The following is a 57,671-nucleotide window of genomic DNA, read 5'->3' as shown; positions in this document are numbered from 1 at the left end:
CGGCAGCGACGCGTCGTTGTCGGAGTCGGCGAACGGGTAGCGACCACCGAAGTTCCGGTTCCAGTCGGCGAGAATCCCGCTGCGCCAAGTGTCGTTCAGGCTCGATGCCGCAGGCTGCAGGACGACCTGCCACGTCTGCTCGAGCGGCTGCTGGAACAGCTCGCCGAAGCCCGCCCACTGCTGCCCGAAGCTTGCGGCCACGCGGCTCGCGTAGTCGCGACTGTCGGCAATGTCCGAAGTCTTGCCTTGCAGCACGGCCTGGGCTGCCGAGCGGGACATCGCGTCCGGATCGGTGCTCATCATGATCTGCTGGAGCTTCAGCCGCATCGCGGTGACGCGTTCCAGGAAGCGCGCCAGACTCAGATCGCCTGCTGCGGCCATCCGCGCGGACGCCTTGCTGCTACCGGCGCCTCCCGCGGCCAGATCGTTGCCTGTCAGCCGCACCAAGGGACCGAATGCGGCCGCCAGCGGGGCAGCGTTTTGCGGCTGGGCAATCTTCGAGGGGTCCTTCTCGTTGGCACCGACCAGTTGCTGCGCCTTGTTGAGCAGCGTGTCCGAAAGCGATTGCGCCGTCGCGCCGGTTTCAGCCTGGTACACGACGACATTCATCAATGCGACGAGCGGCGAGCGTTGCGGATCGCCGAGCAGGGTCAGTTGGTCGACTGTGCCGGAGAGCGTTGCCGTCGGCTGCCAGCGGATGCCGTTCAGAAATGCCTGCCACGCGCGAGCGTAGTCGTCGAAATAGCGTTGCCGTAACTCGGCCTTGAGCGATGCCGTCGGCGCGGCACGGGTCCGGCTGTCGGACAGTACCCAGTCGCCGTCAACGCTGCCCTGTTCGTTTGCGTCATCGATCGCCTTAGAAATCCGTTCATCCCACGCGGCCCGTGTGAAAACCCCTGGCACGGTCGCCGTCGTGCTGAACAGTCCGCGGCTGCTCGTGTCGCCCAGCAGGGTCGACAAGGACACCGGCGGATACTTGGGTTTTGCGTCATCCACGATCTGCTGGTAGACGGTGTCGGTCGAGTTCTGAATGCCTCTCACGCCGATCACCGTCTGGCGTGCCGCACCGACTAGCAATGCGTCGGGAACGATCGCGAGCGACGTGCCGCTGGCCGCCGGGTCTCGTATGAGGTGACTTGCGTAGAAAGTGGCCAGATGCTCACGCAGATCCTGCCATGCACCCTCGCTCAAAGACGAGTTGACGGGACGAGCGGGCGCTCCGGTTGCGAACAATTGCTGCGTGAGGAATTTCGGGTCAGCGCGCTCGGGTTTCGCGAGCATCAGGTACGTCTTCAGTGTGTCGTATGCCGACTTGATCTGTGCGTCCCCGCCGCTTGCAATGTCCGCGTCTGAGAGCGAGGCCAGTTGTTGTAGCCGTTCCTCCAGCCTGACGCGGATAGGCGCGACCACCAGGCGGGCGGCCCCGCCTTCGTAGACGGGCCACAGGGTGGTAAGGAGTGCAGCGTCGCGGTTCAGGCCGAAACGGGTATGCCACGGCGCGCCGTCGTGCTGGCGGATTTCGAGGGTGTCGAGCTGCTTTTGCAGACTGTCGAGGGTCAGGGTGGCTTCCGTGGGGTCTTGAGTGGCCGCGAGCCTTGTCGCCGTGCTGGTCGCCATCTGGATTGCCGACCGGTTCATGAAGCCCGACAGCATGGCGCCCGCGATCCAGAGTCCGATCAGTGTGGTCGCAATCCACGCGGCGGTCGTCGGGAGAGAGAAACCAACGCGGCGGCCGTGGATGCGGCGGCTATGGTCGGCAACGGTCTGCCAGACGAGCTGTTGCCGGATGGGATCGCCTTCAGCATCCTCCGTCGGAACGTCCGACGCTTCACTGACGCGCTCCGTGAAGATCGGCGTGAAAAGCACGCCGTGAATCACGCTGCGCCAGATGCGGAATTGGCCAATCCGCACGACCAAGTCCGATAGAAGATTGCCATAACGGGCAATATGCTGCGACAGCTCGGCTGCATATCGGTCTGAAGGGTGCTTCGCAAGACGCATGACGCCGGCGTTGGCCAACTCGCCGGACAGCTCGCGCAGCGAGGCATCGATTTCTTCCCGACGTACGCTGGCATTCGACCATGTGCAACCGATCGCTTCGTGCGGGCCGGACGTCTCGTCGCCAGCGTCGGTCACATTCAGCAGGTACGCCGGAGCCGCCCAGCGCAGCGCGCGCGCATGGCGGATGAGCCGTTGGGCGGTGCGCTCCGCATCGAACGGCTGGCTGCCGGAGGTATGCGCCCGAAAGACCGCCACAATGGCGTCGACCGGTCGCCTCCGGCGCAAGCGCCGGATCTGATCCAGCCAGGTGGCATCCATCTGCTCACCAGTCTGCCTTGCGTAGAGCAGCAGAGTGTTGCCGGAGATCCTGTAACCGTTCTGCACGAGATCGGGGGCGACGCGCCTGACGATCGGTTCGTCCCCCGCAACCAGTACCCATCGATCTCTATACCGCCAGCGCCATCCATGACGTTCTCGAAGCGCGTCGCACAGTCCAACGAATGACCCCGATCCTCGTGCAGCGGCGGTGGAGGTTTGCCCCGTTCCGCTATGGATGTCCCGGTTCCGATCGTAGCTCGCAAGCCACCTGGCAATTCGCATCGAAGCGATCCAGAGTACGACTGCCTCGAAGTATTTGATGAATAGCAGTGACAGAAGCAACCCGGACAGCAGGCTCAGCTCGATAACGATTGCTGTGTTACGGGACCAGCCATATCGAGGCCCTTCAAACCACACGGCAATGCCCAGCGCAATGAAGACAACGGCGACCGCGATGCCTATGAAGATCGCTGTCGGTTGTGGCTTGGATTCATTCATGTTTGCGTTCTACAGACGAGGGCGATCATGTCGTCACCTTCCTGAGTGAGGACCAGTTGCGCTTCGCCGGTATGCCTCGCGTGCTCCGCAGCGAGCGCGGTGGCTAGCCAGCCCCCCGCGCCTGCACAGTTTCCTACCGTCGCTTCAAGATCGACCCATTGCGTTTGCCCGCCGGATGGGATTGACGATCTGACCGCTCGCGCCAGCTTTTCGGAAAGGCCGCTAGCCCAGACCATCGTCAACCGCTTTGATTCTGCCCACCCCCAACGAGCAGCAAGTCCGAGCGTCTTGTCCACGTCGCCCGCCGGACCGATAGCAGGGCGATGCAGGTGCAGCACGTCTGTCGCTGCGCTGCGGACAACGCCCGGGCGTGCCAGCAGTAGCGCTATGCCTGCCTCGGCCACGCCGTCCTGCAGTCGTTCGCTGACCGCGTTGCGCAAGCCGATCGCGACCAGCATTTGTGCGTCGCGCGGGTCGAGGCGGTCGTGCCAGGCGTCCGTCTCGAACAGCGACAGAGGGTCGTTGCCGGCGTTGACGGTCAGGCGCAACATCGGTGCTTCGGCGCGAAGCAAATCCTGCAAGCGGGTATGAACGTGGGACAGGTCGACCGTTGACTGCAGAGTCAGGTCCACGTGAAGAGCCGTGCGCGCCGGCAGAGCCGCCAGTCCGGCGGACACACAACCGACCAGTCGCTCCGCAAGCCAATCGCATACAGCGAGATGACGCGCGTGTTCGGTCAGTTCATTGCCCGCATGGAACGTCATGCCAGGAATTTCCAGCCAGCGTGCGTTGACATCCAGACCCGGCACCGCCCTGCTCGGACGCGGAAACATCCTGACGCCACCCGTGACCAGGTGCTCGACGCTGTTCTCCTTGTCATACGCTGAATAGCACCAGCCATGACCGAGAATAACGAGAGGTTTGCTGGCAAGTCTGTGACATTTTTCTTCCTCGCATGCGCTCATCACGTTGCGAGCTGTTGCACCGCTGCGCCGGGCATACGAGTAACCAAGATAGGAGCACAGCAAAAAGACCCATACGAGCGCCGGATAGCCGAGGACGCACAACCAGAACCATGCAGTGTCGGCCGGTCGTCCCGCAGGCCACAGGAAAATAGCAAGCGAGCTCCCCAGACACATAACCACGATGAGCAGCATTGCCCAGAGCAGCGTGGACACACGCGGTGGCCCCGGGACCACCACCAGCGGAGGTACCCGCGCAAAATCAATCGGCATCTATCGAACCGTCGCGCCGTCGGATGTCGCAATAAGGAAGCTGCCGCACTGGGTATGATCGCCAGCCCTTGAGAGTGGAATGCCGGCGTCTTTCATGCTGCTGCCTCCTTCCGCTATTTCGTTGTTGCCGTGGATCGGACAGGACACCATGTCGCCGACCCGTGCCGCGCGACGCCCCTTGAGCTTGATACGATCTGAACCGGTGAGAATTTTTCCACCGTGGCTTGTGCTATCGCCTTCGTATGCAAGTTTTTTCGTTTCGATGATTCCTTCATCGTTCATATTTTTTGAAACCCAGTTCTTTTTCTATATATGCGGCATCGTTCCGATCACCTTCCCTGACTAGCTGACGCGCAATCGAAGAGTAAGAAGCCCTGTTGCTCGCGTTCGGCGGCTCGCATTTCATAATGTTTATCAAACCGGCGCTGTCAACGAGATGCTGTCTGATCGACGCTGAGCCATTCAACTTGACGGATTTCTGAAATTGATTCCATAGCTCGTTTGCCCCAGAAAACCCATATTGGATCATCGCCTTGGTGGCATCGTATTCGTATCCGGTCACGATCCACTTGTCGGCCTTCTCGGACCAATTGCCGCCGCAAAGCTCACCGGTTTGCATACTGACTATGCATCCCGACGCGGTATCCAGTACCGGGCAATATTGCCTGCCAGAGTCCTCGGCCGTGCCCGAGGGGCCCGGGTCGACAACCCCGGCTCGGAGAACGTCCAGAACCGCGTACCTGCCGGACGGAGAAACTCGCGGGGAATAGTCGCGGGCGAATATCACACCGCCCATCGACGCGAACGCTTCCATCGGAAAAAGGGGAGTTTCACGTCCAGACGCTTCTTCGAGTACCGCGCGCTTCCATCCGGGTCCGAACGTCTTCGCCTCTCTGCCTTTTAGTGGCAGAGAAAAAATCAAAGACGACCCTCCACGAAAATCTATCTTTTCTCGCTCGGCACTTTTATCCGCGCTTGCTTGCACGGGAGACCCTGATAAAAACACGAGCGCGACAACCCATCCCTTATAGCTGCACTTCAACATACGAGTTCTCATTAGCCCAAGTTGCCAGTTAAATTTCCAAATCGCCGTGGCGCCGAATTCAATCCGTTGCTGTCACGAGACATTTCCCGACTGTTTCCATAGTGGCCAACAACTTCACGCTCGTATTGAGCGCGGTTCAAACCCCACTCATCTGGATTTCTCGAAAGCTCAGGATGGTGCGCAAACAGAGCATCCAGCGCCTTCCCGATGTCCCGGGTCACATATCCGGGTCGATTCACACTCTGGTCCAGGGCTGCGGCTCGCCCCAGGTCAGACTGAAAGTACCGCGCTATCGTGTAGTGGTATCCACGCGGCGTCGCAGGAAGGACCTTGTCCCGGAGACGGGACAGGAAGTCCATAAGTTGCTTTGTCTCGTATGACCTGGAAGTGATTGCGTGCGCGATAACTGCGAGTGGGACGCTTTTCACCTTCTGCCCGAAGTTCGCGGCCGAACAGCCTCGCCTCATCAAATCTTTTAGAGGTGCGCCAGTGATTTTTTGACCTTGCGTCAATTCGGAATGCGAATAAAACATCTGGGCGCCAGGTCCCATCCCTTCTACTGTCCAACCACACTTTTCAAACAATTCGCTGTATTCAGAAGCATTGGATGCTTTGAATTCCGCAACCTGGGTCGGAAATTCCCCCTTGCCCATCGAGTTGATTGTTTTCTGCATCGCCCCCGCTGTCACCGCCTCACTATCGTAAGACTGAACAGCGTCAAGCATTCCCTCGTTTTTCGACATCGCCACAATAATCCGATACTCACTTTCAGAAATCACGCCGCTAACTCGCATTTCGGTCAGCACCTTCGATTTGTCGAGTGCCCTTTCGCCCCAGAACACCGGACCATAGTGCGTGTTCGGAGCGTGTCCATAGCGGGTAACCTTAAACACGTCCTGAAGACAGCATCCGCAGGCGCAGAGAGTTTGTCCAACGAGAAAATTCCCCACCAACGCGATCGGATGGATATGAAAAACGTCCGGCGCGGGCAGATCCGCCAAGCAGGCCTTGACGTCATCCCACCAGACAAGCTTCTCGATGCGTTCCAACTCTGCCTCGTGCTGCGGCTGAGGCCCGGTCTTTTTTTCGATTTCAGCAATGAGCCGTTTCCACTTGTCCGGATTAGCCCATTCGCTCTCATGCCTGATGATCAGTCTCGACATACGCAATGCGACCCACGGATTTTCCGCCGCATCGTGGAGCCTGTCCGCAGCCTGGTTACTGTCTCCCGTCAGCGGCAGCGTGTCGTAGATCTTCTGCATCAACTGACTCAGCTTGTCCCGCGAGCCTGCATCCGCCACGTCTGCGCCGGTCGAATAGTCAACGTATGCCTGAGTCGTCGCAAACATCGTATGCGTTGGGTCGTGTGGATCCTCCAGGGTTTTGAAATCCACCCATTTCTGGGCAAATTCATGCGTCACCCGGCCGCCCGCGAAACTATCTTCGCGCACCCATCCGCTGATGTCGCGACCCAGCGCGTCCGCACTGTCCACGTGCCACCAGTTGAGTTTCCGCCCATCGGTTCCCGCCGTTGCCTCCATAGAAGGGCTGTTCGCCTGGCGGGCTAACCCGGCAAATGAAGCCACCTGGATCACGCCGGTCTGCTTCGCGTGTTGCCCTTGCTGACCTGGCAAGTGGTACAGCGTCGTATTACGGTCAACGCGCAGAATCGTGGGGACCTTGGGCAACCCTAACTGCTGCCAGGCCTGTTCGTGTGCCCCGTTACTTGCGATCCACGCCTGCCCTTGCGTGATGAACGTCTTGACGGTGTCATCGCAGAACACCTCGATGTGGACCATGCGGCTCGAAGTCTGCGGACTCAATGAGTCATAACGCCCGAGATGGCCAATCAGTTCGCCTGCCTTGATCCTGAACGGCTCCGTCAGCACGACCACCCGGTCCAGTGACGACTCGGGCATGACCTCCGTCACAACCGGACCACCGTGCTCCTTACCGAGAAAAATCCACCCGTCGGCCGCGACATCCGGAGAGACAAAATCACCCACAACTTTCGGATACAGGTCGGCTCCGTGAGAGTCGGTTATCTGCCCCCAGCCGTCCGCGCGCGCCCCAATGACCACCCGCGCGCCCTGCGGCAGAATGCCGAGGATCGTGCCCGTTCGTCGGGTTGCGCGGATCCGTAGCCCCCTCTGTTCAGCGGGCGCCGTCTGTCCGTTTGCCCCGGCGTCTGGCCGGTCCTGCGCAAATGCCGTGACCTCGAACTCTTTCGACCAGTACGCAGGCCGGCTCAGCGTCGTATCACGCTCATAGTCCGCCAGATCCTGAAGGTGCATGTACAGGCTGTAGAACGTGAGCGTGGTGCCGCGCGGGAATTCCATCGAATGACGCACCAGTGTGAATCCCGTGCTGTACGGTGCGCTAATCGCGCCTGTGCCGCTCTGTGCGGGAAGCTCGCTGAGCGGGTAGGCGCGGTCCACGCGATAAGCAATCACTTCGCCGTCAGCAAGGCAGCGCACCCCGTATTTCAGATCGAGTGAACGGCCTGCCCCAGCCTCGGTCACGTGAATTCCACCGTGCCACATGCCCTTCGCACTGACCGAATAATTACCCGAAGGCTCGGCCTCGAGGACCTTGTAGAACTCGTGCTCGTCGGTAAAGTCCGCGGACGAAGCCGTTGCGCCTTGCCCTTTCCTGCGGAACGGAAAGGCGAAGCTCAACTGTTTCAATGGAGGACTGACCGGAGGCGGCGTCGTATTTGCCATGACCGCGCCTACTCAGAAAACCCGAAGTTCATCTTTCCCTTCAAATCCTTCAGCGGGACATCAGACCAATTGGGAAACGTGAAATTGCCACTCGCCGGTCCTTCGACATTCAATCCGCCCCTCACCTGCACCTCGTTCGGACTCGCGATCTCAATCTTGCCGTTCGCGATCTTCAGATACGCACCCGCACCATCGCCCAGCGTGATGCCCTTCGAACCGGTAATGATGACTTCGCCGGTCGATGAACTGAGCGCGACGTTGTTCAGCGCCATCAATTCCATCGCATCGCCCTGCGCCTGAATCTGGACCTTGCCCTTCGCGGCGAAAATCCGGATGCCGAGCTTCGCGGCAAAAAGAGAAACCGCTTCGCCCGCAGCGACCGTAATTCGCTTAAGCGCTCCGATATCCAGACCGTTTCCAGCCGTGATGAACATCTGCTTTCGCGCAGCGACCTGCAACTCACGTCCACTGACAACGCCGACACCTTCGGGCCCGCTGGCGACAATCACCGGCCTCTGAAGGCCCGTGAGCTTCTGTTCGATAAGCACGCGCTGCTGATCGATCTCGGCAAGCCAGGCCTTTGCCGCCTTGGCCGAATCGTTCAGCGAGCGCATCATGTCCACCGCCTGGCGAAGCGTGGCGTCGGCGTCCTGCATGTCGAGTTGCGGTCCCGTCGCTTCAGGTTGAGCTTCGGCGGTAATTAGCACGCCCTTGCCGCCCCGCACGGCGACATGTTCGTCAGTGCGCAGTTCCGCGCCTTGCCCACGCTCCTTGCTCTCGCCGTCGACCATGTGCCCAAGATTGAGTTCGCTGGCCCGAAACGGCGTGGTCAGGCGGATGTGTTCCCTGCCTTCCTCGTCCTCCATGCGCATTTCATTCTGCGCGGCGGTACGAATCAGGTTGCGGGTGTGGTTCAGGTTGTTGACGAGGTCTGGATGCAAGCTGTCGTGCATCGCCCCGATAATGACGGGTCGATCCGGATCGCCGTCCGTATGAATGATCGCCACCTCAGCACCATCAATCAGAGGAAAGTGATGACCGTAGTTATCGCCGCTGTACGGCTTCGCAAACCGAACAGGGCGGCTGGTTCCGCCCGGACTCCACGTGTCCAGGTCGAACGGAAGTTGGATCACATACCAGCCTTCCTCCGTCAGATAGGCTCGCTTATAGTGCGCGGGCGACGTGATGCGTGCAGGCAGGATGCCGTTGATCACCGGTCGCGCCGCCAGACTCACCGGTGTGCGCCAGACGCGATCAGACGGGATCGCGGTAAACGTATTCGAGTACGCCTGCCTGCGCCCACCATGGGACGAGACAGAGACAATGAACAAGCCGTGCGGTGCATCAGCGAGTTGCTCGTCGAGGTTCAACACCTCGCCGGATTCCAGCGCGAACGCATTGCCCTCGCCTTTGAAGGTAATCTGCTGCGCCAGATGCGCCTCGTGACGCAGTTGCGCAATGCGCTGCCCCTCTTGCGGCGTTTCGTAACGCTCGCCCCAGCGGTAGTCAACCGCGTTCGTGGTCCTGTCATCGCGCGCCGCGTTCCACTCGACGAGCAGCGATACACCCGCTTGACGGTGGTTGTAGTCGTTCAACTGGATCGCTTCGGGCACGCGCCGCATGCGGCGTTCGATCGACCTGACTGACTCGGCTCCGGCATTGGCCAGTCCTGAGTGGCGCCGCAACGGTACGACGCGCTGACTGCGAGCATACGCATCGAGATCGTCGCCAAAGACGATGACCTCCTGATCCTTCGCCTGTTCGAAGCGAAACCAGATACCCGCATCCGCGGCGATGCGCTGGATGAAAGCGAGGCTAGTCTCGTGGTACTGGGTGACATAGTCGTGCCGCTTGTATTGCGCGCGAAGATTGAACCTGAAGTCGACGCCTTCGCGGTATCCGTAGTGGCGCAACGTGTCGGTGACGATTTCCTGCGCCGACTGCTTCTGGAACAGACGGCTGGTCACCGTGCGGGCCAGATCGGCAACACGTGGTTCGACGAGCAGTCTGTAGCGCGTCTCGTCGGCAGATGTATCGAGCTGATCGAACTGCGTCACGATGCCGTGTATCGTCCGCGCCGGAGGCATCTCGCTGAACTTCGACGCGTTCTCGCCGAACATCTTTCGCAGATAGCCGGCGTTTGGATCGATAGGGTCGATCACGAACTTCGCGGGCCGCCCCAGCACCTGATCCATTGGGATATCGGCGACAGGGCTCGTGAACTCGATGTCGTAGCGGTACAGACGGCTGACACCTTCGTCGCCTTCGAACTTCAGCACCGAGAACGGCGCCGGATGCGGCGCGAGTTTCAGCTCGTAAGCCTGCGACGGCAGAACCATGGACCCCATCAACGACTCCCTCGAACACGTGCGACGTCAAAGACGACAAGGTTGGGACGCGGGCATTCGCATCCTGACGAAATACGTCGGCTGCCTACATTGACTACGGCGAATCAGCTTTTCGCCCTCGGCATCTGCGACACCAGCGACAGACCGATGTCCATCCCCTCCACCTGGAAGTGCGGGATAACGAACAACTTGATACGAAAGAATCCAGGGTTGTCCTCGATGTCTTCGACCGTCACCTTCGCCTCACGCAACGGATGCGACGCCTGCAGCTCGTCACCCGGATCTTTCATCTCGGTCACGAGACCCTTGATCCAGCCGTTCAACTCAAGTTCGAGCAGACGCCGGTCTTTGGTCGTGCCAATGTTTTCGCGCTGAATCAGCTTCAGGTAATGCGCGATACGCGACAGCAGAAAGATGTACGGTAGACGCGCATTGATGCGGCTGTTCGCGGTCGCTTCTTTAGTCTCGTAGAGTGCAGGCTTCTGCGCCGAGCTGGCCGAGAAGAAGCACGCAAAGTCGTGATTCTTGTAAAACGACAGCGGCATGAAGCCGAGGTTGGCGAACTCGAACTCCCGCGTCTCCGGGATCAATAATTCGGTCGGGATCTTGGGCTGATAACCGGTGCCCAGGTCATACAGGTGAACCGGCAGATCCTCGACCTTGCCGCCGGCCTGCGGACCGCGAATCTGTACGCACCAGCCGTTGCTGGTGAAGCTGCGCACCATATTCGCAGCGAACGCAAACGACGCGCTAATCCACAGATAGCGATCGTGGTCCGGACCCTTCACCGCCTCTTCGTAGTTGAACGCCCGCACCGGTGCCGTATCTCTGCCGTACGGCAAACGACCCAACACACGAGGCATGGTGAGCCCCACATAACGGGCGTCGTCCGTGTCGCGGAAGCTCTTCCACTTGATGTACTCGGCGCGGTCGAAATAGTTGCCGATATCCTGAATCGCGGCCACTTCCTCCATGGATTGCTTGCCGAAGAACGCCGGCCCAACCGAACCGATGAACGGCATGTGCGCCGCGGCAGCCACCTTCGAGATGTTGCGCAGCAGACCAATATCCTGCGCTGAATTGGCGAACTCAAAGTCGCTAATCAGTGCGCTGATCGGCTGCCCCCCAGGCGTGTCGTATTCCTCGATGTACGTGAGCCGGTACAGGCCACTCTGGATGAGCTCGGGTGTATCCTCGAAGTCACGGATCAACGCGTCCTTCGAAACATCGAGCACCTCGATGCGCACATTCTTGCGGAAGTCCGTGCGGCTCACGAGCATCTTGAGGCCGCGCCAGCGTCCTTCCAGTGCCTGGAATTCCGGCGTATGCATCACCGCATCGAGTTGACGGCCGATCGTCCGGTCGAGCTGGCCGATGTGGAAATCGAGTAGCGATTTGTCCAGCCGGTCGACCGGCTTGCTGCTTTCAACCACCAGTTGCAGGAAGGCACTCATGCCCCGCGCGAGCCGCTCGTCGGCCGACGACTCGGAGAGCAGGTCGTTGTCGCGGAACGCCTCAAGCGGGCGAGCCGCGCTCACCGGCTTCAGGTTGATCTTGTTGCACAAGGATTTATAGACGCTGTCGCCATCGCCCAAGGGGATTTCGTTAGGGGCGTCGAGCACGACTGTCTCAATCGCGCCGCGTTGCGGGGATTCGTTACGTGACATGTTGGATCCTATCTCTACCGTCCCAGCGGGACGCGCGTGGCTCGTTGTCCGGAATACAGTGAGAGCCGTCCTCGACCTACGCGTGACCTTCTGGCTGCGCTGCCGACGTAGCGATCAGTGCAAGTTCGCCGCGCAGTTGCCGCGAGAGTGCGTGGTCCTTCAGAATCTTCTCGAACTCGCGACGGAATGTGCCGTTGTCGAGCAGGTTCGACTTCAGGTCCCGCAGCAGATTGCGCATTGCCAAAAGAGGCTGCAGTTCGGGAATCTGCGCCGCCACCTGCTCGGGTTCAAAGTCTTTCATCGACCGGAAGCTGAGCGCTAAGGGCAGCTCGGAGCCGTCTTCGGCGAGCGTGTTCCCGGCATTGACCTTCAGTTCTGGTGCGAGATCGGACAGAACGGCGTCGAAGTTGTTTTTGTCGATATTGATCTTCTTGCGCTCCGCAAGCGGTGCCTGCTCCTTGCCCGCGCCGTAGTCACCGGCGACGAGCAGTTTGAGGGGCAACTCGACCTTCTTCCGGGCGCCGCCCGTATGCAGGTCCAATGTGATCGACACTCTTGACTTCGGAATCTCGTGCTGGAAGCTGTCCACTGTGTAGTCCTTTGTAAAAGGAGGATCACGTTGGTATCGCAGCAACGTGATCCGTACTTACTTATGCGGTTGTTTTCAATTCGATCCGAATTAAACACGCAACTCGACAATCAAGTCAAAGACCTGTCGCTTGAATGCAAATACGTTAATTTCAATCGCCCTATAAAAATAATCACAAAATTAAGAACAAATCAGAATCTCTCAATGATTTTCTCAAGAAACAACCCTAATAACCCATCAAATCAATTCCGCCACAGCCAAGCCACTCACGACCCACGGCAGATGGCAAGACTTCAATCTAACAAAATAATAATGAGATATTCAGCGCGATTCATCGCCCATCAATTTATTGACTAAAAACAAGAAACCAAGCGATTAAAGGTTTTCGGCTTCGAATATAAAAACAACTATCAATGGGATATACCGACGTGATTTACCGCGGATAGAATCCGCCATCCAGACCGAAAACAATCAGAGAGAAAACCACACATGCGGATCGACAAACCGCTCTGGCACGAAGGCCTGATCCTCAACCAGCAGCAATTCCAGCAACAGGACCGGTGGACGGATTTCGTGCACCGGCAGTTCGCCTCGGCCGCAATCGTGGAACCGTGGGGCACGCTTGGCGTGGAGATCGACGAGGAGGCACTGCCAAATGGACGCCTCAAACTCACGCGTCTGAAACTTCGTTTTCCTGATGGTACGGTATTCGACACCTCCGTGAGCGACGCACTGCCGTCCGCCCGCGATCTGACGCGAGGCTTTCCGCCCGGGATGCAAAGCGTCGTGGTTCTAGCGGCGCTGCCGCTGATCGATGCCACGGGCAGCAACTGCCGCTTCGACGAGACGACACTCGCGCGGCCGCGCCGCTCGTATCGGGAGTTTGTGAAAGTCACCGATCTGAACGGCACGGGTGAGGCCGAAATGGCGGCCGAACGCCACGCGGTGCGCCTGCTGTTCGACTTCGAACAGCAGGCGGATGACACAATCTGCGCAATCGCCCGTCTCACGCGCGGCACAGGCGGTCACTTTCAGTTGGATCGCTATTACGTGCCGCCGTGTCTGACACTGGCCGGTCACCCCTTGCATGTCGAGCGGGTGAAACGTCTTGCCGACATTCTGCAGGCGAAAAGCGCGACGTTGGGCGCGCGTAAGAGCGAGCGCATCGAGGCCGTTGTGGAATACGGCGTCGCCGATGTCTCGCTGTTCTGGCTGCTCCACTGCATCCACACGTACTGGCCACAACTTCGTTTCATCGCCACGCACCCGAGCCAACCGCCTGAACGGCTCTATTCGATGCTGGCCCAATTGGCGAGTGTGCTGATGACGTTTTCGACCAGCGCCCAACTGAACGAGATCCCGATGTACGACCACGTACGGGCCGACGAGATCTTCGCGAAGCTCGAAACCATGATCCGCGATCTGCTCGACTCGATCATTCCATCGCGTGTGATTTCTATTGGTCTGACACGCAAGAGTCCGACTATGTGGATGGGCCAGTTTCAGGACGAGCGGCTCGTGGCCGGCGCGGATTACTACCTGTCAGTCAACGCCGCGCTCGCGCCATTCGAACTGGCCGAGTTGTTCCCGAAAGTGTGCAAGATCGGTGCACCGGACGACCTCGGGCACCTCGTCAATTCCGCGCTTGCGGGCATCCCGCTTAAGGCGGTCCAGCGCGTCCCGGCCGCCATTCCGATGCGTCTGGACAACCTGTACTTCGCACTCGACCCTGGCGCTCCTGCGCACGCCCGGATGCTGGCTGCACGGGCCTGCCAGATTTATCTGCCGGCAACGGTGGCCGATCCTTCGCTTGAACTTTACGCGGTGATCCGCTCATGAAACCGATCGCCGATACTCCCAAGACAATCCCCTTGATGGCGGCACAACCGTCTTGCGACCGGTCGACCGGGGCAGGAATTCGCGACCTGCTACGTGACACGGCACTTCTCGTCAGCATGCTGACGCAAGGCGGTGAGACCGACCCGCTGGATCAGTTACGCGAGCGTTGCGTGCAGTTAATCGCTACCTTTTCCTCCGCGCTTGAACAGCGAGGTTATCCCGCCGACGTTCGGGAGGACGCCCAGTATGCCCAGTGCGGGCTGCTTGACGAAGCGGTATTGCGCTGCCCGTCGATAGAAGACAGGACCAGTTGGGAAGCGCACCCGTTGCAGGTCGAGCGATTCGGCAAGCTCGACGCCGGCGAGCACGTCTTTGACCGGCTCGCGGAACGCTTGCGCGAAATACCGCCCAACGTCGATCTGCTCGAATGCTACGCCGCTGTTCTTGGCCTCGGTTTCAAAGGCCGCTACGCACGCGAAGGGGAAACGAAGCGCGCGGCGTTGATTGCCACGCTCAACGCCCGGTTGGAAGAATTTCGGCCCCGCGTCGAGCGGACCTTCATCGCCGATCGCACCGGACGGCGTGCGTCGGACTGGCTTTGTCATCTCTCGCCATGGGTAATTGCCGGAATCTGCGGCCTCGCGGCGGTTTTCGTCTACCTGACCTGGGACCAGACGCTCGATGCGCAACTCGCCCGTCTGGTAGCGTCTGCGCGCGCCATGAAACCGTGATGTCCGAACTACGCCTGGGGTATCCGTTCCGCGCGATGGTCGTCCTTGCGACAGTGTTAGCGCTTGGTGTGCTGTTTATTATCTTGCCGGTCAGCCGTGGACTAGCCTGGATCGCTGCCGTGGGCGTGATGCTGATGGCACTGATTGCTGTGGTCCTGTGCATCTTGCATCGCAATCGTGCTGCGGAGCAAAGCTTGCTCGCACTGGCCGCACTGGGCACCACATCAGCCAATCTGCCCTTGGGCCTGCACGCGCCCATGCCGCTGGTGCTGGTCATGGGAGATTCGCTGCCCGAACTGTTCAATCGTGGCGGCCACGAGGAACAACTGGCACACGTTAGCGACGGAGCGATCTGGTTGCGGGTCGACAAACCGCGCGACCTGGCACTAGTCGGTGTTGCCGTGAAGCGGTGGCGCGACGGCCGCGCACCCGATGGTGTCGTGCTGTCGATCACACCCGCCTTGCATGCTGGCGAAGACGCGCTGACGCAGGCATTACGCAGCGCGCGCCAGTCGATCAGCGACGCCTCACGCATGCTCGGCACAGCGTTACCCGTCAACATCGCCATCTACCAGCGGCTCACCGCATTGCCCGCGACGGCTCCTCAATGGTATGGCGTGTCGGCGGCAAACAGGCAGACAGACATCCAACGGTTCGAATCAGCGATGCGGGCTGCCGAAGCGCAAGTGCCGCAGGCCGGAAACGATCCTGCTCCGGCACATCGTGCGGCGGCTCTTGCATCGATCGTGGGCTGGACACGACAGGTTGTGATCGGCTCGCTGACCGGTCATCTGCAATCGTCTGTACCGTGTGCGCTCGTCGGTATCGGGTGGATCGATTGCGGCCCGGCGAGCGGGCCCGGCTCACCGTGGGCGCGGCACGTCCTTGCGCAAACGCGCGTCATGCCGCCGCCGATGGCCGCATCGCCCGCACCGTGGCCACTGCCTCAGCCGCTGATCGACGCCACGCCGCGACGGCGCTGGGTGTCGCCGCGTCTCGCAGCGCTCGCTCATGCAATCGCGCTGCTCACCTGCGCCGGCGCACTGGCTACCTGGGGCTCGGCAGAAAACAACCATGCACTGCTTGCTCACATCGGGGCCCATCTCGGCCGGTTCTCGATGATTCCGCCCGGGCACGATACCGCACGCCGCGACGCGTTGCAGGCACTCGTCGCGGACCGCGACCAGCTCGACCGTTACGCACGCCTCGGCGTACCGCTGCGCCTGTCGTTCGGTATGTATCGCGGAACGGCGCTCGTGCCCTTGCTCAACACCGCGATCGCTTCGTACAAAGCACCACCTTCGCCACCAGTGTTGATCGCACTAGACAGCATGTCGCTATTTGACAGTGGAAAGGCACAGCTCAAACCAGGATCTACCCGTGCACTGGTCCGCGCGCTCGAGTTAATCGGGGCTCATCCGGACAAGCGGATTCTGGTCGCCGGATACACGGATAACGTCGGCGACGCCGGCAGCAATCTGAAGCTGTCGATCGCGCGCGCCGGGGCCGTGCGCGACTGGCTGGTGGACGCATCGGGCATTGCGGTCACGCGCTTCGCGATCCAGGGTTATGGCGACACCCGTCCGATTGCCGGCAACGATACCGATGCCGGACGTGCGCGGAACCGGCGCGTCGAGATCATCCTGGTATCGGACACCCCGCAGCCCCCCTTGAGAGTCGCACCGAAGGAAACGCCTTCGTGGCGGCCGATCCGCCTCGCACCAGGGCAGAACACCGGCCGACGCTCGACGCAGTTCGAACCCGGAGCATGGCTTCGGGAAATCCGCGGTCCGGGATCGACCCCGGACGCTTGTTGCAGTCAAAACCAAGGAGAGTGAAAAAATGGCAATTCCGGCATACATGTGGATCAAGGACGATGGCGGCGCCGACATCAAGGGTTCCGTCACGGTTCAGGGCCGCGAAGGCAGCGTCGAGGTGGTCGCGCTCGATCACAGCGTCAATATCCCGACAGATTCGAATACCGGCAAGCTAACCGGCACGCGCGTGCATGCTCCGATCACCTTCACGAAGGAAACCGACGCGGCGACGCCTTACTTGTACAAAGCAGTGACAAGCGGCCAGACGCTGAAGTCGATCGAAATCAAGTGGTACAAGATCGACGATGCGGGCAAAGAAAAGGAATACTTCAACACCCGGCTCGACAACGTGAAAGTAGTCGCGGTCAAACCCAAGATGCTCGACATCAAGAACCCGGCCTACGAGAAACACAACCATCTCGAAGACGTTGAACTACGCTACGAGAAGATCACGTGGTCGTACAAGGACGGCAACATCATTCACGCCGATAGCTGGAACGAACGCTCATAAGGTTCGCCGGGCGGCTGGCACCGATCATCTGAAGGAGTACGTCATACCCGTGGGCCCTTCCCTTTACGACAAACTGCTTGGCCAGATCGGCGGCGAACCGCTGGATGCGTACGACGACAGAACCCTTGAGATCCTGAGCATCCAACAGAACGTCCGCCGCATTCTCAACGCACGGGCAGGCGCACTCAAACACCTGCCCGATTACGGACTACCCGATCTGACGAACATCTACAAGGCGCTGCCCGCTTCCGCACATCTGCTCAAGCAACAGATGGAGTCGACGCTGCTGGTGTACGAACCGCGTATCCGCTCAATCGACGTGGCGTACATCGACAATCCTGATCCCGGTGTGCTGGTGAGTTACGAAATGACGTGTCACCTGAAGCAAGCGGGACTGGTGCGGTTCGGAACGTACTTCGAACCACCGGGCCGCATGCGTGTACAACGGCTTCAGGAAGAACGCTTGCACCCACCGCGACCTTGACCCACGCTCAACAACTCGACGGCGTTCTGTCGTCCGTTTAAAAGCGAGCGACATCGACAATGGCATCGGCAAATGCCTTCGGCGCTTCCTGTGGCAGATTATGTCCGATACCACCGTCGATATTCCGGTGCTGATACCTGCCGGTGAACTTCTTCGCGTAGCTAGCAGGATCGGGATGCGGCGCGCCATTGGCATCGCCTTCCATCGTGATGGTCGGAACCGCGATGGCCGGTGCCTTCGCCAACATCGCTTCCAGTCCGTCGTATTGCGGTTCGCCCTTGACCAGCCCGAGACGCCAGCGGTAATTGTGGATCACCACCGCGACGTGGTCCGGATTATTGAACGACTCAGCCGAACGCTCGAACGTCGCGTCGTCGAAGTTCCATTTCGGCGATGCGAGACGCCAGATCAGCTTGTTGAAGTCGTGGCGATTCGCTTCATACCCCGCGTAGCCGCGTTCCGTGGCGAAATAGAACTGATACCACCAGGCCAGCTCAGCCTTCGGCGGCAGCGGCGTCCTGTTGGCTTCCTGGCTGCCGATCAGATAGCCGCTCACCGACACCATTGCCTTGCAGCGTTGCGGCCACAGCGCGGCGATAATATTCACCGTGCGCGCACCCCAATCGAAGCCGCCAAAGATCGCCTGGTCGATCTTCAATGCGTCCATCAATGCAATGATGTCGACGGCAACCACCGCCTGCTGACCGTTGCGAGGCGTATCCGCGGACAGGAACCGCGTTGAACCGTAACCCCGCAAATACGGCACGATCACCCGATAACCCGCGGCCGCCAACATTGGCGTGACCTCGGCGAAGCTGTAGATATCGTAGGGCCAGCCGTGCAGCAGGATGACCACCGGTCCATTCTGCGGGCCGGCTTCCGCATAGCCCATACTGAGTGTTCCAGCATTGACCTGGCGAATGTTGTCGAACGAAGTAACGCGGGGTCCCGCTTTCGGAATGGGTGACGTGCCGTTCGACTGCGCCTCGGCAAGTCGGCTAAAACCCAACTCCATCAAGCTGAGACCCGCAACTGTTGTCCCCAGCAGACGACGACGTCGCGTATTGATCTGATCCGGCATCGCTGATTCTCCTTTTAGATTAGCCAGGAAGTATTAGAACCCGCGAACGTATCTGGCTTGTGTCGGCAAGGAGCAGCGGCGCAATCCTATGTATCTGTCGGCAGCGTCGATACATTGAGATACAAAGGACAGTTGGGAGGCGACGGAATCTAGTTAAGACTCTTCAGCAAAAGCTTGGCTTCCAGGCCACCGCCGGGCCGGTTATGCAACGACAGAACTGCGTCCATCGCCAGCGCGAGCTGCCGCGCAATCGCGAGACCCAGCCCGGTGCCGCCGGTGCCGCGATTGCGCGACCCTTCGAGCCGATAGAACGGCTCGAACACGGCTTCCAGCGACTCAGCCGGAATACCCGGCCCGCGATCGAGTATCGAGACCGTCACCTCCCCTTCCGGCGAAGCGGCGACCCTGATCTCCGCTGACCCGCCGAACTTCAGCGCGTTGTCGACGAGGTTGCCCACGATCCGGCGCAATGCCTGCGGACGCGTCACCAATGACGTATCGATTCGCCCGTGCAGCGAAACGTCCTTGCCGGCATCGACATAGTCGAACACGAGGCTGTCGAACAACGCGTCCGGATCGATACGAAGCGGCGCCTCGCTGGCGCCATGCATGGTGCGCGCGTAGGTGACGCCTTCCTTGACCATCGTTTCCATTTCCTGCAGGTCCTGTTGCAGCCTGGCCCCTTGCGCGCTGTCGTCCATGACGTCGACGCGCAACCGCATGCGGGTAATCGGTGTTTGCAGGTCGTGCGAAATCGCCGCAAGAATCTGCAGGCGCTCGGTCATGTACAGCCTGATGCGGTCCTGCATGGCGTTAAATGCCCGAGCGGCGCGCGCCACTTCGTCCGGCCCGTCTTCGGGCAGGCGCTCCGCTTTCAGGTCGGGGCCCAGCGTATCGGCCGCTCGCGCCAACTGGCTCAACGGACGCGTCGCCAGCCGTACCGCCAGCCAGCAGCAGACGGCCAGCACGACCAGTTGCAACACCAGCACCCACGACAACCAGGGCGACAGCGGCGCGCCTGGCATCGGGTGGTAGTCGATCGTCAGCGGCGTGCCATCGCTCAACTGCAAATGAACCTGCAGGCGCTCCGGGTCGCCCGGGACAGCATTGGCCGTGAGCGGATAGCGCTTGCCGATACCGTCCGCGATAGATTGAGCGACCCGCGCCGAAAGCGCTGCATCCGGAGGCGCGCCGGTAACCCCCGGCCCGAGATTGAAGGTATAGGTGCGCCGCGCCAGCCTCGGCAGCCATTCGGCGCGTTCGTTAGCAGGCAGATGATCGAGCAGCGCGACGGAACTGGTGACCTCGCGCTCGATGTAGCCAATCATCACGTTCGCCATGGTCTGGTCGCGTTCCGTCATCGTGAGCCAGACCGAAAGCGTTTGTACCAGCGCAAGACTGACAAACAGAATCAGCGCAAGCCGCATGAACAAGGTGCGCGGCCAATGCAGCAGGGTGCTCGGCTTCATGGACTGCCTTCGCTCATGGTCACGGCTGCTGAGAAAACATAACCCTCGCTGCGCAGCGTCTTGATGTAACGGGGTTCGCGCGCGGTGTCCTGCAGGCGTTGCCGCAAACGGCTGACCAGCAGATCGATCGAACGGTCGAATGGATCGGCCTGGCGGCCCTGGGTCAGATTGAGCAATTGATCCCGCGTCAGCACCCGCTGGGGATGATCGAGAAATACCCGCAGCAGGCGATATTCCGCGCCGCTCAGGGCGACCATCGTGCCCTCGGCGTCGAGCAGATGACGCGCGGTGGTATCGAGCCGCCAGTCGCCGAAGCCGATCATCGGCGCGGTTTCCGTCACTTGCATGCCGGGCGGCAGCATCCGCGCGCGGCGCAGCACGGACCGGATGCGTGCCAGCAGTTCACGCACCGCAAACGGCTTGGACAGGTAATCGTCGGCGCCCATTTCCAGTCCGACAATACGATCCGCTTCTTCGCTTCGGGCGGTCAGCATCAGTACCGGCACCGTGCGGAACTTGCCGGCACGCAGCTCACGGCACAACACGAGACCGTCTTCTCCCGGCAGCATCAGGTCCAGCACGATCAGATCCGGCGCCCCCTGTTCGAGCACCGCGCGCATCTGCCGGCCGTTGGCGGCCAGCGAAACGCGCATACCGTTTTTCTCCAGATAGGTCGCAAGTAATTCGCGGATGCCGCGATCGTCGTCGACGATCAGGACATGGTCGATGTTTTCCATCAATGGATCAATCCTTTCGACGATTGACGCGCACCCGGTTCACGTCGATCAGCGAACAGTGCACGGGGTGTGCGAGTTCCGCCGCCAATCCGCCCGCCACGAAGGCAAGCATCGCCATCAGCCGTCTCATGCGTCCTCCACGACGGACAGGCTGGCGCCATTGGCCACGCTGGCCTCCAGCGTATACGGATCGATGCCCTCGAGGCAACCGATGTTGACCCGCCACAGTTGCGGATCCCTACGTGTCTGGTGAAACGGATAAATGCCGCAGTGTTTGCAGAAGTAGTGCCTGGCAGTGCGCGTATTGAACTGATAGAGCGTCAGCGCTTCCTCACCCTGCAGGATCTTCAGTTCGCCGGCGGCGAACGGTGGTGTCATCAGCGCGCCCCTGCGCCGGCACAGGCTGCAATTGCAACGCCCAGCCGGAACCACATCGGTACGCACTTCAAATTTCACGGTCCCGCAATGACAGGACCCTTTCAGCAATTCAGTGTTCATGGAGCACTCCGTAGCGGGTATGGCTGCTTTATAGCCCAGCCCGCGCGAGCTTTTGTATCCCAATGTATCTGGGTGCTCCCGTGACACAAAACATTGCAGCCGAACCGCCCCGGCGACACAAGCCGGAAACGAACCGGCGTCCCAACGTAGCCATGCTCATCACTGATAGCGACGTCGACATGCGCCCCCGACTCAAAACCTCCGCCGCCGCGCTGGTCGCTGCAACCGTGGCCCTGGGCGCCGCGTCTAGACACCTGCCAACGCGGGCAGATCGATCTCGTACGTTGCGCGCTCGTGCCGGCTGTCAATGCGCCGCTGACGTACCGTCTGGACTGGATCCACCCCGCCTCCGGCACGCTTTGGCAGGCTGACGGGATAGCGAGCGTTTTTCTTCTCGAGAATGGCCCGGCTTAAAAACCCCGGGCTGTACGCCGTCAGCAAATGCGGGTGATGCGCTTCGATGTACGCAACGATCCGCGCTTCCTCGCCTTCGATCAGCGCCAGCGACGCGAGCATGTTCGCATCCCAACGGAACCGCAGGCCGAGTTCGTCGAATGCGCTGTTGTACGCACACAGTTGCGCTTCGACTTCCCCATCTTGCGCGCTTTCGCACATGTCGAACTGGGTCGGGGTCATGATCGTCTCCCTCAGGAAATTGACATGACCAACAATAGGATGATCCACCAATAAACAATAGTTAAAGTTTTTTCGAAAAACGATAGTGCTTTATGTATACATGGATTTCCCTATGGCGGCGAAACCCACCCCGGCATGCTGGATGGCCGTATCGCGCGCCCGGCGCCGCTCGGGCGGCAGTGGCGAGCCCATCTATTAGCTATGCCGAATGCAAACCATAAAATGTTTTAATTTTTACTTATCGCTGTTCTCGCGCAGCATCCCCTCAGACGCCCCTCCACGCCAAACAGCTGTTACCCCGTTGTCGTGCGATCGACGGCTAAAGCTTTTCGTTAGGGCAGTTCCCCTGGCCGACCACTGGCGCTTTCTTGCCCGCAGACAAATCGGCGCGGAAGCGATTCGATCACGTCAGTCCAACGCGCCAATCGAGCGTGACGGAGCTATAGGAGACGAATGACATGGGACATTCCAACGTATCCCGGAGCGGCAGTACGGCGTTCAGGCATCACCGCTGGGTGCAACTGGCGATCGGCATCGTGTGCATGGGACTGGTCGCGAATCTGCAATATGCGTGGACACTGTTCGTTGTACCGATGGACAACGCCCACCACTGGGGCCAGGCGGCCATCCAGACAGCTTTCACCGTTTTCATCGTCACCGAAACGTGGCTCGTGCCGGTCGAAGGCTGGCTCGTCGACAAGTTCGGACCACGTCCGGTTGTGATAGGCGGCTCGCTATGCGCGGCGCTCGGCTGGATCATCGACGCGCACGCGAGCAGTCTCGTTGAGCTGTACGTCGCAGCAGTGATCGCCGGTATCGGCGCGGGCTGCGTGTACGGCACCTGTGTGGGCACGGCGCTCAAATGGTTTCCGGACAAACGCGGTCTCGCCGCCGGTCTGACCGCGGCAGGTTTCGGCGCCGGCGCGGCCGTGACGGTGATTCCAATCGCCAACATGATCCAGCGCTCGGGCTACCAGCACACCTTCATGTTCTTCGGCATCTTCCAGGGCGTCTGCATTTTTCTGCTCGCCACCATGCTGATACGCCCCAAACCGCCGGCAACCGTTGTCGCGGCGAAGCGCGTGGTGGCAAGCAAGGTCGACTACACGCCCGGCGAGATGATCCGTTCGCCGCTCTTCTGGGTGCTGTACCTGATGTTCGTGTTCGTCGCGGCCGGCGGCATCATTGCGACCGCGCAGCTTGGGCCGATCGCGAAGGAATACGGCTTTGCGAAGCTGCCGGTGAGTCTGCTTGGCGTCACGCTGCCGCTGCTCACCATGACGCTGTCGATCGACAATCTGTGCAACGGCTTCACGCGTCCGTTGTGCGGTTTTCTGTCGGACCGTATCGGCCGTGAGAACACGATGTTCATGATCTTTCTCGGCGAAGGCGTCGCGTTGCTCGGACTCATGCAGTTCGGCCATAACCCCTACGCATTCATGTTCTTCGCCGCCGCCGTATTCCTGTGCTGGGGCGAAATTTTCTCGATCTTCCCGGCAACCTGCGCGGACACCTTCGGCAGCAAGTACGCCGCCGCCAACGCGGGAACGCTCTACACCGCGAAGGGCACCGCGTCGATGCTGGTGCCGCTCGCCTCGGTGCTGTCGGCGAACGGCGGGTGGAGCACCGTATTCATCTGCGCGGCGGTGATCTCGATCGCTGCGGCCGTGTCCGCAAAGTTCATCCTCGCGCCGATGAGAAAGCGCTGGATCGAGAACTCGGGCACGCCGGCCGGCGCGGTCATCGCCGAAGCGCGGCTTCAGCCGTCGCCTGGCGGTTCGCCTGAATAAACAACCCCGTGAGCGCGCCACTCACGACGAATCCCACACAGCCCCGTGACCAAGGAGACATATCATGGCAGAAGCCGATAGGCCCGCAACAGAAGCGACCCAGAATCAGCAGGCAGCCGAGACGACCGATGGATTCCATCTCGTCATCGACGCGCTGAAACTGAACGAGATCAACACCATCTTCGGTCTTGTCGGCATCCCGATCACCGATCTCGCGCGGCTGGCTCAAGCGGAAGGGATGCGTTTCATCGGCTTTCGTCACGAACAGCACGCGGGCAACGCAGCGGCCATCAGCGGGTTCATGACGCAGAAGCCAGGGATCTGCCTGACCGTGTCGGCGCCGGGCTTTCTCAACGGCCTGACCGCGCTCGCCAACGCGACCACCAACTGCTTCCCGATGATCCTGATCAGCGGCTCGAGCGAGCGCGAGATCGTCGATTTGCAGCAGGGCGATTACGAGGAAATGGATCAGCTGAATGCGGCCAGGCCGTATGCGAAGGCCGCATATCGCGTGCTGCATGCGGAAGACATCGGCATCGGCGTGGCGCGCGCGATCCGTGCCGCGGTGTCGGGCCGGCCGGGCGGTGTGTATCTGGACTTGCCGGCCAAGCTGCTCGCGCAAACGATGGACGCCGTGAAGGCGCAGCAGTCGCTGGTCAAAGTCGTCGATGCCGCGCCGCGTCAGTTGCCGGCGCCGGAATCGGTGAAGCGCGCGATCGACGTACTGAAGAGCGCGAAGCGTCCGCTGATCCTGCTAGGCAAGGGCGCCGCCTACGCGCAGGCCGACGCGGAGATCCGCGCGTTCGTCGAGCAAAGCGGCATTCCGTATCTGCCGATGTCGATGGCCAAGGGGCTCTTGCCCGATACCCACGAGCAGTCGGCGTCGGCAGCGCGCTCGTTTGTCCTGCAGGAAGCCGACGTCGTCGTGCTGATCGGCGCGCGTCTGAACTGGCTGCTCTCGCACGGCAAGGGCAAAACCTGGGGCGCGGCGCCGAAGCGATTCGTTCAGGTCGATATCTCGCCGACCGAGATCGACAGCAACGTGGCGATTGCCGCGCCGGTGATCGGCGATATCGGCTCGTGCGTGGCGGCCTTGCGCGCCGGCCTCGATGCGGGCTTCCCGAAACCGGCCGCCGAGTGGACGGGCGCGATCGCCGAGCGCAAGAGCAAGAATCTCGCGAAGATGGCGGCCACGCTCGACCAGAATCCGTCGCCGATGAACTTCCACAGCGCGTTGCGCGCGATCCGCGATGTGTTGAAGACACGCCCGGACATCAACGTCGTCAACGAAGGCGCCAACACGCTCGACTACGCGCGCAGCATCATCGATATGTACGAGCCGCGCAAGCGCTTCGATTCCGGCACGTGGGGAATCATGGGCATCGGCATGGGTTTCGCGATCGGCGCGGCGGTGACGAGCGGCAAACCGGTTGTCGCGATCGAAGGTGACAGTGCCTTCGGTTTCAGCGGCATGGAACTCGAAACCATCTGCCGCTACGACTTGCCGGTGTGCACCATCGTGTTCAACAACAACGGCGTGTATCGCGGCACCGACGTGAACCCCACCGGCGGCAAGGACGTCGCGCCGACCGTGTTCGTGAAGGGCGCGCGCTACGACAGGATGATCGAGGCATTCGGCGGTATCGGCTACCACGCCACCACCCCGGAAGAACTGACCAACGCATTGCTCGAAGCGATCGCGTCCGGCAAACCCAGCCTGATCAACGCCGTGATCGACGAAGCGGCCGGCACCGAAAGTGGCCGCCTGACCAATCTGAATCCGCAAAGCGCGGCGATGAAAAAGTAATCCAGCATAAACACGGAGATAGCAAAGTGACCAAACCTCTCGAAGGCATCAAGATCATCGACTTCACCCACGTTCAGGCCGGTCCTGCGTGCACCCAGTTGCTCGCCTGGTTCGGCGCCGACGTGATCAAGGTCGAACGGCCGGGTTCCGGCGACGTGACGCGCAATCAGCTACGCGACATTCCCGACGCCGACGCGCTCTACTTCACCATGCTCAACAGCAACAAGAAGTCGCTGACGTTGGACACGAAGAAGCCCGAAGGCAAGGAAATCCTCGAAAAGCTGGTTCGCGAATCCGATGTGCTGGTCGAGAATTTCGGACCTGGCGCGTTGGACCGGATGGGTTTTTCATGGGAACGCCTGAACGAACTCAACCCGAAGATGATCGTCGCTTCCGTCAAGGGTTTCAGCGACGGCCACCACTATGACGACCTGAAGGTCTACGAGAACGTCGCGCAATGCGCAGGCGGCGCGGCGTCCACTACCGGCTTCTGGGACGGTCCGCCGACCATCAGCGCAGCGGCGCTCGGCGACAGCAATACCGGCATGCATCTGGCGATCGGCATTCTGACTGCACTGATTGGACGCGACAAAACCGGCAAGGGCCAGAAGGTCGCCGTATCGATGCAGGACAGCGTGTTGAACCTGTGCCGCGTGAAACTGCGTGACCAGCAGCGGCTGGAGCGCGTGGGCTATCTCGAGGAGTATCCGCAGTATCCGCACGGCGAATTCAGCGACGTGGTGCCGCGCGGCGGCAACGCGGGCGGCGGCGGCCAGCCGGGCTGGGTGCTCAAGTGCAAGGGCTGGGAAACGGATCCGAATGCCTACATCTACTTCACGATCCAGGGCCATGCGTGGGAGCCGATCTGCAAGGCGCTCGGCAAACCCGAATGGATCGACGACCCGGCCTACAAGACCGCCGAGGCACGTCAACCGCATATCTTCGAGATTTTCGGCACCATCGAGGCGTGGCTCGCCGACAAGACCAAATTCGAAGCGGTCGACATCCTGCGCAAGTTCGATATCCCGTGTGCGCCAGTGCTGACGATGAAGGAACTGGCCAACGATCCGTCATTGCGCGCAAGCGGTACCATCGTCGAAGTGCCGCACAAGAAACGCGGCGCCTATCTGACGGTTGGCAGTCCGATCAAGTTCTCGGACATGAAGCCGGAGGTCACCGCGTCGCCGCTGCTCGGTGAACATACGGACGAGGTGCTGGCAAGTCTCGGCTACAGCCAGCAGGATATTTTCAATCTGCGCGAAATCAAAGCGGTTTGAGCGTGCCACCCCGCGTGCCCGTGTGTATGCTCGGGCGTGCGGATACAGCGTCCTTCGTGGGCGCCGTATCCCATCCAGCGATCTGCGTTTTACATTCGGGGGAGGATCATGCAAACAGGCATCGACTTCGAGCAACTCGTCAACGTGATCGGCGACGCGGTCATCATTTCAGATGCCGGCGGCAGCATCACATTCTGGAACCCCGCGGCAGAACGCATGTTCGGCTTTACGCAAAGCGAGGCGCTCGGAAATTCGCTGGATCTGATCATTCCGGAACGTCTACGCGGCCGCCATTGGGACGGTTATCACAAGACCATGGCAACGGGCGAAACCCGTTACGGCAACGACGTGCTGCGCGTGCCTGCCATCCATAAGGACGGTCGGTCGCTCTCGATTGCCTTTACGGTTGCATTGCTGCATTCGCCGCAAAACGAACTCACCGGCATTGTTGCGGTGATCCGCGACGAAACTAGCCGCTTCCAGGAGGACCGCCTGCTGCGTAAGCGTCTCGCGGAACTGGAAACGTCCGTGCGCGCGTAGGCGCGCATCGCGGCAACTCATCACGGCAGTTAATCCCACGCGGGCCCGACCGCTTGCCCATCAGACCCGGCAGATATTGCGCGGCCTGTCTGAGCAGCACGACATCGGGCGTAGCGGGCGCGTGGCATCCGGCCACTTCGGCGTCAGACGCTGGATCGGTCTGAACTCCCTTGTCAGTGCGATTCTGTCGGACGCTGCCGATCCGGTACGCGATTTTATATCATAATGAGATATAATTACGTCGGCCTATTCGTTCGTCTCGTAGGAATTTGGCTTTAAGGCGTGCTGCCGTCCTACGTGATACCCACCCACGTCCCTACTCGTCGCCCCTTGTCCCGTTACGCTCTTGTTCGCTGGTTTTCCAGCTTTGCCCCTCACCCTGTTGCCGTCCGGTGGCCGGAGCGCTTCAGATCGTGTCTCGGCGCATTGCTTGGCATCGCGTTCACCGGCGGCAGCATGCACGTCCTTCTCGGGTCGGCAGCCAACATTCCGCTCCTGGTAGCACCCATGGGAGCGTCGGCCGTACTGCTATTCGCAGTGCCGGCCAGTCCGCTGGCGCAACCATGGTCCATCATCGGCGGCAATCTCGTTTCAGCGACGGTAGGGGTCGCCTGTGCAAGCTGGATCGCCGATCCAGTGGGCGCCGGCGCGCTGGCCGTCGCGCTGGCGATCTGCGCGATGTTCGCGTTGCGCTGCGTGCACCCGCCGTCGGGCGCGGTTGCCCTCACCGCGGTTCTGGGCGGCCCGGTCGTCCATGCTCTGGGCTATCGCTTCGTGCTCGAGCCGATCGCAATCCAGTCGGTCGCCCTGCTGGGCGCGGCCATCGCCTACCACGCAGCCACCGGGCATCGATACCCGCACGTCGCCCAGCGTTCGGTCAAAGGCGCGGCGGCCTCGACGGCAGCGGCGAGCGAAGGTTTCACACGCGCGGACCTGGAGTCCGTGCTGAGCAAGCGTGGAGAACTGCTCGACATCGACACCGACGATCTGGAAACCCTGTTGCGCGACGTTCAGTTGCAGGCCTATGCCCGCACGTTCAATGAGCTGAGTTGCGCCGACATCATGTCGCGTTCGCTGGTCGCGGTGTCGGCAAACACGAGGGCGTCGGCAGCATGGAGCCTGCTGAAACAACGCAACATCAAGGCACTCCCGGTTACTGACGAGAAGCAGCACGTGATCGGCATCGTGACCCGCGCCGACCTTGTGGACAAACGCGCATTCAGCAAGGCGGCCGGTCTATCGTCTCCGCTGCAACGCTGGTTCCGGCGCAGCATCACCCCGCCGCCGCTGGTCGGCGCCCTGATGAACGTCGACGTTCATACGGTCGACGCGACGACGCCGATCGTCGAACTCGTGCCCGTGTTCGCGAACTACGGGCACCACCATATCCCGGTTCTGGATGTGAATCGGCGGCTTGCCGGAATGATCACGCAGGCCGACCTTATTGCGGGTTTGTACCGGCAGGCTTACGTCCAGCGACGACACGCGGCGGCGTAGCACGATCACACACGGACAGCTGCGCCGAAACGCCGGCATAAATGTCACGTGACGACATAATCTGCGCTTTACCCATTTCCTCGCAAAGGCCGATGAAAACACTCACTCGCAACTTGACCAAGGCGGACTTCGAGCAGTTGTCGGAGTTTCGCTACCAGATGCGGCGCTTCGAGCGTTTTTCCGAGCAGGCCGCTCAGGGCGAAGGCATCACGCCGTTGCAGTACCTGCTGCTCCTGCATATCAAGGGGTATCCGGAACGCGACTGGGCGACCATCGGCGAGCTTGCGGAACGACTCCAGGCACAGCATCACGGCGTGGTCGCACTTGTGTCCCGCTGTGAGGCGCTCGATCTGGTCCGCAGAAAAATCAGTGAGACGGATCGCCGCCAGGTCGAGGTTCATTTGTTGAAAGCAGGCGAACTTGTGCTTGCCCGTCTTGCCGAGATGCACCGCGCCGAACTCAAGTCGCTCGAAGGCGCATTTAGCGTCCCCCGTATCGATTCATGAGTCAACATGAGTCTCGATAGCTGTAAGCGCGATTTCTGTTCTTCTTCCAGCAGTTCTCGTTTGCGGACCGCTCGCCGGCGGCAATACGCAGGGTATCTTCCGGATGGTGTTCATTGCTGTGATCGGCGAACGCATCGGTGAGGACAGGTACGCGCATTTCCGTGCCCTTGCCAGATTGCGCGCGACGCAGTGTCGGTTCTATTTCCCACGCGCCACCGAGACCAGCTTTTTTACACGTCGCGCCATACTCACGAACAGGCTGTCGGATTTGCTCGCAGACGCCCGTCTGTGCGGCATGCGCTGGAGATCTTCCCAGTCCTCCTGCAACGCGCGCGCGTGATCGGCGGCGTCGAATGGCCATTCGACCACCACCGCTCTCAACACCGCCGCGCGCGGACCCGTTTCGGCGCTGTCTATGTACGCATTAATCGCCAACGCCTCCTGCTCGGCCGTTCGCTGGGAGTCGGCGACAATGAAGTCGTTAAGTCCTTCGATATGAACGCACCACAACCGTTCGCTCACTTCCTGTCTCCGTATTCAAGCCACCGCTCCTAGCCGCTCCCACTTCAAATCTGCAAAGCACGGGCCTTGGGTAGCTTCACTGAACTTCACATCGTTGTGTTCACCGTTCCATTCCATCACCTGAACGTTCTCGTCCGCATCGACGGTCACATCCCACCCTATGCATCGAGCAAAGGGAATTTTCCGATGCAGATCGAGGACCATCGCCACGCAATGCGCAAATGCCGGGATCGTCACACCGGAGAAACGAACGCCGGAATCGGGATGTTCTGCAATCGCACCCCAATCGTTCATGTAACCCACGCGACCCAGCTCACCACTAACCAGATCGACCGGCACGCAGATATCGTGATCGCCCTGAACGTGTGTGTCGTCCGCTCTTCCGAGCCGGAAAAAGCAGGCTCGAATAGAGATGCCTCCGGCATCGTCTACAACTGTCGTGAAGCGCAGCGTGGCAACCGGCTTTGACGCAAAAGCATTGAACACGCGATGCTGAGTGATGAACTTCTGAATCACACCATTGCCAAGCGATTTGATCACTTCGCGGTTGAAGTTCTTTCTGTCGAAGAGGTACACGCCCTTACCCTGGCCGGACCCGTCCAGCTTGAATACGATCCTGTCGCACTGCTCGAATACCATGCTCTCGAGAGCATGCTCCGGAATCACAACACTTCTGTCCGTGAAGAACAGGCCATTAGCGAAGTAAGCGATATCCGGAAACGCGTCGCTGTCGAAGATCAACCGCGATAACGGCTTCAACGCGGACAGCTTGCCGTACGAGCCTTTCATGCTGGGCACGACCACGCTGCCGTAATAGTTATCCGGAATCCACCCTTCCTTGAACGTTCCGTTGAACGCCGTGTAGACGCGCAGCCACGGTGCGTAGACGCCACTCCCAAATACATCGCGCGCGTAGGTGTCGGCGAGCTTCAGATGCGCCGGATCGGCCTTTCCGTACGTCCTCTCCAGAAACTCCAGCACGCGCCCTGCCTGGGCGCCATGATTCCGGTGGAATCTGAATTGCCCCGCCCTCTTTAACGATCGCCTGACCACGCGTTCCACGTCGAATGAGACCATCCCTACTCCCTGTACCGTATTACTGGGACCTCGATCTAAGCTCAGTAAGCGTTAGGATGATGAAGCCCCTTGAATACAGTCGCGAAAATGATCTTTACATCAAGTCTGAATGACCAGTTCCTGAGGTAATACAAATCGTGCGCGACACGGCCCTCCATTTTTTCGATGCGATCGGTTTCGCCGCGAAAGCCGTTAATCTGCGCCCATCCGGTAATGCCCGGCTTGATGCGGTAACGATGAATGTAGCCGGACACAATGTTCTGGTAGAGGTCGTCGTGCTCCAGCGCGTGAGGACGAGGCCCCACCACCGACATATCGCCGCGCAGCACATTGAAGAACTGCGGCAATTCATCGAGGCTCGTACGCCTAAGGAATCCACCCACTTTGGTAATGCGTGGGTCGCCACGGGTCGCCTGTTCGAGCACACCACGCTTCTGTTCATGCAGACGCATGGTGCGAAACTTGAAGATGGTGAAGACACGGCCATCCGCCCCTTTACGGCATTGCTTGAAAAATACCGGTCCAGGCGAACTCAGCTTAACCGCAATCGCACAGGCAAGCAGAATGGGCGATACCGCGATCAATGCGCCCAGCGCAAAGAGCCGGTCGAACAACTCCTTCTGCACTAATGCGTTGGGCGGCAACGGCGACGCGGCGAGATTGATGGTCGGCACGCCCAGCAGATCCGTGACACTGCCTTCAAACAACGCTAACGTGCGCACATCGGGCATGAACCGTATATTGATCAGATCGTTGCGAAACTCATTGACCAGCTTGAGGATCGTGCGTTCCTCGGTCAATGGCAACGCCAGCCAGACTTCGCCGATCTGCCGTTCCCGAACGTATCGGGCAAAGCTTGCATGCTCTTTAAAGACCCGCACCGCCGTCGTGGCCGCCGCGGTGGTGTCAGCGCGCACGTTGTACAGCGCGTTGGGCCGAAACCCCGCAGCCGGATTCATCTCCATCTTGCGGATGATCTCGTCGCAATGATCGCCGCACGCCGCCACGGCCACCTGCTGCAAGTTCAGACCCGCATTGCGCGCCCGGCCAAGCAGCATGTGCGTCATCATGCGGCCGGCAATCATCAGGCCGCCGGATATGCCGGTCCAGTAGGCAAACCAGAGACGCGAGACAAAGTCGATTCGATGCAACGAGAACATCAGTGCCATTGCGCAGGCCTGCACGACCAGCCAGCCGAGCGCGACTTGCCCCACCAGCGCTCTTTTGGAGCGTCCCCGCCACGACTCGTACACACCGAGCGCCGGAAACACAGCCAATGAAAAAGCGGCGGCGAAAGCCACGAACGCAAAATAGAAACCTCGTTGAGACGCATCGTCGAAGCGGATCCTGGAGGCAACCAGTGCGCCGGTCAGAATCATCGCCACGTCGAATAGTCTTGCCAGTAAACCGGTAATCAATCGCATCACAGCCCCTTAGTACACGTACCCCGTTACCAGAGCTGATTCAACCGCACCGCCCGTACTTGTCGTCGAATCTGACGATGTCGTCTTCGCCGAGATATGTTCCGGACTGAACCTCGATGATCTGAAGCGGAACGCAGCCGGGATTTTCCAGACGATGGCGTATGCCGAGTGGAATGTAGGTCGACTCGTTTTCGCCGAGAAGGAACTGCTCCTCGCCGCGCGTGACAAGCGCGGTGCCGCTCACGACCACCCAGTGCTCCGCGCGGTGGTGATGCATCTGCAACGACAGGCGCGCACCGGGCATGACGACAATGCGCTTCACCTGGAAACGGTCGCCATGATCGATCGAATCGTAGAAACCCCACGGCCGGCGCACCTTTCTGTGCGCGTCGGCTTCCGGAGACTTCTCGCGCTTGATGCGCGACACCAGCCCCTTGATGTCCTGCACATGCGACCGGTCCGCGACCAGCACCGCATCGTCGGTATCGACCACGATCATGTTGTTCGTGCCGACACACGCAACGAGTCGCCCTCCCTGCGAACGCGCATAAGTGGCGGTTGCGCCTTCGAACAGCACGCGCCCGTTGGACGCGTTGCCGCACTCGTCCTTTTCCATCGCCTGCCAGACCGCATCCCACGAGCCGAGATCCGACCAGCCCGCGTCGAGCGGCACCACGATCGCGCTGAAGGGCGAATCGGGTTTGGCGACGTGCTCCATCACCGCGTAATCGATCGAATCGGATGGCGAACGCAGGAACCCGGTAGCATCGGGAATGATGCATTCGTCCGTTTTCTTGGCGCCCTGGTACGCCTCGACACACGCCGCGTGGATCTCCGGCTGGAACCGCTCGATGACAGCCAGCCAGACAGACGAACGAACCACGAACATGCCGCTATTCCACCAGTAATTGCCAGATTCAATGTACTGCGCGGCAAGTTCCGCGGCCGGCTTCTCAACAAAACGTTCGATGCGATGCGCGCCATCCGGCAATACCTCGCCAAGGCGGATATAACCGAATCCCGTATCGGCCCGATCGGGCGGGATGCCCAGTGTAGCGATCTCGCCCTTCAGCGCATGACGTGCTGCAATGTCGATCGACTGGTGGAGCGCATCCAGATTGGCAATGGCATGGTCCGCGGGCATGGCGACCAGGATGGCATCCTGCCCATCGGCACACGCCGCCAGTGCGGCAAGCGTAAGGGCCGGCGCCGTATCCCGGCGAGCCGGCTCGACGATAATGCGCGCGTTCACGCCAATTTCCCGGGCCTGTTCGTAAGTCGCGAAGTAGTGCTCCGCCCCGCACACGACGAGCGGATCCGCAGCGATCTCCCAGCTCGTACTGAAACCCGCCATTCGCCCCATCGTGGCCTGTAGCAAAGTCTGGTTACCGATCACGTCGATCAACTGCTTCGGAAACTGCTCGCGCGACACCGGCCACAGGCGAGTACCCGATCCACCCGCGAGAATCACTTGCACGAGCGGTGGATAGTCCACCACAACCTGATCGATCGCTTCGCTGTCCAACTCGCCGGCAACTACCGTAATCTTGCTCATTTAAAGCTCCTTTACATTGAAACCAGCCGGCGGACGAAATCCTCACGTCCGCGCACAACGCGTTGCACCTTCAATCGCGCCGTTGGTTTCTTGTGTGATCAATGACAGGACGACTGTGTCAGACGGACAAAACCAATGGTTCAGTTACCGGCGGTAAAGATGCCCGCGCTGACCGTAAATCTGGCCCGACCGGAAAGCGTGGATAGACTTGCGGTTCGATCGCAACTGCATGTCGTTTCAAGCATCACGACACGCCCCGACTCCTACCGGCAAGCTAGCGCCACAGAGCAGTACTTGATGAACTTCATCATAGTCAGACTACGCTGCACCACAGCATTTCTGGCGCGAACCGTTGAGGTTTTGGCCCAGGTCGTTGGACCTGTTTTTGCCAGCACGCTAACGAGTAGCTGATTTGCGTGTCTGATGAGACAAGCAGGTTGGAAATCAACTTATCGCCGTGATACCTTTGACGCGAACGAGTTGATGTTCTGGTACGCCATCCGCTATACGCCATCCATTTATCTGGAGCCGCAATGGCTTACATATCGTTACTCGCACTATTCCTGACAGTCACCAATCTGGTCCCCGTGAGTGCGGTCGGGTTGGTGCCACTCGCTTTTTGTCCATGGCGTTTTTTTGGACGCAGCTACCCCGCGTTCATGACGCCGCTTACCGCTTTCACGCTTCTGGTCATCGTCTCTACACTGCTCTACGATCCGCGTTCATTTCTGGAATTTGATTTCTATCGGCGCGACGGTAATTTCTTCATTTCGTATGCACCCATTTTTGCCGGTTGCCTGTACACGCACCGCTGGGATCTGAATAAAGTTCTTCGCACATTCTTCGTGTTCGCCGTGGTGATCAATCTGCCGCCCTACGCTTACTACATCGTTCACAACGGCTTACTCAGCATCCTTGCAAATCCCGACAACAGCTTTGGCAGCTACTTCATTGCGCGAAATGCGGCAGGAGGCTTCTTCGCCATGCTGTTGTGCCTCGGCATCGCATGCTATCTGCACAGGCGCAGCAAGCTGCTGCTGGCCCTGCTAGCCGCCAATGCACTGATGCTGTTCTCCACCTATAGCCGAGGTTCGTTGCTGGGTGTTCTTGTCGTTCTTCCCTACCTCTATTTCGGCCGCAAGCGCTGGATGCTGGCAACGCTGATCGCCGGCCTTATCGCGGGCTCCATTGGGATGGCGATCTACCATACGGACCCGCGGGTCGACTATATGGGCTACACCTTCACGATCGAGAATCAGGATGCCAAAGTCGCCAATCTGGATATCCGCTATGAATGGCTATGGCCGCGGGCGCTGACGTACTTCGAGCAGAGTCCGCTCGTAGGGTTGGGTTTTGGTTCGTTCGACGACCATATCGGCAACGTGACGAATTATTTTCATCTGGTGGGTATCGCGTCAGACAAGATCATCGAGCATAGCGACTCGCACGCTCACAACTCCTACCTGAACATTCTTGCGGAGCTCGGCGTAGTGGGACTTGCCCTGATGCTGGGCTTCTACTGGAGACTGATTGAGTGGTGCAAACACGGCGCGGCCGCCGCTGCACTATTTGGCGGCGGACAAAACTTCGCCGCCTTCAGGTTCGTTGAGATTTCATCCGTTTGCCTGCTTGTCATGGCTGCGACCGAACATCGTCTGGTCTCGCCATCGAATGTGCTGATCCTTGCGCTAGTCATTTCCCTGTTGCTGGCCGCGCGATCAGTCAACAATGCCGCGATCGATCATCTTCAGCAGAGGTCAAGAGAGCACGCGCTGCTCTGATTGCTGGCGGGCGTCGGCGAACTCCGTCCTAGATCAGATTCGCCGGCGCACACATCCGTACTCACGACACCACATCAGCATGCTGGCGCTGATTGACAGGCAGTTGCTGGCTCGCCACCGGATACGGCAGGAAGTGTTCGAGTCCTCCGTATGGGAGCCGTGAGTCGATAAAGCTGGTTAGCGCCGTCTTGAAGTTCTCCGACGAAAAACGCTCTGCGTTTCTACGGCACGCCCGCGGATCGAACAGGCCGGCGTTCCGCTCAAACCGGCCTACCGCGGCCAGCAATGACTCTGGCGTCTGTTCCCCGAAGAACACGCCCGTAGGCCGTTCAAGTGGCAGGCCGATAACGGATTCGAGCGCACCGCCTCTGCCGAATGCGATCACCGGCGTTCCGCATGCCTGCGCCTCCACAACCGAAATACCGAAGTCTTCTTCTGCAGCAAACACGAACGCACGCGCGCGCCTTAAATGATCGACCAGCGTATCGAACGGTTGATGACCCAGGATCGTGACGTTCTCGCCGGCCGCTGCCCTGATCTTCTTCATCTCGGGACCGTCGCCAATCACGACAAGACGGCGCTCAGGTGTCTGTGAAAAGGCCCGCACGATCAGATCGATGCGCTTATACGGCACCATGCGCGAGGCCGTCACGTAGAAATCGTCCTTCTGCGTGCATATCGTCATGTTCGCCAGATCGACCGGCGGGTAAATGACGGTGGCTTCACGCTGGTAAGTTTTCTTGATCCGCCGGGCGATGAAATGCGAATTCGCCAACAGATGATCCACGCCATTGGCCGAGCGCGAATCCCATCCACGGATGTAGTGAAGCAGCACGCGCGCCATGATGGATTTGATACCAGTGTTCAGATGAGACTCGTTGAGGTACTGGTGTTGCAGGTCCCACGCGTAACGAATCGGCGAATGTACGTAACTGACGTGAATCTGGTTCGGTCCGGTCAGCACCCCTTTCGCCACCGCGTGCGAGCTGGAAATGACGAGATCGTAGCCAGACAGGTCGATCTGTTCGATCGCGATCGGCATCAACGGCAGGTACGCACGATAGCGTTTGCGCGCCAAAGGCATCCTCTGGATGAAGGAGGTTGTGACGGATTTCCCCTTCACGCAGTCGCGGTCCTCCAGAAAATCGACAACCGAAAAGATATCCGCTTTCGGGAAGCACTCGATGATGTTCTTCAGCACCTTTTCCGCGCCGCCCGAAACCACCAACCAATCGTGAACAATAGCGACTTTCACTTCAACCTCCCGTGAGAATGCGACTGACCTCTGTGCTTTTTCCACCACCGGCTTTACTCGTCCTTCGCTGCACGCGTCTGCGGTCGAAAACCGCATGCAACCCGAACCATGCCCAACGCCCGCTCGCCTCCCGGTACGAGCCCAACCAGCTCGAGGCGAATCACCACCACCATCAACATGACCGATAGCATCGCCTCGCCGATCACGCGGGCAAGCGCGATACCCGTGGCACCGTATCGGGGCGCAAGAATGAGCGCCGCAACCAGATTGATCAAACCCGACGCAATGCCAACGCCTGCAAGCAGACGATCCTTCCTGCGCGGCACGAACACATAGCCCGCCACGAACTCGTTAAACGCGGCGAATGGGAACATCCACGCAAAGATCTGCAGAACGTGTGCGCTGGGTTCAAAGGAGGCGCCAAGAATCAAAGGCAGCACAAAGGGCGACAAAGCTAGCGCGCCGCAGAAGATCAGCAGTCCGTATCCCATCAGCAAGGTCGCGCCGCGCCGGGTCGTTTCGTGCGCGCCTTGCATGTCACCCTGTGCGAGCTGCCGCGTGATGGTGGGAATGAACACCTGCGCGGCCGGCCCCATCAGCGCGAGCGCGATCGTCGCGAAGCGTTCAGCCGCGCCGAAATAGCCAACCTGGTCGGGCGTGGACAACAGCGTCAACAGGTAAGTGGACGACGCCGTGAATACGACCGACCCGGACGAGTAAAGAAACAGCATCGTCGAGTTGCGCACGAGGGGAACGATGCCTGCCAGCCTGATACGCGGCCAACCCAGCTGGTAGATCGTCAAACCATAGGAGACGATCGTGGACACCACACCGGCAATCAGAAGGCTTGCCAGCACCCATACCGCATCATCGGGTCCTCTTACGAGGCTCAAGACCAGTACAAGGCTCAGGAGAAAGCCGAACACTTCGATAATGATCGGCGTTCGAAACTGATGACGCCCCTGAAACAGCCAACCGAGATTCATCCCCGACACGATTCCGAGCAGCGTAGCCAATACGCCGATCAGAGGACGCTCGGACAGGATCGGTGAACACATCGTCGCAATCAGGCCGATGGTCCCTCCCACCACACCATGCACAATGCGCGCGCTCACATGCAACGAGAAGATGTCGTTGCATTCTTCATTCGATTGCGCTTTCGACACGTCACGCATGCCGACCGGGCTAAAACCGTAATTGACGAGCATCCATATCACGTTCATCAACGACATCGACGCCAGTACCCGGCCGTAGCCGGCCACGCCCAGCATCCTTCCGTAGAACGGCACAACGATGATGAGGTACACGTACCTCATCAGATAGCCGCCGTAGACAAACCCGATAATCCGAACGCTTTTTCGTCTATCCATGCCGTTCTCCGTGCTGGCGCTTCCGGACTTCAACGCCCCACCGCGCGACGGCGGGCAAGCGGGTTGGCGATATACCGCACCACGAAGTCAGAAAGCGGCGAGTAAGGGATGAGACACAAGCTTGACAGAACAAGCGTGCCGAGTTTCTTCTTGAGACTCCAGAATGGATTCGCGACGATGGTGTGCAAATAGTGACCCGAATCGCGCAACATCCAACGCCACCGCGTTGGCAGCGTCGCCCGGTAAACGCTTGAGCAGAACCGGGTCTTTTCGAGTGCGAAGTCGTAAAATGTGGGTGCAAGCTCCACCTGGAGTCGGGCCCTTGCGATATCACGCAATATTGCCCATCTCAGGTTGACGGCTTCCGGCGCTTTGTTGAGCTGCTCCGAGTTGGCGAACGACACCGTCTCGCCGCCCGCGTTGTGCACGCGATATCCCCCCAAAGACTTTCGCACCGCGGCGACACGACCCACCAGCGCCACACCGTAAATCGCGTAGAAGTCCGCACCGTAGCGATTGATGCCCGCCTCCGGAACCGGAAAAATGCGTCTGAGCGCGCTCACGCTGTATGCATTGCCGGATGCGGGCGGCGACGGATATAGCCAGCCGCCCAGCAGCAACTTCCCGCAATCGGCGGGCGGATCGACGTGCGGCACATAGGCGCCAGTCGAGGCGCCCGTGCCGTCCATGACGTCCAGACGAAACTGCACCTTGACCCAATCGCCGGTCGCAAAGATCCGCATCACTTCAGAAACCGCGCCTGGATACAGCACGTCGTCGGAGTCGAGGAAAATCACATAGTCCGTTTCGAGCACCTGAATCGCGTGGTTGTAAGCGGACACCTGGCCGCCGTTTTCCTTGAGTATCGAAGAGATCCGCGTCCCGAACGTCTCGATGATCGCGCGCGACCCGTCGGTCGAACCATCGTCGATCACCAGCACGCGCGTCGCCGGATAGTCCTGCCCGAGAGCCGACTCGATCGCCGTGGCGAGATAGTTCTCGTAGTTGTAGTTGCAGATCACGACAGTGACATGGTTCATGATTTGTCGACGCTACCCAAAGGTTCGATCAGCCGAAATTCGACGACCGTGAAACGATCGATGCATGCTGCAAGTATTCGGATTCGCACGAGTTGAACATCGCCTGTATTGATCCGGTTCAGTTAAGCGACCCCACGAACAACGACATAGGCAAGATGCCTGGGCGGTTTGTTGTCAGCCCCGTTGACTCGATCGGGCACCTTGAAGCGGATCTTCAGGGCCTGCTCGTCCCACGCCAGCGCAACATTGTCCTGAGCACTCGCCGTGCCGCTCAGCGCGTCGATGAACTCCACCCGTGCATTGCGTGAAGCAAGCGGTTTGAGTCCTGCCACCGCGACGCTTTGCCAGCCCGGTGCCGCACTGACCTGCATCACGACATCATGGCCGGAGAGCAATGCACTTCCAGAGGCCCCCGGATCGAATTGCAACGGCCTGGTAAAGCTTGCCAGCGATCCGTTCGCTGTCTGATTCAGGACTACGAGGCTTCGCCCGGATACGTTGTATGTCCGTCTAGGCGGCCCGCGATGCGTCAGACGGAACGGCTCGTAACCGTCCCAGTGATAAATCATCGACAGATACTTGTTCGGGTCGTCCCAGTTTCTATCGAGTGCCCAAACGGCGAAGTCGAAGAAATAGCGCGGTAAATAGTGCGGGTCCTTCATGTACTCGTCACCGATCTCCGTTTGCCAGATGCCGCGCGCGGGACCGTTCCTGACGTATTGCTGATACAGCGAATCCAGATCGGCAACAGGGAGATAATGCGTATCGATGTAATCGACCCAATCCAGCATCCGCTCCTTCAACACCGGGCTCCTGTACTCGAGCCATGTTCTGAAGTTGTCGAGACCGCCCTGGTCCGGCCAGCCGCCGTAAACCACGTACGCGTGATACTTGCGGATGATGCGGGCCGCCGGGATATGGATGCGCTCGACGTAATCCTGCATGGCCCGCGCGTAAGGCTTCGAACTCTTTACGTTGCCGTCGGCATCCGGGCCATGCCAGAAAGTCGCCTGGGCCAGTCCGCCCGACAATCTGCCCGCGGCCTCATTCCAGACCTGAAAATAGCGCAGGTTATAAGGTGGCGCGGAATAAGTGCGAACTACGGCTTCGACATACCGTTCCCACACGTCCACATCCACCGGCGCCGAGTTGCCGTCGCCCGGCACGGTCGCGTTCCATCCCGGCGTATAGCCGAGCAGCAGGAGCGAGCCGATCCCGTTGCGGTCGTTGGCGATCAACGCCGGCGGGAGTTCGGCGTCGAACGCCGAACTGGTCTTGTCGATGCGCATGACGTCTTCCGGCCCATCCGCCTGCCCCGGACCTACCGAGCCTCGCCCCCAACTGATGCCCATTGCGCGCCACATCTGCACGTCGCTGGGCGCACCTGCCCAGCCATTGGAACCGATCAACTCCGACATTCTCCGGCCACGCAGACCTTGCGATCGCGACCCGGGCGAGAACGGCGGCGCGGTCTTGCCACGCGCGAGCGGCGTTCCCGTTGCGGCGAGCGCGGCGAGTATGCGCAACGCCCGTCGTCTGCCGGCGATGCTGGTGACCCGGGTGATTCGTCTGGCTACAACCATGGGCTAGCTCGCCGATGCGCTGGGCGCCAGTTCCGGCAACGGTGCGCCGGCGTGACCGTAGAGAATCTGCAGCACCTGTCGCGCCGAGTGTTCCCAGCGGAACTCGCGTGCATGAGCCATGCCTCTGTTCCGGTAGTGCTGCCGCAAATCCGCATCGTCCATCATCTGGGAGATCTTCGCCGCGATATCGTCCGCCGATGTCGCATCGCAGTACATGGCGGCATCGCCGCATGCTTCCGGAATCGAGGTCCGCGAAGAAGCAATCACCGGGCAGCCGCAGTACATCGCTTCGAGCGGCGGCAGTCCGAATCCTTCATATAGGGAGGGAAAAACGAGGCAGGCGGCATTCTCATACAACGACTTCAACTCGCCATCCGACACGAAGCCCGCCCACACAATCTGGCTGGAATCGGTCCGCAGCGCCCTTTCCTCGCTACTGAAGATACGCCTGTTGCGGCCGCCAACAATGACGAACTTCACGTCATTCAGATGCCCGAGCTTATCGATCGCTTCCAGAACACGTTGCAGATTCTTTCGTGGATCGAGGCTGCCCACGATCACGCAGTACGCGTCTTTCGCAAGTTCCAGACGCGCCATGACCGCAGGATCCGATACGATCCGATCCAGATGATCCGCGCCAGGCGTGATAACCGTGACACGCGATTCATCGACCTTCAGGTGATGGCAGATCCGCATCTTCGAATAGGCAGAGACCGTCAGAAGCACGGGCCCCATGTGCCGCAGCATGCCGAAACAAACGCGATACCAGAGCCGGAACTTACGGGAAAAGCCTTGTGGCACGTCGTAGATCGCCATGTCGTGAACCATGACGATTTGCCCGCGCTTGAGAAGCGGATTGGTATTGCACAGATTGAGAAGCGTCCTGCCCCGCGCCGCGACAGGCAGCGTGATCTGCTCCCAAAGCGTGCCGCGCAGCCATGGAAAGCAGCGTTTCCGCTTGAGCTGCGTGCCCGGCTCGACAGCGTTCCGAGGCACAAAAACTTCCAGTTCGTTTCCAGGCGTTGCGCTCATCTGCATGGCCCGCGTGAGTTCGTACGCCACACGCTGAACACCGGTGACTGCCTGCGAAGTGAACTTTCCGTTAATTGCAAAGGCCATCGGCTTCTCCGTTTGACGGTGCCACAAACCATCTGACCGCAGGCTTCCCGCGGCCGGTACCTCATCAATGCGTTGCTTCGAGATCGCCGAAATCGCTGCCATAGTTCGTCACGTAGTCGTAATTCCGTGTGCTTCGCAGAAGCGGAATGCCATTGAAAACGGCACCGGCGATACGCCCTTCGGCGCGCGCCATCTTCTTGACCGTGTCCGCAATTTCCTGCTCGCTTTGCATTCCCGAGCGCAATACCAGCAGCGCCGAGCCTGCTTCACTCGCGATGATGGAAGCATCGGTGACGGCAAGAAACGGTGGCGTATCGATAATCACCATGTCGTACTGACTGGCGAGTCGCGACAGCAGCTCCTTGAACTGGGGTTTCATCAGCAACGCGGCGGGGTTCTCCGGCCGCGCGCCGCAGGACAGAAACGTCAAACCGTCGATACCGGTTGCCCGCAGCGCGTTACGCAAACCGAGCTGCCCCGAAAGCACTTCTGAAAGACCGCCACGGTTGGTTCCGTCGAACAGCGAGGCGAGATGACCTCGGCGCATATCGGCGTCTATCAGGAGAACGCGCGAGCCGACCTCCGCGTGCAGGATTGCCAGGTTCGCCGCAACGAAGCTCTTTCCCGCGGAAGGCGTCGGCCCGATAACCATCAAAAGGTTGTTGCGCGCGTGCGCAAGGTCGCGCGCCACCGACGTACGCACAGCGCGAAGCGCTTCGACCGACATGTCGTTCGGAAACCGTGCGGCAAGCACTCTGGCGTTGTCATCGCTCCGGGATGCGGCACCCCCCATGCCGGCTGCGCCGCCGACAAACTGCATGTCCGCGGCACTTCGCGCAAGCGGCTGACTGGACCTTCCGCTCGCAGCAGGCAGTGCCTTGCGGTCCATCCCGCGACGGTCGAGCAGCAGTTGCTGCTGACTGAACAGAATCTCGCCGAAGACAGGCACACTCATGCGGCTTTCAACGTACCTCGGATCGGTTACGCCGGTCATCACGTGACGGCGCATGAAGACCAGCACGACGCCGGACAGGAGTCCGAGTATCACGCCGCCTGCCAGCACGATTTCCGGCTGCGGCTTGACCGGACGGTGAGGTCTGATTGCGGGGTCGACAATATGCGCTCCACCTGTCGTGCTCGCGCGCCGAACCTGCAATTGCTCGGCTTTCTGCACCATCCCGAGGTAGATTGTTTCCGCTACCTTCTGCGCGCGAATCAGATCGACACTCTGACGCTCGGACGACGGCATGCCATTGAAATGACTGTCGAATTGCGCCTTCGCATCCTGCAACTGCGCAATCTGTCGGTCGGCCGTCTGCACCCAGCGGCTATCCGGGGTGTAGCGATCCAGGAGTTGCGTACGCTGTATTTGCAGGCTGGCAATCTGCTTGTCGATGTCGAGGCCGCCCTGGAGATACGCTTGCGCTTCGCTCGTCGGCTGCATGGACTGCGACGCCCCGCGGAAATGCTTCAGCGCGTCTTCGGCCTTTCTGAGGTCCGCCAGCAATCTGGGCAACTCCCCATTAATGAACTTCAGCGTGCTCGTGTCGTTGGCTTGCCGGGCGGCGATCGCATAAGCGAGGTACTGGTCTGCCAATGCATTAGCGACTTCAGTGGCCTTATCCCGGCTCTTGTCCGTGTACTCGATCTGAATGAGGCCGGAGTCCTTCACCTTGTCGCCGACCTTTACCAGAGTTCCAAACCGTTTGATTGCGTCGATCTCGTTCCAGCGAATAACTTCAAACTTCGTGCCTGGCCGCGCATCCAGTTGCTTCACGAGCATGGACACGCCGTTGCTCTTGACCGGCACGCCCACTACCCCTTTCAGAAGAGGCTGGTCCGACGGACCACGCAACTCGTACGCACCGTTTCCGAGAGCAACCAGCGTGAGTTTCTCTTCTTCCAGATCCTGCGGTACGTCCAGCGCGCCGATCTCGACGCGCTCGCCGCCCCACGCGAACGACTTCAAGCCGAACCAGGGTGCCGCCGGTTCTCCCGGCGTGGCGAATTTTTCGGCGATATCCCCCAGCAAAGGAATCTTGTGCGGTGTCACCGACACGTCGAAGCGGAATTTCTGAATGACCGGGTCGAGCACGGCGCGGCTGCGTATCACGGCCATTTCGGTCACCGGCGCGGGCGCGGGCGGCGGAAGACTCTCCTGGTTCTGCAAGGCGAGCCCGAGCGCATTAGGTTCCGGCGGATCGACACGCAACAGAACATCCGCTGAGTAAATCGGCGTTGCGATGAGCAGATAAGCCACGGCCAGACCCAGCACGACGACAGCCGTGCCCACGATCTCCCAGATGTGATCGCGCATCAGCGTGAGCATCGCGCCTGCGCTGAGCTGACCACGCTCCGTGCTCGGAGCGGGAGAGAACGAATTTGCAGGGTAGTAATCCACCGGTTTGATCCTTCCATGTTCGATGGGCAGAGTAATGATCCGATACCGCTCTGCTGCACCACCAGTTCGTGATCTGGAACCGCCGCCGAACGTGAATGAGACACGGTCGGCAACACCTCGAAGTTACGTGCTGGGTCAGGTTGGGTGGAAGAGCCGAAGCCCTCATGTATTCGTACTACTACGCGTATTGTCAAACCGTTCACGAGCCGCTTTTACTGCATATTGCGAACAGGCATGAACAAGTGGAAACAATCGGCCGCGCCCGTCTTCACAACAGGCGGACACGGCCATATTGAGTCACTGATATCGACGACGCCGGCATCCGGCAGCACGGACATCTCGTGAGAAAGCCTCGCAACGGACGGGCCCGCCTGCTGCCGGTCCCGACTTGCAAGGTCAATCTTTTGTATGTGCGCGTGGCGTCCCAGACATCCGCTGACCCGGACGCCGAGCGCGAGACCACGAGCGCGATGCCGCTGGAACCTTATGCGTACAGCTTCGCGCGATCGCACACCTGCTTCGTCACTTCGCGCATGCTGACCATACAAGGCCTTCGGCGGTCCCGGTAAAGCGGTAATTGATATGTCTGCCCTTGTCACAGCGGCTGGACGGCGTCTTCAAGCAAATTACTCAACGAACAGATTAAAAATTCTGCACAAACTTCATGCGAATTTTTCTATTCATGTTGCGGTGAAGCATAGCCCGGAATGAATGGACCGTATCGCCAAAGGCATAAATTCGGGTGTTAATGGCCGATTAAGTTGAATGCATTACGGACGCGACGAATTCAGAAAGCGTTGTTGCTATCTGTAACTGCTGTAACAGAATGCACAATTCGAGGGCGACCCTGTAACTAAAGTGTAGTGACAGTTCACAGGTGAAAAACGCACGTTTGAAATGGCGGGGCGGGCTGATTCCCTTTCCACGTATGCCAGCGCGGCCTTCAACCGACGACAGCCATGATGCAAACCTCGTCGCCACGCACGGAAAAAGTTTCTGACCGGGAATACTATTAAAGCGCCTTTTGCGAAAATTTCAAGGTAATAATTTCCCCGATCATGACAATTACGCCAAAACACCTGGAACATCGGCCAAGTTCGTTCTGAAAAATTCGATGCGCTAATCTCTTTACGTATCGTGATTGCGTGTTCGGAGAAATTAGCGTGATGACTTCCAGGAGTTTTCTTACGTCGTGCATCAATGAGTGTCAGAATGGAATGAAAGCGGTGAAACACATTGGCCTCCTGATTTTCCAGGACTGCTCCATGTCGACCACCGGCGCGGTCGGCGACGCTTTCCGGCTTGCCAACGAGTTCGAGAAAGCAAGCGGCGACGAGCCTCCGTATCGGCTCTCCGTGCTGTCTGACGAGGGCGGCCTCGTGACAAGCTCGTCGAGCATTCTGATCTGGACGCAAAGCCTCGAACGATACAGCCTGGCCGATTTCCATGCCTTCTTTGTCGCCTGCCGCGACACCACCGGAACTGCGGAGTCCAACGGTCGCTTTCTCTCATGGATCTCGCGCCACGGATCGATCGCATCCCGCGGCGTTCAGCAAGGCGCGAGTCTCGCCGTGGTATGCAGAAATCCACTGCAGTCAACCGTGCCCGTCTTTTTCTTTGACGATGGCGGCGGTGGCGGCAGCGGCGGCGTCGCGCCCGCCGACCTGGCACTCGCGCAGATCGAGCGCGACCTGGATCCGGAGACCGCGCGCAAGATCGCTCGTGCGCTACAACCGAATTACATTGAAAGAAACACGCCTGACCTCGACGACGCAAGCATCGTCACCACAACCGAGAAGATTCGCGAATCGGCCCGCTGGATCAAGGAAAACTACAGCAAGGCCATCTCTGTAGCCAAAGCAGCCGAGTTCGCTGCAATGAGCAAGCGCAATTTCCAGCGCCGCTTCAAATGCGAGTTCGGCATGACCCCTCTCGAATATCTGTTGCGCACGCGCTTTGACGTGGTACGCGCAATGTTGCGCAATACCGATCTGCCCGTCGACAAAATCGCGCGACGATGCGGCATGGGCGACGGCAATCGACTCGGGCGGCTATTCAAGGAACGCTACGGCGTGTCGCCCACGCAATTCCGTGCGCAACAGCACATCGACGCCGAGGAACCATGGCTAACGCCAGAGGAAGCCTGGAATACCGCGACTGAGATCGCGCGTTAAGCGCGTCGATTTTCGGACTGCAGCCTTGCGACGCCATCAGCCATGAATCGAAACATGACGACCACCAAGTCCGCACAGTTCGACCAGAAAGCCGCCACGGCCACGCCATCACACAAGGAAGCGCCGCCTTCTGAAACCATCTTGGCCAAACACGCGAACCTCGTACAGGACGATCCGTATCGGCCAACACCACAGTCCGTTTCCACAGTCAGACGACTCAAGGAGGCGGCAAAGTGCATGCTCCCTGATTCCCTATTCCTGAGTATGCTGCATCACAAGCGCATTGGCCGTTATCCGAATCTTCTGCGTCCGGCTACCTTCAACGAAAAGATCCTGCAACGAAACCTCAGACCGGATCCTCGCTACATTAGCCTGACCGACAAACTGTCGGTGCGGGAGTACATAGCGGCCAAGATAGGAGAGAAGCACCTCATACCGTTGATTTCGGCGCCGGAGGTGTTCACGCGCGAGGTCTTCGACGCGCTGCCCGGTTCTTTCGTCATGAAGGCGAACCACGGCAGCACCTTCGTCGAGATCGTCAGAGACAAGTCCGAGACTTCGTTCGAGAAACTGCAACTTCTCGCCCGGCAGTGGCTCTCCACCGAGTTCTACTACGTCGCGCGCGAGAGGCATTACCGCACAATCAAGCCGCGAATCTTCTTTGAACAGCTCCTTCTGGACCAGGCGGGCCAGATACCCGCCGATTACAAGTTGCATTGTTTTGGCGGCCGGCCGGGGCGCCCCATCATCTACATCCTGGTGATATCCGACCGGTTCGGGAAAGCGACGCACGGCGACGTGTACGACGTCGACTGGAACCATCTCGATGTAGCCATTGGCTACTACAAACGGAGCGCCAAGCCTGCTCCGCGCCCAAAGAATCTGGCATCCGTGCTGGACATCGCGGCCACGCTGTGTGAAGACTTCGACTATGTCCGTGTCGACTTATATGCGCCGGACAATCAGGTCTTCTTCGGCGAGCTGACCTTCACACCGGGCGCGGGCGTGCTGCCCTTCACGCCCGACAGTATCGACTACGAGTGGGGAAAATTGCTGGGTTGAGCAGGTATTTTCCAACCTGCATAGCTGCTTCACCCGATGTCTCTGCCCCCTCACCCTGACCGGAGCAGTACCGATGACACAAGCTAGCGAGGAAGTGCCCCGCACGGCCGACAGGAGGACGGCGGACAAACCACGGCCCACGGTGATGATGTGCCCCTTCACCAACCCCACGAATCGCTATATACAGATTCAGAAAGATCTCTACCGCTCGATCGGTTATGACGTCGTGCCGCTTTCCATCAAGGGGCTTCTCAACGGCGGGTTCTTCCAATTGTTCAAACCCGGGAACATTCTCGCTTTCCATTGGCTCGAGTACCGGCCATTCAAGCGTGACAAAGGCACCGCCCGGTTGAGTCTGACGGGCTCCCTGCTGTTCGCGTTCTACTGTTCGCTCATGCTGATCGGGCGGGCAAAGGCTGTTTACTTCATCCACGATCACGCGGTCCACGATACGATTGGCTTCAACAGGCGTTTGTCGATGCGAATCATCGCGCTCGTGCGCCGCCTGGCGGATTTCCGCGTGGTCCACGCGCCAGACTTCCAGGCGCAGTACAACGCGCAGTACCTGCCGCATCCACTCTATTGGGACGTCCCTGGACAGGCACCCACCACACCGAGGAAGTACGGCGCGACGCCACAGTATTCGTTGCTCGGCGTGATCCGGCCATACAAGCAGATTGACGCGTTACTCGACGTCTGGCCCGACGAGTGCAAGCTGCGTATTGCCGGCCACGGCACCGAGGCCTACCTCGCGACACTGAATGCAATCATCGATAGACGATCGCTGCGGAACGTCGTGCAGCTCGACGCGAGATTCCTGACCGACGCGGAGTTTGCGCAGAGCATTGCCGATAGCGACGTACTGATCCTGCCGCACGCGGCCGACTCGATGCTGGTGAGTGGCGCGTTCTTCGAAGCCATTGGACGCGTGCCGTTGCTGATCTCGCGCGCAACACCGTTCATGGTGTGGGCGGCGAGGAAGTTCGACAATGTCATTCTGTTCAATGACATCTCCGAACTCCCTGCCATTGTTCAATCGGTTAACGCATCGTGGCCGGCGATTGCTCGCAACGCAGGCAATCTCGCTATCGACGAATTCGGCTGGAACGCTTGTCGCCGGCGCTACGAGCAGTTCTTCGAGGCCGTTGAAGGCCACCGCAACGCGGTTGAAAAGCCAGTTGTCTAGCGAAGGAAGTTAAGCGGGACGTCGCTCAACGAATCCGATGTCGAGGCAGCGTCGAATCGTTCTATTTCAGACTCAGCCAAAAGCCATGCGCGGGAGAACAACCTGAATGCTCACTTCACAACTGGTTCCGGGACGGCTCAGGACTATTCTGTATCGATACGTCACCGAGCGCCCTCGGGAAGAACGACTATTCCATGCTCTGCGTCCGACGTTCGTTTCAGTAAGAATTCCGGGCGAATACCGCCCGTGCAATCCGACACTGTGCTTTAACGGAAACGGCTACACCGTCGTTGTTCGTTCGGTTAACTACGAACTGATGGAAAGTGGTGGCGTGAAGTTACATGGTCAAGACTACGACACCGTCAACTACATCGGCGAGCTATCCGCCGATCTGAATGTTGTACGCATGCATGCTCTGGAAGACACGGCGTTCAGGAATGTACCGGGTAAATCACGCGACGGCTTCGAAGATCTGCGAACCTTCTTCTGGAAGGAATCCTTATGGTGTCTGGGTAGCGCGCGCAGCAACGCGGGTGACACTAACACGATGGCGCTTCAGAAAATCTCCGGCGAGCGTGTTGCGGAGAGCTACCTGATCGAGTCGCCATTTGGCTTCAGTCGCGAGAAGAACTGGATGCCTTTCGTGTCCGAAGGCAAGCTCTACGCGGTACATACGATGAACCCGTTGACCATTGTCGAGATCAGCGAATATGGCGCAACCGTATCGCTCACGAAACCATTGAAGGTGCCGAAGGGCCTGCTGGGATCATCCCAGCTAGTCGAATGGAAGGAAGGTTGGCTGTGCGTCGTACACGAGCGCAGTCGAGGGAAAAAGCATCTCTACAAGCACCGGTTTGTTTATTTTGACCGGAACTGGAATGCCGTGCTTTCCGAACCGTTCTACTGGAAACAATACGGCGTGGAATTCTGCTGCGGGCTGGCGGTTCACAATGGAACCGTAGCGGTCGGGCTTGGTGTCAACGATTCGGAAGCGATCATCGCTCAATTCAATGAGACTGATATCGATCGGCTTTTGTGATCTCTACCGCGCACCAGTTGGAGTAACGGGAAAACCAAAGATATCCGGTCTCCCCGACTCATTCAGGAGGAGACCGGATTCACTGCGCAACCCGACGCTTGCGGCCTAGTTGTCGGCGTTGGCCGAGGTGAAGCTCGTAAATGCACTGTACGACGGGTTGATCGGCGAGCCGTTCATCATAATGCCGAACGTCTCGTTGCCGCTATCAAGCACGTAGTACATCACAGACTGGATGTTGTGAGTCTTTCTAGCCGGATAGAACTGGCCCAGTTGCGTGGTGATGTAGTTTGCCCGATAAGCCTCCGTTTGCTCCGGGCCCGTATTCCACTCGGAGATGATGAAAGGCACGCCGTAGCGCGCTTTGCAATACGTCGGCAGATCGAAGCCAGGACCTGCGCCGTCTGTGCCGATGTTGAAGATATTGCCGTAGACTTCGTAGTTGTGCCACGTCGTGATATCCCAGCGCACCGCCGGATAACCGCTGCTTCCGTCCGGTTGAGTACCCTCCCACAATGCGTCGGACGCGCCAACGTCGTTCACACAGAAGTTGATGCCGCACTTCGCGGAAGACTGAACCGACTTCACCCCGTCGATCATGCCGCGCATCACGCCGCGCAAGACCGGCCAGTTCGCATTATTGAAGTCGACCGCCTTCGTTCCTGCGTTGGTGGAGTCCAGAATGATCGCGCCATCGCGCGTCAGTTCGTTACCGCACTCGTACATGGTCACGCCGTACCCCATCAGCGCACGGGCAACCGCCGAGCCCGCTGAGTAGCCTGCGCTGTAAGCGGTCGATTCGCCGCTGAAGAGCTTGCCAGTACTGTCGTAAAGCCCCTGGTTAATCAACACCAGCAGCTTGATCCCCGCCGACTGGAAAGCTTGCGCCAGTTTGGCAACTGCGTTGATCTGGGTCGGGTCGGACGTGCAGCCAACACGATAGCTGGTGCAACCCATCGCCTTGAGCGTCGTGACCAGTTGCGCCGGCGTGTAGGTGTAATCGTAGTGCCCGTTGATACCAAAGAAGCTACCCGCAGCCGGCGCGACGGCGATACGAGGATCGGTACAGGCCAGCCATTGAGAGGAAACCTCCGCGTTCGCGTAGAAGTGCCCACTCGTGTTGCAGTGATAGATCTTGCCGCCGTACCAGAGTACGAGCGACACGTTGTAGTTGACGCCTACCACCGCGCCATTTTTATAGACGACGCCGTTCACCAGGGTCCATTTCGCACCCGACTTATCGAGGATGTATGGCGCGGAGGGCAGCGTGGTACCGTCGGCTGAGACGGTGCCCAGACGCGGATCGATGCAACTTCCCCACGCCGAGCCGTTCCATTGATAGAACTGGCCGCTCGCGTTTTCGTGGTAGATGCTGCCGTTGATCCACAGCGCGAGCACGACGTTGTAGTTAACCCCTGCTACCGCGCCGTTCTGATATAGCACGCCGCCCGACAGTGTCCATACCGCGCCGCTGCTGTCGGTGATCGAAGCTGCCGGCGGGATTGTCGTACCGCTCGCGGATGCAGCACTTGCGTGTGCCGTTGCCTTGCTGGCAGCGGATACGGCCGTGCCGTTGCTACCGTCTTCCGAACCGCCGCCGCAGGCGCTCAAAAGATAACTTCCACCCAGGGCCGCTAGCCCGCTCATAAATTGACGTCGTTTTACCATGGCCGAATATTTTCCACTGTCGATAAAAATATAAATAGTGATTTTTAGAGTTTTCGAATCAGAGAATGCTTATAGATAACGCGGTTTACTTCGCGATCCTAATTATGAAAAAAGATCTTCTTGCGTATTCCGGGCGCAGTTCAAAGCCTGATTAAACGGTCCGAGGCAAGACTCGATTAGATGCGGCTATCCAGCGGACGAGCGTCACCGATCGCGGTGGCGATCCGGCGTACGCGGCGTCCTACTGCGTTAGAAACCGATGGGAGACAACCTGACAACGCTACTTCGCTGCTACTCAAAACTCTGCCACCACACAACGCGCAAACGTTTGATCAGACGAATAGACTTTCTTCCGCTACCCGCAATTTCTTCCACTCACTCGTCGCGACTGGGGTAAATCGTACCCGGAATGATTGTCCGGTCCCACAAAAAATAGTAATTTTCGGACAAATAGTAAGATTATTTCTATTAGCTTGGCGCATCGCAAAGATCCCTGCTTTCTCATGATGATCATAGGATTGGATGGTCATCATCTTTCCGACTTCGACCCCAAGAAAAGCTTCGCATTTTGCGCGATGCATTCGGAGGTGGCATCAGGTCGGCGGGCGATGCACCGTTTGAGCGCGCGTGGTCGCTTACGCTTCGGTAACAACGCGCTCGAGCGAGCGCATGCGAATCTCATCTGAACGTGAGAACGCGTGGCGGTGAGATTCGCGCGACACTTCCGGCTTCCTGAGAAGTGTCATCATGGCGTCACTTCCGTGGGCACTCGACGAAATCGACAATTAATTCGTCGCAATGACTGAGAAATTCAAATTGCAATTCGAGTGTCGCGATATACATTTCAGCCTTTATGATGAGTGAGATCGCGGCAGCCCAAGAAAGACATCTTTCTCCCCACGCACTTTTGCGCCGCCAATCAACATCAATAAAAACTGGAGACCCGCGTGAAATTCGATACGACCACTGTCCGGCTGATCCTCGCCATCGCTGAAGAAGGCAGCATCTCCCGCGCTGCCGACAAACTCAGCCTCGCAGTCGCGGCGGCGTCACGGCGTGTATCGGACCTCGAAGCGCAACTCGGCGCCAAACTGTTCCAGCGCGTGCCACACGGCGTGGCGATCACCGAATCGGGTGCCAAGCTGCTGGAATACGTCCGGCAGATCGACAATCTGATCGATCGCCTCGAAGGCGATGCGCAAGCGCTCAACCAGGGGCTCGAAGGCCGCATTATCATCGGCGCGCCAAAGGCCGTCGTGATCCAGTTCCTCGCGCGCGAGATTGCAGAAATTCAACGCAAGTATCCGGGGATCTCGCTGAAGATCGTGGAGGAGAACAGCAAGATCGTGCAGCAACTGCTGCGCGACAAAGTGATCGACGTGGGCATTTACGAAAAGAAAAGCGGCTTCCTCGATCTTGCCAAATCACCCTATAGAGAGGACGAACTGGTGCTGGTGTACAGCCGCCCGCATTTCCAGTTCCCCGACGCCCCCATCGGGATCGACGACATTCTCGATCTGCCTATCGTGAGTCTCGGCAAAGGTTCCGCAGTGTTGTCCGCCGTCCAACGCGCGTACCGCAGTCGCGGCCGGCAATTCGCCAATAACTTCACCGTCAGCGGCTTCGACACCATGCTGGCGATGGTGCGCCATGGCCTCGGCGTAGGCCTGATGCCACCCGAGGTTCTGCGCAGCTTTCATCCCGAAGCGACGCTGGCGTCAGCCGCACTTACGGGCGACTGGCACCAGCGCAGCTACGTTCTGTCCTGCGTCGAGGGGCACGCACAGGCGCAAACCCTGCAAAACGTGGTGGCCGAGCTTCTCGGCGCACCGGCTTAGCTTCCGGTCGGCACGCACGGCCCGGTTTCGCAATGCGCGAAACCAGACATGCTCCAGGCATTCTTGCGGCAGCCTGGTCTGTAGCGGACAGTGATGACAGAAAACCTGCCGGCCACGCACGAGATGGCCGAGCGGTTCGACTCACACCTTCTACAGAGGAAACCGGAAATGACGGAATCGAAGCATCTGCCGCTGCAAGGCATCCGCGTGCTGGACGTGAGCCAGGTCATGGCCGGCCCGTTCGCCTGCATGCTGCTGGCCGACATGGGCGCGGACGTGATCAAGGTCGAGCCGCCCGAAGGCGACCAGACCCGCGGCGCGATGGGCTTCAAGATGAAGGGGCCCGACAGCATGGGCTTCCTGAACATGAACCGCAACAAGCGTTCGCTAACGCTGGATCTCAAGAGCGACGCAGGCCGTGAGTTCTTCTACGAGCTCGCAAAAACGGCCGACGTGATCGTCGAAAACTACCGCCCGGGCGTGGTGCAACGGCTCGCCATCGATTACGAGTCGATCCGGGCAATCAATCCAAAGATCGTCTACGTCAGTATTTCCGGCTTCGGACAAAGCGGTCCGTGGGCGTCGCGACCTGGCTTCGACCTTATGGCACAGGCCATGTCAGGTGTGATGAGCGTGACTGGTTACAAGGGCGGCAAACCGGTCAAGGCCGGGGTGCCCGTAGCGGATATCGGCTGCGCGCTGTTTGCCGTTTACGGGCTGCTGTCAGCCTACATCGGCGCACAAAAAACGGGCGAGGGTCAGCACATCGACGCCTCGTTGTTCGATTCGATCATGGCCTTCTCGATCTGGGACATGTCGGAGTATTGGGGCACCGGCGTGCCGCCGACACCGCTCGGCACCAGCAACAAGATGAGCGCGCCCTACCAGGCCGTGAAGGCGCGGGACGGCTACTTCGTGATGGGCGCGACGAACCAGAAGCTATGGACGAAACTGTGCGAACTGCTGGCGCGTCCCGACCTCGTCGCGCACGCGGATTATGCAAGCGTGTCGCTGCGCCTGAAGAATCGCGAAGCGTTGATCGAAACCCTGGAACAGGAATTCGCGAAGCGCGACAGCCACGCATGGGTCGATGCGATGCTCGCCGCCGGCATTCCAGCCAGCCCGATCCTGTCCTATCCCGAGGCGTTCGAAAGCGAGCATGCCGCGCACCGGCGGATGTGCATGGAGATCGATCACCCGAACGAAGGCAAGGTCAAGAACATCGGCTTTCCTGTGAAGATGCTCGGTACGCCGCAAACGGTGCGCCGTCATCCGCCGCTGCTGGGCGAGCATAACGAGGAGATCTTTGCCGAGATCAATGGGACAGCGCCATGAGCGATCCCGTCAAACTCACGATCTATCCGTCCGGTGCAGCGGAGATCGTGATCGATCGCCCCGAGCGTCACAACGCAATGACGCTCGACATGTACGAATCTCTACTGGCGCTCGTTGCCCAGTGTGAGCAGAACCCCGGCGTGCGCTGCATTCTGTTTAGAGGCGCGGGTGGCAAGTCCTTCATTTCCGGCACCGACATCGCCTATTTCAAGGACTTCCGCGACGGTCGCGATGGCGTGAGTTACGAGGCGTTCGTCGAGCGCGTGATCGACGCGGTCGAACGCATTGCGGTCCCGACCGTCGCCGTGATCGACGGCTGGGCCGTAGGTGGCGGTCTCGCGCTGGCGACAGCCTGCGATTTCCGCGTCTGCAGCGACGGCTCGCGTTTTGGCGCGCCGATCGCGAAGACGCTCTCCAACACGCTGTCGTCGCGCAATATCGCGCGCCTGCAAGCCGCGCTCGGTGTGCCGCGAGTCAAGAAGATGTTGCTGCTCGCCGACTACGTCACGGCAGAGGAAGCGCTGGCGTGCGGCTATGTCTACGACGTGTGCTCGCAAGACGCGCTACAGGAAACCGCTCATACGCTCGCGCAGCGGCTGATGGCGCTTTCTCCGGTCACGCAGAAGGCCGTTAAAGAAAGCCTGCGCCGCATCGTCGTCGAACAGCGGCTCGATGACGAGGATCTGATCGAGGCGGTGTACGGCAGCGCCAATTTCAGGGAAGCCGTAGTGGCTTTCACCTCAGGCGCGTCAAAAAAATAAGCACAAGAAAGTGGAGTGAGACATGAAACGATTACAGCCTAAGGCAACAACATGGGTCCTGCTGATGTTGTGCCTGATGTATTTCATCACCTACGTCGACCGTGTCAACATCAGCACGGCCGCCGGGCAATTCAAGTCCGAACTCGGACTTAGCAACACGCAACTCGGCTTCATCTTTTCGGCATTCGCCTATCCGTATGTACTGTTCCAGTTCATTGGCGGTTGGGTCAGCGATCGCTTCGGGGCCAAGCGCACGTTGATCGCCTGCGCGTTCATCTGGGCGGTAGCGACCACGTTGACGGGTTTCGCAGGCGGCTTCGCAACGCTCGTCGCGGCGCGACTGTTGCTGGGCCTGGGCGAAGGCGCCACGTTCCCCGCCTCCACCAGCGCGATGGCCTCGTGGGTGAGAAAGGACAAGCGCGGCATGGCTCAGGGTATTACGCATTCGTCAGCACGCCTTGGAAACGCCGTGGCGCCAATGCTGGTTCTGGCGATCATGACGGCGTTCAACTGGCGATTCTCGTTCTACCTGCTCGGCGCACTGAGTTTCGGCTGGCTCGTGCTGTGGTACGTGACTTACACCGAGAAACCGGCAGATCATCCGCGTATCACCGCCGATGAAATCAACAGCCTGCCGCCACCGACGGTACGTCCGGTAGAAATGCCGGGCACATGGGCACGGCTTTATCGCCGCCTGCTGCCGGTCTCCGGCGTCTACTTCTGCTACAACTGGATTCTCTGGTTGATGCTGGACTGGATGCCGCTCTACTTCATGCATAGCTTCCATCTGAACATCAAGAAGGCGGTTATCTTCACGTCAGGGGTGTTCGTTGCGGGTGTATTCGGCGATCTGGTGGGCGGTCTGATCAGCGACAAACTGCTTCGCCGTACTGGCAATCTGAAACTCGCGCGCAGCTATCTGGTCGCATTCTGCATGACCTTGACCGGACTGTCGCTGATCCCCGTGGTGCTGATACACGATCCGATGTATTCGCTGATTTTTCTCGCCGCCGCGATGTTCTTCAATGAAATGAATATTGGACCCATGTGGGCGATTCCGATGGATGTCGCCTATGACCGCTCGGGCACGGCCAGCGGCATCATGAGCGGCACCGGCTTCACCGCGGCGATCGTGAGTCCGGTTGTGGCCGGCTATCTGATCGACCGACTGGGGAACTGGAACGTAACCTTCCTGCTGTCCATCGCTGTGATGGCCTGCGGCGTGCTGATGACGTTCCTGATGAAACCGGAGGCGCCATTCGTCGCGAGGCTCAAACAGGCGGCGCCTTCGCCGGAACTTCCGGGCCGTGACGCCGTGTTTCCGCTCGTCGATAAAAACTAGCGAACCGATACCTGGGTACGTTCCTTCGCGGGACAGATCGAATCCGTGAAAACAACGCGGTCACGCCACGCCGCCGTGCGTTCAACGGCGCGTGGCTGATCCGATTGCTAAGCCCCGCGCAACACTTCAGCCCGCGTGCCCGCGGCTGCCCTGCTCGCTATCGAGATGCGCCATCTGTGCCGCTGCGTAACGCTCGCCCGCGGCAGCGCCCAGAGGTACGGCCTGCGCGATCGCAGCCAGATCGTCGGTGGTGAGCGTCACATCAAGCGCCCCCAGCGCTTCGGCAAGGCGATCGCGCCGGCGCGCGCCAACCAGCGGCACGATATCGTTGCCCTGAGCCGCCACCCAGGCAATTGCGATCTGCGCAACCGAAACGCCTTTGGCATCGGCCACCTTGCGCAGCGCATCCACTAATGCGAGATTGTGATCGACGTTGTCGCCCTGAAAGCGCGGGCTCATCGCGCGAAAATCGCCTTTCCTCGCGGACTCCTTGCTCCA

The 57,671-nt window shown here is 59.6% G+C and carries 46 protein-coding genes (2 of these 46 cut by a window edge); 20 read left to right on the top strand and 26 right to left on the bottom strand.

The annotated features are described in order from the left end of the window. From HWX91_RS37915 to tssB, 8 genes are all read right to left on the bottom strand, one after another. On the bottom strand, positions 1-2,817 hold the 5' portion of the coding sequence (locus HWX91_RS37915) for an ImcF-related family protein (protein WP_063627865.1). Its footprint begins 819 nt before the window's first position; 2,817 of the gene's 3,636 nt are visible here — the first part of the coding sequence; the start codon lies at positions 2,815-2,817; the stop codon falls past the left edge of the window. Next, on the bottom strand, positions 2,814-4,052 hold the full coding sequence (locus HWX91_RS37910; RefSeq protein WP_028195250.1) for a hypothetical protein: 1,239 nt from the start codon (positions 4,050-4,052) through the stop codon (positions 2,814-2,816). Before HWX91_RS37910 ends, HWX91_RS37915 begins: the two co-directional genes overlap by 4 nt. Then, a complete protein-coding gene (locus tag HWX91_RS37905) occupies positions 4,053-4,334 on the bottom strand; it encodes a PAAR domain-containing protein (RefSeq protein WP_042274274.1) in 282 nt (93 codons plus the stop codon). Next, positions 4,324-5,097: a hypothetical protein gene (locus HWX91_RS37900; protein ID WP_028195252.1), complete on the bottom strand. Its 774-nt coding sequence runs from the start codon at positions 5,095-5,097 to the stop codon at positions 4,324-4,326. The genes HWX91_RS37905 and HWX91_RS37900 overlap by 11 nt, the downstream gene beginning before the upstream one ends. 11 nt (positions 5,098-5,108) lie before the next feature. After that, entirely contained in the window at positions 5,109-7,820 is a 2,712-nt protein-coding gene (locus tag HWX91_RS37895; RefSeq protein WP_052660648.1) for a hypothetical protein, read from the bottom strand. Positions 7,821-7,828: 8 nt separating this feature from the next. Then, positions 7,829-10,168, bottom strand: a complete 2,340-nt coding sequence (locus HWX91_RS37890; RefSeq protein WP_042274275.1) for a type VI secretion system Vgr family protein — start codon at positions 10,166-10,168, stop codon at positions 7,829-7,831. 104 nt (positions 10,169-10,272) lie between these two features. Beyond that, positions 10,273-11,835 (bottom strand): type VI secretion system contractile sheath large subunit, encoded by a 1,563-nt coding sequence (gene tssC / locus HWX91_RS37885; RefSeq protein ID WP_028195254.1) that lies wholly within the window; start codon positions 11,833-11,835, stop codon positions 10,273-10,275. Between the two features lie 76 nt (positions 11,836-11,911). Continuing rightward, complete coding sequence (tssB, locus tag HWX91_RS37880; protein ID WP_028195255.1) at positions 11,912-12,424, bottom strand: type VI secretion system contractile sheath small subunit; 513 nt, start codon at positions 12,422-12,424, stop codon at positions 11,912-11,914. 489 nt (positions 12,425-12,913) lie between these two features. On the opposite strand from tssB, the gene tssK reads away from it, so the two are divergent. The 5 genes from tssK to tssE are packed head-to-tail and all read left to right on the top strand — an operon-like array spanning position 12,914 to position 17,806. Continuing rightward, the gene (gene tssK / locus HWX91_RS37875; protein WP_028195256.1) at positions 12,914-14,263 is read left to right on the top strand and encodes a type VI secretion system baseplate subunit TssK; all 1,350 of its coding nucleotides are present in this window, start codon (positions 12,914-12,916) and stop codon (positions 14,261-14,263) included. Continuing rightward, complete coding sequence (locus HWX91_RS37870; protein ID WP_244144190.1) at positions 14,260-14,994, top strand: DotU family type IV/VI secretion system protein; 735 nt, start codon at positions 14,260-14,262, stop codon at positions 14,992-14,994. The genes tssK and HWX91_RS37870 overlap by 4 nt, the downstream gene beginning before the upstream one ends. Continuing rightward, positions 14,994-16,832, top strand: coding sequence for an OmpA family protein (locus HWX91_RS37865; protein WP_063627866.1), 1,839 nt, complete (start codon positions 14,994-14,996; stop codon positions 16,830-16,832). Before HWX91_RS37870 ends, HWX91_RS37865 begins: the two co-directional genes overlap by 1 nt. A gap of 4 nt (positions 16,833-16,836) precedes the next feature. Then, the gene (locus HWX91_RS37860; protein ID WP_028195258.1) at positions 16,837-17,322 is read left to right on the top strand and encodes an Hcp family type VI secretion system effector; all 486 of its coding nucleotides are present in this window, start codon (positions 16,837-16,839) and stop codon (positions 17,320-17,322) included. Positions 17,323-17,365: 43 nt separating this feature from the next. Next, positions 17,366-17,806, top strand: a complete 441-nt coding sequence (gene tssE / locus HWX91_RS37855; protein ID WP_028195259.1) for a type VI secretion system baseplate subunit TssE — start codon at positions 17,366-17,368, stop codon at positions 17,804-17,806. Positions 17,807-17,843: 37 nt separating this feature from the next. Here the strand turns inward: tssE and HWX91_RS37850 are convergent, their stop codons facing one another. From HWX91_RS37850 to HWX91_RS37830, 6 genes are all read right to left on the bottom strand, one after another. Beyond that, positions 17,844-18,887, bottom strand: a complete 1,044-nt coding sequence (locus tag HWX91_RS37850; protein WP_028195260.1) for an alpha/beta fold hydrolase — start codon at positions 18,885-18,887, stop codon at positions 17,844-17,846. A gap of 149 nt (positions 18,888-19,036) precedes the next feature. Then, a complete protein-coding gene (locus HWX91_RS37845) occupies positions 19,037-20,356 on the bottom strand; it encodes a sensor histidine kinase (protein WP_028195261.1) in 1,320 nt (439 codons plus the stop codon). Further along, positions 20,353-21,093: a response regulator gene (locus HWX91_RS37840; RefSeq protein ID WP_028195262.1), complete on the bottom strand. Its 741-nt coding sequence runs from the start codon at positions 21,091-21,093 to the stop codon at positions 20,353-20,355. The genes HWX91_RS37845 and HWX91_RS37840 overlap by 4 nt, the downstream gene beginning before the upstream one ends. Before the next feature lie 7 nt (positions 21,094-21,100). Beyond that, on the bottom strand, positions 21,101-21,223 hold the full coding sequence (locus HWX91_RS41185; RefSeq protein WP_255246771.1) for a hypothetical protein: 123 nt from the start codon (positions 21,221-21,223) through the stop codon (positions 21,101-21,103). Beyond that, positions 21,220-21,591: a GFA family protein gene (locus HWX91_RS37835; protein WP_028195263.1), complete on the bottom strand. Its 372-nt coding sequence runs from the start codon at positions 21,589-21,591 to the stop codon at positions 21,220-21,222. Before HWX91_RS37835 ends, HWX91_RS41185 begins: the two co-directional genes overlap by 4 nt. Positions 21,592-21,837: 246 nt before the next feature. After that, positions 21,838-22,227: a hypothetical protein gene (locus HWX91_RS37830; protein ID WP_042274277.1), complete on the bottom strand. Its 390-nt coding sequence runs from the start codon at positions 22,225-22,227 to the stop codon at positions 21,838-21,840. 458 nt (positions 22,228-22,685) lie between these two features. On the opposite strand from HWX91_RS37830, the gene oxlT reads away from it, so the two are divergent. From oxlT to HWX91_RS37800, 6 genes are all read left to right on the top strand, one after another. After that, positions 22,686-24,017, top strand: a complete 1,332-nt coding sequence (gene oxlT, locus HWX91_RS37825) for an oxalate/formate MFS antiporter (protein ID WP_028195265.1) — start codon at positions 22,686-22,688, stop codon at positions 24,015-24,017. 64 nt (positions 24,018-24,081) lie between these two features. After that, complete coding sequence (gene oxc / locus HWX91_RS37820) at positions 24,082-25,824, top strand: oxalyl-CoA decarboxylase (RefSeq protein WP_028195266.1); 1,743 nt, start codon at positions 24,082-24,084, stop codon at positions 25,822-25,824. A 26-nt stretch (positions 25,825-25,850) separates the two neighbouring features. Further along, positions 25,851-27,101: a formyl-CoA transferase gene (frc, locus tag HWX91_RS37815; RefSeq protein WP_028195267.1), complete on the top strand. Its 1,251-nt coding sequence runs from the start codon at positions 25,851-25,853 to the stop codon at positions 27,099-27,101. A 108-nt stretch (positions 27,102-27,209) separates the two neighbouring features. Continuing rightward, positions 27,210-27,641, top strand: coding sequence for a PAS domain-containing protein (locus HWX91_RS37810; RefSeq protein WP_028195268.1), 432 nt, complete (start codon positions 27,210-27,212; stop codon positions 27,639-27,641). Positions 27,642-27,971: 330 nt separating this feature from the next. Next, positions 27,972-29,138 carry an HPP family protein gene (locus HWX91_RS37805; RefSeq protein WP_028195269.1) on the top strand — a complete coding sequence of 389 codons (1,167 nt, stop codon included), beginning with the start codon at positions 27,972-27,974 and terminating at the stop codon, positions 29,136-29,138. A gap of 92 nt (positions 29,139-29,230) precedes the next feature. Further along, positions 29,231-29,644: a MarR family winged helix-turn-helix transcriptional regulator gene (locus HWX91_RS37800; protein WP_028195270.1), complete on the top strand. Its 414-nt coding sequence runs from the start codon at positions 29,231-29,233 to the stop codon at positions 29,642-29,644. Between the two features lie 198 nt (positions 29,645-29,842). Here HWX91_RS37800 and HWX91_RS37795 read toward each other — a convergent pair whose 3' ends face one another. From HWX91_RS37795 to HWX91_RS37780, 4 genes are read right to left on the bottom strand one after another with little or no spacing between them, the layout of a single operon-like run. Next, positions 29,843-30,166: a hypothetical protein gene (locus HWX91_RS37795; protein WP_028195271.1), complete on the bottom strand. Its 324-nt coding sequence runs from the start codon at positions 30,164-30,166 to the stop codon at positions 29,843-29,845. Between the two features lie 15 nt (positions 30,167-30,181). Beyond that, positions 30,182-31,243 carry a sugar-transfer associated ATP-grasp domain-containing protein gene (locus tag HWX91_RS37790; protein ID WP_042274280.1) on the bottom strand — a complete coding sequence of 354 codons (1,062 nt, stop codon included), beginning with the start codon at positions 31,241-31,243 and terminating at the stop codon, positions 30,182-30,184. Positions 31,244-31,284: 41 nt separating this feature from the next. Continuing rightward, positions 31,285-32,667: an undecaprenyl-phosphate glucose phosphotransferase gene (locus tag HWX91_RS37785; protein WP_028195273.1), complete on the bottom strand. Its 1,383-nt coding sequence runs from the start codon at positions 32,665-32,667 to the stop codon at positions 31,285-31,287. A 40-nt stretch (positions 32,668-32,707) separates the two neighbouring features. After that, a complete protein-coding gene (locus HWX91_RS37780; protein WP_028195274.1) occupies positions 32,708-34,222 on the bottom strand; it encodes a mannose-1-phosphate guanylyltransferase/mannose-6-phosphate isomerase in 1,515 nt (504 codons plus the stop codon). Between the two features lie 533 nt (positions 34,223-34,755). On the opposite strand from HWX91_RS37780, the gene HWX91_RS37775 reads away from it, so the two are divergent. Beyond that, positions 34,756-36,003: an O-antigen ligase family protein gene (locus tag HWX91_RS37775; RefSeq protein WP_028195275.1), complete on the top strand. Its 1,248-nt coding sequence runs from the start codon at positions 34,756-34,758 to the stop codon at positions 36,001-36,003. Positions 36,004-36,064: 61 nt separating this feature from the next. Here the strand turns inward: HWX91_RS37775 and HWX91_RS37770 are convergent, their stop codons facing one another. The 6 genes from HWX91_RS37770 to HWX91_RS37745 form a co-directional block, all read right to left on the bottom strand. Beyond that, a complete protein-coding gene (locus HWX91_RS37770; RefSeq protein ID WP_028195276.1) occupies positions 36,065-37,258 on the bottom strand; it encodes a glycosyltransferase family 4 protein in 1,194 nt (397 codons plus the stop codon). A gap of 53 nt (positions 37,259-37,311) precedes the next feature. Next, positions 37,312-38,628, bottom strand: coding sequence for a lipopolysaccharide biosynthesis protein (locus HWX91_RS37765; RefSeq protein WP_028195277.1), 1,317 nt, complete (start codon positions 38,626-38,628; stop codon positions 37,312-37,314). A 29-nt stretch (positions 38,629-38,657) separates the two neighbouring features. Continuing rightward, the gene (locus tag HWX91_RS37760; protein WP_028195278.1) at positions 38,658-39,668 is read right to left on the bottom strand and encodes a glycosyltransferase family 2 protein; all 1,011 of its coding nucleotides are present in this window, start codon (positions 39,666-39,668) and stop codon (positions 38,658-38,660) included. Positions 39,669-39,790: 122 nt separating this feature from the next. Next, positions 39,791-41,251, bottom strand: coding sequence for a hypothetical protein (locus HWX91_RS37755; RefSeq protein ID WP_042274284.1), 1,461 nt, complete (start codon positions 41,249-41,251; stop codon positions 39,791-39,793). 3 nt (positions 41,252-41,254) lie between these two features. After that, on the bottom strand, positions 41,255-42,370 hold the full coding sequence (locus tag HWX91_RS37750; RefSeq protein ID WP_028195280.1) for a glycosyltransferase family 4 protein: 1,116 nt from the start codon (positions 42,368-42,370) through the stop codon (positions 41,255-41,257). A 64-nt stretch (positions 42,371-42,434) separates the two neighbouring features. After that, positions 42,435-44,771 carry a polysaccharide biosynthesis tyrosine autokinase gene (locus HWX91_RS37745; protein ID WP_028195281.1) on the bottom strand — a complete coding sequence of 779 codons (2,337 nt, stop codon included), beginning with the start codon at positions 44,769-44,771 and terminating at the stop codon, positions 42,435-42,437. A 1,265-nt stretch (positions 44,772-46,036) separates the two neighbouring features. Between HWX91_RS37745 and HWX91_RS37740 the strand changes: the two genes are divergently transcribed. From HWX91_RS37740 to HWX91_RS37725, 4 genes are all read left to right on the top strand, one after another. Next, complete coding sequence (locus HWX91_RS37740) at positions 46,037-46,945, top strand: GlxA family transcriptional regulator (RefSeq protein WP_028195282.1); 909 nt, start codon at positions 46,037-46,039, stop codon at positions 46,943-46,945. A 54-nt stretch (positions 46,946-46,999) separates the two neighbouring features. Beyond that, positions 47,000-48,007 (top strand): ATP-grasp fold amidoligase family protein, encoded by a 1,008-nt coding sequence (locus tag HWX91_RS37735; protein WP_028195283.1) that lies wholly within the window; start codon positions 47,000-47,002, stop codon positions 48,005-48,007. Positions 48,008-48,080: 73 nt separating this feature from the next. Beyond that, a complete protein-coding gene (locus HWX91_RS37730; RefSeq protein WP_028195284.1) occupies positions 48,081-49,193 on the top strand; it encodes a glycosyltransferase family protein in 1,113 nt (370 codons plus the stop codon). Positions 49,194-49,299: 106 nt separating this feature from the next. Beyond that, entirely contained in the window at positions 49,300-50,232 is a 933-nt protein-coding gene (locus tag HWX91_RS37725) for a glycoside hydrolase family protein (protein ID WP_127837989.1), read from the top strand. Positions 50,233-50,337: 105 nt separating this feature from the next. On the opposite strand, the gene HWX91_RS37720 is transcribed toward HWX91_RS37725, so the two are convergent. Continuing rightward, on the bottom strand, positions 50,338-51,897 hold the full coding sequence (locus HWX91_RS37720; protein ID WP_028195286.1) for a hypothetical protein: 1,560 nt from the start codon (positions 51,895-51,897) through the stop codon (positions 50,338-50,340). Between the two features lie 947 nt (positions 51,898-52,844). Here HWX91_RS37720 and HWX91_RS37715 point away from each other — a divergent pair. The 4 genes from HWX91_RS37715 (at position 52,845) to HWX91_RS37700 (ending at position 57,173) form a co-directional block, all read left to right on the top strand. Further along, entirely contained in the window at positions 52,845-53,735 is an 891-nt protein-coding gene (locus HWX91_RS37715; RefSeq protein WP_028195288.1) for a LysR family transcriptional regulator, read from the top strand. Positions 53,736-53,903: 168 nt separating this feature from the next. Beyond that, positions 53,904-55,070, top strand: coding sequence for a CaiB/BaiF CoA transferase family protein (locus HWX91_RS37710; protein WP_028195289.1), 1,167 nt, complete (start codon positions 53,904-53,906; stop codon positions 55,068-55,070). After that, entirely contained in the window at positions 55,067-55,831 is a 765-nt protein-coding gene (locus HWX91_RS37705; protein WP_028195290.1) for an enoyl-CoA hydratase, read from the top strand. Before HWX91_RS37710 ends, HWX91_RS37705 begins: the two co-directional genes overlap by 4 nt. A gap of 22 nt (positions 55,832-55,853) precedes the next feature. Further along, positions 55,854-57,173, top strand: coding sequence for an MFS transporter (locus HWX91_RS37700; RefSeq protein WP_028195291.1), 1,320 nt, complete (start codon positions 55,854-55,856; stop codon positions 57,171-57,173). A gap of 126 nt (positions 57,174-57,299) precedes the next feature. On the opposite strand, the gene HWX91_RS37695 is transcribed toward HWX91_RS37700, so the two are convergent. Continuing rightward, on the bottom strand, positions 57,300-57,671 hold the end of the coding sequence (locus tag HWX91_RS37695) for an aldo/keto reductase (protein WP_028195292.1). It continues 651 nt past the right edge of the window; only the last 372 of its 1,023 coding nucleotides appear in the window; its start codon lies beyond the right edge, outside the window — the gene reads right to left on this strand; it ends in the stop codon at positions 57,300-57,302.

Source organism: Paraburkholderia fungorum (assembly GCF_902833645.1).
In the GTDB taxonomy this organism is placed as follows: Bacteria; Pseudomonadota; Gammaproteobacteria; order Burkholderiales; family Burkholderiaceae; genus Paraburkholderia; species Paraburkholderia fungorum.
This window is presented reverse-complemented; position numbering and strand designations above follow the sequence as displayed.

Coding starts and splice junctions, on each gene's coding strand:
- HWX91_RS37910 (WP_028195250.1), bottom strand. CDS start 4,052: ATGCCGATTGATTTTGCGCGGGTACCTCCGCTGGTGGTGGTCCCGGGG.
- HWX91_RS37905 (WP_042274274.1), bottom strand. CDS start 4,334: ATGAACGATGAAGGAATCATCGAAACGAAAAAACTTGCATACGAAGGC.
- HWX91_RS37900 (WP_028195252.1), bottom strand. CDS start 5,097: ATGTTGAAGTGCAGCTATAAGGGATGGGTTGTCGCGCTCGTGTTTTTA.
- HWX91_RS37895 (WP_052660648.1), bottom strand. CDS start 7,820: ATGGCAAATACGACGCCGCCTCCGGTCAGTCCTCCATTGAAACAGTTG.
- HWX91_RS37890 (WP_042274275.1), bottom strand. CDS start 10,168: ATGGGGTCCATGGTTCTGCCGTCGCAGGCTTACGAGCTGAAACTCGCG.
- tssC (WP_028195254.1), bottom strand. CDS start 11,835: ATGTCACGTAACGAATCCCCGCAACGCGGCGCGATTGAGACAGTCGTG.
- tssK (WP_028195256.1), top strand. CDS start 12,914: ATGCGGATCGACAAACCGCTCTGGCACGAAGGCCTGATCCTCAACCAG.
- HWX91_RS37870 (WP_244144190.1), top strand. CDS start 14,260: ATGAAACCGATCGCCGATACTCCCAAGACAATCCCCTTGATGGCGGCA.
- HWX91_RS37865 (WP_063627866.1), top strand. CDS start 14,994: ATGTCCGAACTACGCCTGGGGTATCCGTTCCGCGCGATGGTCGTCCTT.
- HWX91_RS37860 (WP_028195258.1), top strand. CDS start 16,837: ATGGCAATTCCGGCATACATGTGGATCAAGGACGATGGCGGCGCCGAC.
- HWX91_RS37850 (WP_028195260.1), bottom strand. CDS start 18,887: ATGCCGGATCAGATCAATACGCGACGTCGTCGTCTGCTGGGGACAACA.
- HWX91_RS37845 (WP_028195261.1), bottom strand. CDS start 20,356: ATGAAGCCGAGCACCCTGCTGCATTGGCCGCGCACCTTGTTCATGCGG.
- HWX91_RS37840 (WP_028195262.1), bottom strand. CDS start 21,093: ATGGAAAACATCGACCATGTCCTGATCGTCGACGACGATCGCGGCATC.
- HWX91_RS41185 (WP_255246771.1), bottom strand. CDS start 21,223: ATGAGACGGCTGATGGCGATGCTTGCCTTCGTGGCGGGCGGATTGGCG.
- HWX91_RS37835 (WP_028195263.1), bottom strand. CDS start 21,591: ATGAACACTGAATTGCTGAAAGGGTCCTGTCATTGCGGGACCGTGAAA.
- HWX91_RS37830 (WP_042274277.1), bottom strand. CDS start 22,227: ATGACCCCGACCCAGTTCGACATGTGCGAAAGCGCGCAAGATGGGGAA.
- oxlT (WP_028195265.1), top strand. CDS start 22,686: ATGGGACATTCCAACGTATCCCGGAGCGGCAGTACGGCGTTCAGGCAT.
- oxc (WP_028195266.1), top strand. CDS start 24,082: ATGGCAGAAGCCGATAGGCCCGCAACAGAAGCGACCCAGAATCAGCAG.
- HWX91_RS37810 (WP_028195268.1), top strand. CDS start 27,210: ATGCAAACAGGCATCGACTTCGAGCAACTCGTCAACGTGATCGGCGAC.
- HWX91_RS37800 (WP_028195270.1), top strand. CDS start 29,231: ATGAAAACACTCACTCGCAACTTGACCAAGGCGGACTTCGAGCAGTTG.
- HWX91_RS37790 (WP_042274280.1), bottom strand. CDS start 31,243: ATGGTCTCATTCGACGTGGAACGCGTGGTCAGGCGATCGTTAAAGAGG.
- HWX91_RS37785 (WP_028195273.1), bottom strand. CDS start 32,667: ATGCGATTGATTACCGGTTTACTGGCAAGACTATTCGACGTGGCGATG.
- HWX91_RS37780 (WP_028195274.1), bottom strand. CDS start 34,222: ATGAGCAAGATTACGGTAGTTGCCGGCGAGTTGGACAGCGAAGCGATC.
- HWX91_RS37775 (WP_028195275.1), top strand. CDS start 34,756: ATGGCTTACATATCGTTACTCGCACTATTCCTGACAGTCACCAATCTG.
- HWX91_RS37765 (WP_028195277.1), bottom strand. CDS start 38,628: ATGGATAGACGAAAAAGCGTTCGGATTATCGGGTTTGTCTACGGCGGC.
- HWX91_RS37760 (WP_028195278.1), bottom strand. CDS start 39,668: ATGAACCATGTCACTGTCGTGATCTGCAACTACAACTACGAGAACTAT.
- HWX91_RS37755 (WP_042274284.1), bottom strand. CDS start 41,251: ATGGTTGTAGCCAGACGAATCACCCGGGTCACCAGCATCGCCGGCAGA.
- HWX91_RS37750 (WP_028195280.1), bottom strand. CDS start 42,370: ATGGCCTTTGCAATTAACGGAAAGTTCACTTCGCAGGCAGTCACCGGT.
- HWX91_RS37740 (WP_028195282.1), top strand. CDS start 46,037: ATGTCGACCACCGGCGCGGTCGGCGACGCTTTCCGGCTTGCCAACGAG.
- HWX91_RS37735 (WP_028195283.1), top strand. CDS start 47,000: ATGACGACCACCAAGTCCGCACAGTTCGACCAGAAAGCCGCCACGGCC.
- HWX91_RS37730 (WP_028195284.1), top strand. CDS start 48,081: ATGACACAAGCTAGCGAGGAAGTGCCCCGCACGGCCGACAGGAGGACG.
- HWX91_RS37725 (WP_127837989.1), top strand. CDS start 49,300: ATGCTCACTTCACAACTGGTTCCGGGACGGCTCAGGACTATTCTGTAT.
- HWX91_RS37720 (WP_028195286.1), bottom strand. CDS start 51,897: ATGGTAAAACGACGTCAATTTATGAGCGGGCTAGCGGCCCTGGGTGGA.
- HWX91_RS37710 (WP_028195289.1), top strand. CDS start 53,904: ATGACGGAATCGAAGCATCTGCCGCTGCAAGGCATCCGCGTGCTGGAC.
- HWX91_RS37705 (WP_028195290.1), top strand. CDS start 55,067: ATGAGCGATCCCGTCAAACTCACGATCTATCCGTCCGGTGCAGCGGAG.
- HWX91_RS37700 (WP_028195291.1), top strand. CDS start 55,854: ATGAAACGATTACAGCCTAAGGCAACAACATGGGTCCTGCTGATGTTG.